At 37.8% G+C, this 57,671-nt stretch carries 51 protein-coding genes, 1 tRNA gene, 1 pseudogene and 1 riboswitch (1 of these 54 running past the window's edge); of the genes and pseudogenes, 22 read left to right on the top strand and 31 right to left on the bottom strand.

What is annotated here, in order from left to right:
* Positions 1-184 precede the first annotated feature (184 nt).
* From FFO06_RS09355 to FFO06_RS09375, 6 genes are all read right to left on the bottom strand, one after another.
* Positions 185-2,188, bottom strand: a complete 2,004-nt coding sequence (locus FFO06_RS09355) for an ABC transporter ATP-binding/substrate-binding protein (RefSeq protein ID WP_137907800.1) — start codon at positions 2,186-2,188, stop codon at positions 185-187.
* 89 nt (positions 2,189-2,277) lie between these two features.
* A complete protein-coding gene (gene ntrB, locus FFO06_RS09360; RefSeq protein WP_137907801.1) occupies positions 2,278-3,114 on the bottom strand; it encodes a nitrate ABC transporter permease in 837 nt (278 codons plus the stop codon).
* 40 nt (positions 3,115-3,154) lie between these two features.
* Entirely contained in the window at positions 3,155-4,531 is a 1,377-nt protein-coding gene (locus FFO06_RS09365; RefSeq protein ID WP_137907802.1) for a CmpA/NrtA family ABC transporter substrate-binding protein, read from the bottom strand.
* 552 nt (positions 4,532-5,083) lie between these two features.
* Positions 5,084-7,972, bottom strand: a complete 2,889-nt coding sequence (locus FFO06_RS09370) for a glycerol-3-phosphate acyltransferase (RefSeq protein ID WP_137907803.1) — start codon at positions 7,970-7,972, stop codon at positions 5,084-5,086.
* Between the two features lie 139 nt (positions 7,973-8,111).
* Complete coding sequence (locus FFO06_RS21490; protein WP_168358921.1) at positions 8,112-8,252, bottom strand: hypothetical protein; 141 nt, start codon at positions 8,250-8,252, stop codon at positions 8,112-8,114.
* A gap of 362 nt (positions 8,253-8,614) precedes the next feature.
* On the bottom strand, positions 8,615-9,232 hold the full coding sequence (locus FFO06_RS09375) for a hypothetical protein (RefSeq protein ID WP_137907804.1): 618 nt from the start codon (positions 9,230-9,232) through the stop codon (positions 8,615-8,617).
* Positions 9,233-9,427: 195 nt separating this feature from the next.
* On the opposite strand from FFO06_RS09375, the gene FFO06_RS09380 reads away from it, so the two are divergent.
* A complete protein-coding gene (locus FFO06_RS09380; RefSeq protein ID WP_137907805.1) occupies positions 9,428-9,976 on the top strand; it encodes a pentapeptide repeat-containing protein in 549 nt (182 codons plus the stop codon).
* Between the two features lie 480 nt (positions 9,977-10,456).
* Here the strand turns inward: FFO06_RS09380 and cobJ are convergent, their stop codons facing one another.
* The 8 genes from cobJ to FFO06_RS09415 form a co-directional block, all read right to left on the bottom strand.
* Entirely contained in the window at positions 10,457-12,166 is a 1,710-nt protein-coding gene (gene cobJ, locus FFO06_RS09385) for a precorrin-3B C(17)-methyltransferase (protein ID WP_137907806.1), read from the bottom strand.
* Positions 12,167-12,260: 94 nt separating this feature from the next.
* Complete coding sequence (locus FFO06_RS09390; protein ID WP_137907807.1) at positions 12,261-12,968, bottom strand: precorrin-2 C(20)-methyltransferase; 708 nt, start codon at positions 12,966-12,968, stop codon at positions 12,261-12,263.
* The gene (locus tag FFO06_RS09395) at positions 12,968-13,594 is read right to left on the bottom strand and encodes a precorrin-8X methylmutase (RefSeq protein ID WP_137907808.1); all 627 of its coding nucleotides are present in this window, start codon (positions 13,592-13,594) and stop codon (positions 12,968-12,970) included. Before FFO06_RS09395 ends, FFO06_RS09390 begins: the two co-directional genes overlap by 1 nt.
* The gene (gene cobG, locus FFO06_RS09400; RefSeq protein ID WP_137907809.1) at positions 13,587-15,053 is read right to left on the bottom strand and encodes a precorrin-3B synthase; all 1,467 of its coding nucleotides are present in this window, start codon (positions 15,051-15,053) and stop codon (positions 13,587-13,589) included. The genes FFO06_RS09395 and cobG overlap by 8 nt, the downstream gene beginning before the upstream one ends.
* 38 nt (positions 15,054-15,091) lie before the next feature.
* Positions 15,092-15,233, bottom strand: a riboswitch (cobalamin riboswitch).
* Positions 15,234-15,318: 85 nt separating this feature from the next.
* On the bottom strand, positions 15,319-15,450 hold the full coding sequence (locus FFO06_RS22295) for a hypothetical protein (RefSeq protein ID WP_255501579.1): 132 nt from the start codon (positions 15,448-15,450) through the stop codon (positions 15,319-15,321).
* A gap of 111 nt (positions 15,451-15,561) precedes the next feature.
* Positions 15,562-15,813: a CopG family transcriptional regulator gene (locus FFO06_RS09405; protein ID WP_137907810.1), complete on the bottom strand. Its 252-nt coding sequence runs from the start codon at positions 15,811-15,813 to the stop codon at positions 15,562-15,564.
* 341 nt (positions 15,814-16,154) lie between these two features.
* Entirely contained in the window at positions 16,155-16,616 is a 462-nt protein-coding gene (locus FFO06_RS09410) for a hypothetical protein (protein ID WP_137907811.1), read from the bottom strand.
* 45 nt (positions 16,617-16,661) lie between these two features.
* The gene (locus FFO06_RS09415) at positions 16,662-16,847 is read right to left on the bottom strand and encodes a type II toxin-antitoxin system HicB family antitoxin (protein WP_137907812.1); all 186 of its coding nucleotides are present in this window, start codon (positions 16,845-16,847) and stop codon (positions 16,662-16,664) included.
* A 60-nt stretch (positions 16,848-16,907) separates the two neighbouring features.
* On the opposite strand from FFO06_RS09415, the gene cbiE reads away from it, so the two are divergent.
* Positions 16,908-18,119 carry a precorrin-6y C5,15-methyltransferase (decarboxylating) subunit CbiE gene (gene cbiE, locus FFO06_RS09420; RefSeq protein ID WP_137907813.1) on the top strand — a complete coding sequence of 404 codons (1,212 nt, stop codon included), beginning with the start codon at positions 16,908-16,910 and terminating at the stop codon, positions 18,117-18,119.
* Positions 18,120-18,238: 119 nt separating this feature from the next.
* Here cbiE and mtnA read toward each other — a convergent pair whose 3' ends face one another.
* On the bottom strand, positions 18,239-19,273 hold the full coding sequence (mtnA, locus tag FFO06_RS09425) for an S-methyl-5-thioribose-1-phosphate isomerase (RefSeq protein ID WP_137907814.1): 1,035 nt from the start codon (positions 19,271-19,273) through the stop codon (positions 18,239-18,241).
* 421 nt (positions 19,274-19,694) lie between these two features.
* Between mtnA and FFO06_RS09430 the strand changes: the two genes are divergently transcribed.
* The 6 genes from FFO06_RS09430 (at position 19,695) to FFO06_RS09455 (ending at position 24,061) form a co-directional block, all read left to right on the top strand.
* On the top strand, positions 19,695-20,060 hold the full coding sequence (locus FFO06_RS09430; protein ID WP_137907815.1) for a ferredoxin thioredoxin reductase catalytic beta subunit: 366 nt from the start codon (positions 19,695-19,697) through the stop codon (positions 20,058-20,060).
* Complete coding sequence (locus tag FFO06_RS09435; protein ID WP_137907816.1) at positions 20,057-20,449, top strand: DUF309 domain-containing protein; 393 nt, start codon at positions 20,057-20,059, stop codon at positions 20,447-20,449. Before FFO06_RS09430 ends, FFO06_RS09435 begins: the two co-directional genes overlap by 4 nt.
* 356 nt (positions 20,450-20,805) lie before the next feature.
* Complete coding sequence (locus tag FFO06_RS09440; protein WP_137907817.1) at positions 20,806-21,297, top strand: LptA/OstA family protein; 492 nt, start codon at positions 20,806-20,808, stop codon at positions 21,295-21,297.
* Positions 21,298-21,324: 27 nt separating this feature from the next.
* The gene (gene lptB, locus FFO06_RS09445) at positions 21,325-22,053 is read left to right on the top strand and encodes an LPS export ABC transporter ATP-binding protein (RefSeq protein WP_137907818.1); all 729 of its coding nucleotides are present in this window, start codon (positions 21,325-21,327) and stop codon (positions 22,051-22,053) included.
* Positions 22,054-22,329: 276 nt separating this feature from the next.
* Positions 22,330-23,445: an LptF/LptG family permease gene (locus FFO06_RS09450; protein WP_137907858.1), complete on the top strand. Its 1,116-nt coding sequence runs from the start codon at positions 22,330-22,332 to the stop codon at positions 23,443-23,445.
* Positions 23,446-23,620: 175 nt separating this feature from the next.
* Positions 23,621-24,061: a hypothetical protein gene (locus tag FFO06_RS09455; protein WP_137907819.1), complete on the top strand. Its 441-nt coding sequence runs from the start codon at positions 23,621-23,623 to the stop codon at positions 24,059-24,061.
* Here FFO06_RS09455 and FFO06_RS09460 read toward each other — a convergent pair.
* Positions 24,058-24,501, bottom strand: coding sequence for a ketosteroid isomerase family protein (locus tag FFO06_RS09460; protein ID WP_137907820.1), 444 nt, complete (start codon positions 24,499-24,501; stop codon positions 24,058-24,060). The two genes, FFO06_RS09455 and FFO06_RS09460, sit on opposite strands and share 4 nt — an antisense overlap.
* Before the next feature lie 293 nt (positions 24,502-24,794).
* Positions 24,795-25,310: an orange carotenoid protein N-terminal domain-containing protein gene (locus tag FFO06_RS09465; RefSeq protein WP_137907821.1), complete on the bottom strand. Its 516-nt coding sequence runs from the start codon at positions 25,308-25,310 to the stop codon at positions 24,795-24,797.
* Positions 25,311-25,518: 208 nt separating this feature from the next.
* Between FFO06_RS09465 and queG the strand changes: the two genes are divergently transcribed.
* Positions 25,519-26,493 carry a tRNA epoxyqueuosine(34) reductase QueG gene (gene queG / locus FFO06_RS09470; RefSeq protein ID WP_137907822.1) on the top strand — a complete coding sequence of 325 codons (975 nt, stop codon included), beginning with the start codon at positions 25,519-25,521 and terminating at the stop codon, positions 26,491-26,493.
* A complete protein-coding gene (locus FFO06_RS09475; protein ID WP_137907823.1) occupies positions 26,468-27,115 on the top strand; it encodes an HAD-IA family hydrolase in 648 nt (215 codons plus the stop codon). Before queG ends, FFO06_RS09475 begins: the two co-directional genes overlap by 26 nt.
* A 98-nt stretch (positions 27,116-27,213) precedes the next feature.
* Here the strand turns inward: FFO06_RS09475 and recA are convergent, their stop codons facing one another.
* Positions 27,214-28,287: a recombinase RecA gene (gene recA / locus FFO06_RS09480; RefSeq protein WP_028090272.1), complete on the bottom strand. Its 1,074-nt coding sequence runs from the start codon at positions 28,285-28,287 to the stop codon at positions 27,214-27,216.
* Between the two features lie 246 nt (positions 28,288-28,533).
* On the opposite strand from recA, the gene FFO06_RS09485 reads away from it, so the two are divergent.
* The 5 genes from FFO06_RS09485 (at position 28,534) to FFO06_RS09505 (ending at position 35,297) form a co-directional block, all read left to right on the top strand.
* Positions 28,534-28,899: a DUF1818 family protein gene (locus FFO06_RS09485; RefSeq protein ID WP_137907824.1), complete on the top strand. Its 366-nt coding sequence runs from the start codon at positions 28,534-28,536 to the stop codon at positions 28,897-28,899.
* A 124-nt stretch (positions 28,900-29,023) separates the two neighbouring features.
* A tRNA-Pro gene (locus tag FFO06_RS09490) sits at positions 29,024-29,097 on the top strand.
* Positions 29,098-29,697: 600 nt separating this feature from the next.
* Complete coding sequence (locus FFO06_RS09495; RefSeq protein WP_137907825.1) at positions 29,698-30,195, top strand: chemotaxis protein CheW; 498 nt, start codon at positions 29,698-29,700, stop codon at positions 30,193-30,195.
* 69 nt (positions 30,196-30,264) lie between these two features.
* Positions 30,265-32,301 carry a methyl-accepting chemotaxis protein gene (locus FFO06_RS09500; protein ID WP_137907826.1) on the top strand — a complete coding sequence of 679 codons (2,037 nt, stop codon included), beginning with the start codon at positions 30,265-30,267 and terminating at the stop codon, positions 32,299-32,301.
* 47 nt (positions 32,302-32,348) lie between these two features.
* Positions 32,349-35,297 (top strand): hybrid sensor histidine kinase/response regulator, encoded by a 2,949-nt coding sequence (locus FFO06_RS09505; protein WP_137907827.1) that lies wholly within the window; start codon positions 32,349-32,351, stop codon positions 35,295-35,297.
* A 316-nt stretch (positions 35,298-35,613) separates the two neighbouring features.
* On the opposite strand, the gene FFO06_RS09510 is transcribed toward FFO06_RS09505, so the two are convergent.
* From FFO06_RS09510 to FFO06_RS09535, 7 genes are all read right to left on the bottom strand, one after another.
* On the bottom strand, positions 35,614-37,770 hold the full coding sequence (locus tag FFO06_RS09510) for a polyribonucleotide nucleotidyltransferase (RefSeq protein WP_137907828.1): 2,157 nt from the start codon (positions 37,768-37,770) through the stop codon (positions 35,614-35,616).
* Positions 37,771-38,038: 268 nt separating this feature from the next.
* A complete protein-coding gene (locus tag FFO06_RS09515) occupies positions 38,039-38,401 on the bottom strand; it encodes a DUF5615 family PIN-like protein (protein ID WP_028090278.1) in 363 nt (120 codons plus the stop codon).
* Entirely contained in the window at positions 38,398-38,736 is a 339-nt protein-coding gene (locus FFO06_RS09520) for a DUF433 domain-containing protein (protein ID WP_028090279.1), read from the bottom strand. The genes FFO06_RS09515 and FFO06_RS09520 overlap by 4 nt, the downstream gene beginning before the upstream one ends.
* A gap of 122 nt (positions 38,737-38,858) precedes the next feature.
* The gene (locus FFO06_RS09525; protein WP_137907829.1) at positions 38,859-39,539 is read right to left on the bottom strand and encodes a Uma2 family endonuclease; all 681 of its coding nucleotides are present in this window, start codon (positions 39,537-39,539) and stop codon (positions 38,859-38,861) included.
* A 546-nt stretch (positions 39,540-40,085) separates the two neighbouring features.
* Entirely contained in the window at positions 40,086-40,208 is a 123-nt protein-coding gene (locus FFO06_RS22300; RefSeq protein ID WP_268904595.1) for a hypothetical protein, read from the bottom strand.
* A gap of 61 nt (positions 40,209-40,269) precedes the next feature.
* Positions 40,270-41,862, bottom strand: a complete 1,593-nt coding sequence (locus tag FFO06_RS09530) for a serine/threonine protein kinase (RefSeq protein WP_137907830.1) — start codon at positions 41,860-41,862, stop codon at positions 40,270-40,272.
* Positions 41,863-42,030: 168 nt separating this feature from the next.
* Entirely contained in the window at positions 42,031-42,732 is a 702-nt protein-coding gene (locus tag FFO06_RS09535) for a Uma2 family endonuclease (protein ID WP_137907831.1), read from the bottom strand.
* Between the two features lie 383 nt (positions 42,733-43,115).
* Here FFO06_RS09535 and FFO06_RS09540 point away from each other — a divergent pair, with 383 nt between their 5' ends.
* The 3 genes from FFO06_RS09540 to FFO06_RS09550 all read left to right on the top strand — a co-directional run bounded on the left by FFO06_RS09540 (position 43,116) and on the right by FFO06_RS09550 (position 48,236).
* Positions 43,116-46,319 (top strand): sll1366 family intein-prone helicase, encoded by a 3,204-nt coding sequence (locus FFO06_RS09540; RefSeq protein WP_137907832.1) that lies wholly within the window; start codon positions 43,116-43,118, stop codon positions 46,317-46,319.
* A gap of 47 nt (positions 46,320-46,366) precedes the next feature.
* Positions 46,367-47,329, top strand: coding sequence for a DUF4351 domain-containing protein (locus FFO06_RS09545; protein WP_137907833.1), 963 nt, complete (start codon positions 46,367-46,369; stop codon positions 47,327-47,329).
* A gap of 73 nt (positions 47,330-47,402) precedes the next feature.
* A complete protein-coding gene (locus FFO06_RS09550) occupies positions 47,403-48,236 on the top strand; it encodes an SWIM zinc finger family protein (RefSeq protein ID WP_137907834.1) in 834 nt (277 codons plus the stop codon).
* A gap of 16 nt (positions 48,237-48,252) precedes the next feature.
* On the opposite strand, the pseudogene FFO06_RS09560 reads toward FFO06_RS09550, so the two are convergent.
* From FFO06_RS09560 to psbD, 4 genes and pseudogenes are all read right to left on the bottom strand, one after another.
* Positions 48,253-48,980, bottom strand: a pseudogene (locus FFO06_RS09560) (Uma2 family endonuclease).
* A gap of 136 nt (positions 48,981-49,116) precedes the next feature.
* The gene (locus FFO06_RS09565) at positions 49,117-50,106 is read right to left on the bottom strand and encodes a hypothetical protein (RefSeq protein WP_137907835.1); all 990 of its coding nucleotides are present in this window, start codon (positions 50,104-50,106) and stop codon (positions 49,117-49,119) included.
* A gap of 182 nt (positions 50,107-50,288) precedes the next feature.
* Positions 50,289-51,671: a photosystem II reaction center protein CP43 gene (gene psbC, locus FFO06_RS09570; protein ID WP_137907836.1), complete on the bottom strand. Its 1,383-nt coding sequence runs from the start codon at positions 51,669-51,671 to the stop codon at positions 50,289-50,291.
* The gene (psbD, locus tag FFO06_RS09575) at positions 51,655-52,710 is read right to left on the bottom strand and encodes a photosystem II D2 protein (photosystem q(a) protein) (RefSeq protein ID WP_137907837.1); all 1,056 of its coding nucleotides are present in this window, start codon (positions 52,708-52,710) and stop codon (positions 51,655-51,657) included. The genes psbC and psbD overlap by 17 nt, the downstream gene beginning before the upstream one ends.
* Positions 52,711-53,177: 467 nt before the next feature.
* Here psbD and FFO06_RS09580 point away from each other — a divergent pair, with 467 nt between their 5' ends.
* The 3 genes from FFO06_RS09580 to FFO06_RS09590 all read left to right on the top strand — a co-directional run bounded on the left by FFO06_RS09580 (position 53,178) and on the right by FFO06_RS09590 (position 56,110).
* The gene (locus FFO06_RS09580) at positions 53,178-53,747 is read left to right on the top strand and encodes a photosystem I assembly protein Ycf4 (protein WP_028082775.1); all 570 of its coding nucleotides are present in this window, start codon (positions 53,178-53,180) and stop codon (positions 53,745-53,747) included.
* 330 nt (positions 53,748-54,077) lie between these two features.
* A complete protein-coding gene (locus tag FFO06_RS09585) occupies positions 54,078-54,830 on the top strand; it encodes a peptidylprolyl isomerase (protein WP_137907838.1) in 753 nt (250 codons plus the stop codon).
* Between the two features lie 134 nt (positions 54,831-54,964).
* Positions 54,965-56,110: a beta-ketoacyl-ACP synthase gene (locus FFO06_RS09590; protein ID WP_137907859.1), complete on the top strand. Its 1,146-nt coding sequence runs from the start codon at positions 54,965-54,967 to the stop codon at positions 56,108-56,110.
* Between the two features lie 50 nt (positions 56,111-56,160).
* On the opposite strand, the gene FFO06_RS09595 is transcribed toward FFO06_RS09590, so the two are convergent.
* The gene (locus FFO06_RS09595; RefSeq protein ID WP_137907839.1) at positions 56,161-56,472 is read right to left on the bottom strand and encodes a hypothetical protein; all 312 of its coding nucleotides are present in this window, start codon (positions 56,470-56,472) and stop codon (positions 56,161-56,163) included.
* Positions 56,473-56,621: 149 nt separating this feature from the next.
* Here FFO06_RS09595 and FFO06_RS09600 point away from each other — a divergent pair, with 149 nt between their 5' ends.
* On the top strand, positions 56,622-57,449 hold the full coding sequence (locus FFO06_RS09600; RefSeq protein WP_137907840.1) for a class I SAM-dependent methyltransferase: 828 nt from the start codon (positions 56,622-56,624) through the stop codon (positions 57,447-57,449).
* Positions 57,450-57,502: 53 nt separating this feature from the next.
* On the opposite strand, the gene gcvH is transcribed toward FFO06_RS09600, so the two are convergent.
* Positions 57,503-57,671: the final stretch of a glycine cleavage system protein GcvH gene (gcvH, locus tag FFO06_RS09605; protein ID WP_137907841.1), read on the bottom strand. The gene runs 221 nt beyond the window's last position; the window shows 169 of its 390 coding nt (coding positions 222-390); its start codon lies beyond the right edge, outside the window — the gene reads right to left on this strand; it ends in the stop codon at positions 57,503-57,505.

Below are 57,671 nucleotides of genomic sequence, written 5' to 3' on the forward strand. Positions count from 1 at the left end.
GCGGACAGGATGTCCACCCCACAAGATTTTGATTTTCCTGGATTTTTGGGCGGACAGGATGTCCACCCCACAAGATTTTGATTTTCCTGGATTTTTGGGCGGACAGGATGTCCACCCCACAAGATTTTGATTTTCCTGGATTTTTGGGCGGACAGGATGTCCACCCCACAAGATTTATTGTGATTTAAGCTGCGGTTTTTCTGGGGGCTTCTAAAACGACTTCAGCTATGGAGAAATCCCGTTTAATTTCTAGGTCGTTAAGATAGCTAATGGGATCATCGGCGTTAAAGGGTTTATGATCAAATAGTTGAATGGGTTGACGGGTATAACTGATATCTAAACCTAGTTCTCTGGCTGCTGTACTAAAAACACGCACTCGACACACTCTTTCAACTATTTCTACCCAATTTCTAGGGAAGGGAGTATCACCCCACCGCGCTAATTGAGTCATAATCCAAATTTGTTCGGTGCGACTAGGGCGATTAATAGCAGAGTCGGAATAAAATTGATGATGGGCATATTCTCGCATGGGATGATCTAAGTCACAGGTAGCGTTATTTGGATCTTCAATTTGGATATAATCAATGTCTGTACTGACATATTCCCGACTTGCTAAAATTTGCCGCACTTCTTGGGCGTTATCAGGATTTGCACAATATTGGCAGGCTTCTAACAAGGCTTTGGTTAAAGCAATATGGGTGTTAGGATAAGTTTCTGCCCAGTCTTCTCTTACTCCTAAAACTTTGCCAGGGTGTCCTAACCAAACTTCTAAATCTGTAGCAATGGTAAAGCCTGAACCTTCTACCGCAGCCCGATAATTCCAAGGTTCACCTACACAATAACCGTCAATGGTTGCACCTTTTAAATCTACTACCATTTGGGCAGGAGGAATATTTTTCATATCTACGTCAATGTCGGGATCAATTCCTCCTGCTGCTAACCAATAACGGAGAAGTAAATTGTGCATTGATGCGGGATGAACTACACCCATTCTATGTTGTTGGTCACGGGTTTTTAGTAGGTAGTTTTTGAAGTCTGATAAACTGTGGACTCCGGCATCATAAAATCTTTTTGCTAAGGTAATGGCGTTACCATTGCGAGTCATTGTTAAGGAGGTAACAACTGGCAAAGGTTCGTTTTTATGCCCGCCTAAAGATAACCACATTGGCATTCCAGAGGGCATTTGGGCTGCATCTAAATAACCACCAGTCATCCCATCCACAATTCCCCGCCAACTGCTTTCTCTGACTAAATTAACTTCGTCTAAACCATGTTTAATAAAGAAGCCTTTTTCTTTGGCTATAGCCAGGGGGGCGCAAGCGGTAAGGGGTAGAAAACCAATTTCTAAATTAACTTTTTCTAAGCCATGACGGACAACTGCTGCGGTTTTTCTGGCGCGGATTTTCTTAACACGTTTTTGTTGGTTAAGGAAGTAAATCATTTCACTTCGCAAACTGTAGTAACTAGGATGTTCTACGACTTCCATTCGTTTACGAGGTCGGGGAATATCAACTTCTAAAATATCCCCAATTTTCGATTCGGGTCCGTTAGTTAACATGACAATTCTATCGGATAACAAAACGGCTTCATCTACATCATGGGTCACCATAACGGCGGTAACTTGATTTTCTTCACAAATTTGCATTAATTGTTCTTGCAAATTACCGCGAGTTAATGCGTCTAATGCCCCGAATGGTTCGTCTAATAATAATAGTTTAGGCCGAATTGCCAAAGCGCGGGCTATAGCTACCCGTTGTTTTTGTCCCCCTGATAACATTCCTGGTTGTTTATCAGCATGGGGACGCAAACCTACCATATCTATATGTTTTTCGATAATGGCTTTACGTTCTGCTTCTGGCATTCCATTTAATACTGAATCTACTGCTAAGGCAATATTTTCTCTGACTGTGCGCCAAGGTAAAAGGGAATAGTTTTGAAATACTACCATTCTATCAGGACCTGGTTTTTTAATCCTTTGTCCTTCTAAGGTTACTAAACCTTCTGTGGGTAAATCTAACCCGGCAATCATATTTAAAAGGGTTGATTTACCACAACCGGAGTGACCAATTAGGGAAATAAATTCGCCTTTTTTAATTTGCAAATCAATACCTTTAAGGGCGATATATTGTCCACCACCAGTTAATTCAAAGACTTTATTAATTTGATCAACGGCAACAAATACTGACATAGTTTTAATGATTGGTAATGGGTAATGGGTAATGGGTAATGGGTAATGGGTAATGGGTAATTTATTTACTAACGACCAATAACTAATGACTATTTTTGTTCTGGTAAAATCCAGTTTTGTAACCAAGCCATGAGTTTATCTAGAATTAAGCCAACAACACCGATATAAACTAGTGCTAAAATGACTTCACTCACGTTGTTATTTTGATAAGCATCCCAGATAAAAAAGCCAATTCCCACAATACCAGACATAACGATTTCTGCGGCAATAATTGCTAACCAAGCTAAACCAATGGCAATTCTTAAACCTGTGAAAATGTATGGTAGTGCTGAAGGAATTAAGATGTTAAAGAAATACTCTTTTTTAGAAAGTTGCAGAACTTTAGCGACGTTGTTGTAATCTTGGGGAATTTGAGTTACACCCACCGCAGTGTTAATTAAAATCGGCCAAATTGCGGTGATGAAAATTACGAATAATGCCGCTGGTTCGTTTTGTCTTAAAGCTGCTAAGGAAATAGGCACCCAAGCTAAGGGCGGTACTGTTCTTAATAACTGAAATAGAGGATCTAATGCTTTAGATATGGTTTTATTGACACCAATTAAAACTCCTATGCCAATGCCAACAATTGCTGCTAATGTATAGCTAATAGCCACCCGTTGCAGACTAGCAAAGATTTGCCAAAATAGCCCTTTGTCTGTGCCACCTTTATCATAAAATGGGTACAAAATCAAAATCCAAGTATCTTGAATAACTTGAATTGGTCCTGGTAATGTTGCCCCTGGTGTCCAAGAAAATATTTGCCAAATAGTCAGAAATATAGCAATTGCAATAGCAGGAGGTGCAAGTTCGGGAAATTGTTTTTGCAAACTTGATAAAAAGCTATTTTCAAATTTAGAACTGTTGGCGCGTTTTTGGGCTAATGTCATGAATTTTTCCTCGAATTTACTAATGACTAATGACTAATGACTAAATACCAGCTTTTTTGATTTTCAAACTCTTGAGATATTCTTCGGGGTTTTCAGGATCAAATTTAATCCCATCAAAAAATGTTTCTACTCCACGAGATGTACTACTGGGAATATCGGCCGCAGCTATTCCTAATTCTTTGGCTGCCTCTTGCCAAATATCTTCCCGGTTGACTTTTTTGATTAATTCTTTGGCTTTGGCTGCACCATTAGTAATGTAATCTTTGGGCAAAAATCCCCAACGTACATTTTCTGTGATAAACCATAAATCGTGACTTTGGTAAGGATAGGAAACACTACCTTTTTCGTCTTTCCAGTAATAAGCAGCCATTGATTTATCATCAATTTTTCGACCATCCCCCATGTCATATTTACCTTGGTAGGGATTAGCTAAAACTGCTGGTGAAGATAAACCAAAGTATTTTTTGGCGGCGAGAATTTGCGCTGCTTCTTGGCGATTTTCAAATTTATCTAGCCATTGCTGGGCTTCCATTATTCCTTTTAATAAGGCTTTTGTGGCTTTGGGATTTTGATCAACCCAATCACCTCTCATGGCAAAATATTCTTCGGGGTGATTTTTCCAAATTTCGGCGGTTAATGCGGCCATAAAACCGATTTTGTCATTAACTAAGCGGAATGGCCAAGGATCACCAGTGCTAAAAGCATCCATTGTCCCGGTTTTCATGTTGGCGACGGTTTGCGCCGCAGGTACTGTTAATAATTTGACATCTGTGTCTGGGTCAATGCCACTGGCTGCTAACCAGTACCGAAGCCATAGGTCTTGGTTAACATGAGGGAAGGTAAAGGCTGCTGTAAAGGGTGTGTTGGCTGATTTGAGTTGGGATAATAGGGGTTTAGCAGTATCCAGTTTTAAGCTAATTCCTTTCCCTAGATGTTTGTTAGCGATCGCAATTCCGTTACCATGAGTAATTAACTGCGCTAAAACATACATGGGTATAGGTTTATTTCCTTTAGTAATTAAACCTTCTGTAATCAAGTGCGGCATGGGCATTTGCCATTGACCACCATCAATACCACCCCCTTGAGAACCAATTTCGAGGTTATCCCTGGCTGAACCCCAAGAAGCTTGTTTAGAAAGTTCTACTTCTGTCATCCCATATTTAGCAAAAAAGCCTTTTTCTTGGGCAATAATTAATGGTGCTGATTCAACTATGGGAATATATCCCAGTTTGGCTTTTGTAATTTCGGGTTTTTGTTCTGGTTTAATATTAGCTACTGTTTGAATAGAGGATTTTGTACCACTATTGCCTGTTTCTGGTGGATTTCCTAAACAGCCTTTGAGTAAAACTGCACTGGCTGAAATTCCAGCAGTGACAATAAATTTACGCCGAGAAACTTGGTTAAAAAATTCTGTCATTATATCTCCTTACATCACAATTTATTTTTCTAACCATGAAAATATGGACAAAGAAAATAAATCATTTCTTTGCTTTATTATTCAAATTTCCAGTTATATCTAGGTATTAAAAATAGACCCTTTTGAGAGTAAAAGGGGTTAGTTTATATACTTAGTAATAAACGTGGTTTAATTTCTGAGCCTGGGGTGATCAAGTATCACTTGGCTAGTAAAAACTAGTTTACAGTGTTCGTGATCAAAGTGATCATTTCTCAACTGGAATTATTAAACAAATATTTAATTGGATACATAAGTAAAAACTTATCTATTAACCTGAAACCTACGAAATGACTCTAATATATAGATTATTCTCTATGATAATAATATCAATATCCCTGACTTCTTAGATAAGTCGGGGATCTGAACCTCTCAATGTGGAAAAATCAAATATTATTCCTATATATTTCCTATATATTAAGTAGGATGTGTTACGGCTAGACAATATTGGGGAGTTTGAGAGATTAATTATTAGCCGTAACGCACCGATACATCAGGCGTGTTAAGTTAAAACTGTTACCCTTTTAATATCTCTACAGTACCCTTGTATCCATCAATTCGGACTTGTTGACCATCCTGGAGTATATACGTAGCATTATGTACGTCCATGACAGCAGGAATACCGTATTCACGGGCGATAATTGCCCCGTGGGAAAGTTTACCACCTGCTTCGGCAATTAACCCCCCAGCTTGAACTAGAACAGGGACCCAACCGGAATCTGTATAAGGGACAACAAGGATAGTGTTTTTATCAATATCATGGACTGCTTGTAAAGTTCGTAACACTTTTACCTGCCCTTGAATTTGTCCAATACTTGCTGGAATACCTAACAATATATTATCAGCGGGATTAATGACAGGAGTGATAGGTTGAGGCGGGTTATAACCGTAAACAACGGGGGGAATTTGGGGAATTTGACTATCTTGGAGAAATTGCGATCGCCTGTGTGCTATTAATTCCAATAGGCGATTTCTGATCGCTTCATCTGAATAGATCACTAAATGGCGAATTTCATCTAACTCCAAAAAGAAGATGTCTCCTGGCTGTAATAACAGCCCAGACTGAAGCCAAATCTGTTCTAAGCCCAAAAATGTCCAACGTAATTCAGCCAACAAGCGGGAATAAACTTCCGTCACCCTACCTTTAAGATTCACTCGTTTTTGGGCTAAATTTAAATTTTTCTGTTGGCGACGAGAATCATCTAAATTTGGGATTTCCCCTGCTTTGATTAATTGCACAAACAATTGTCTAACTGGTTGGGGATTTTCTAGCCAAGTGGGAACGGAAATATCTGTACCTACTTCGCTTAAATAACCATAATCCTGAATTAATTCGTCAAATTCAGATAAAATCCTTTCTCCAGCCGTCGTTTTTGCTAATTGCTCAAATATTTTTTCTGGTTCACAATTGTAGTCAATATGATCATCATCTAAGATTTGTTTAGCATCGGCGGCTAGAAAACTCATGGCTCTTAATGATGCTACCTCTGGGGTGACACTGTTATCAATTTTTTCGGATTTGATGCCCAAAAGCGATTGACGGATAGCTGCACTCAAAGGGGCTAAAATACTGTAGTAAGTACCTTGGCGGAGTAAATCAAGAATTAAGTCTATTCTAGTTAATAACTGATCTATTGACAATTCGGCAATGACAATGTTGGATAATTCTGTTAATGCCGGAATAAAAACTTGACGATAATCCGATTTAAAGTCTTTTTCTAAGTCAATTTCTCGTTTCAGCAACCTTGTTAGTCCAGGTAAATTAGCCAAAGTAGAATTTAGAGGAGGTTTAGTCATGGTTGCACCTCTAGTTAAAAAGTCCAGACTTTCTGGGGGTAATCCCATGGCTAAAAAGATTTCTCCTAACAAAGAAGCATTAAAATAAGCTCTAGAGTAGTGTAGTGTGGCTGTTTTAGCGAAATCTAAGTTTTTAGCACGTTCACCTAAAACGATAGTAAAAATTTCTCCCCACACACCACAGGTTAAAGGGTAATTAATAGACCAGGTTAAAGGATGAATAACTCCAGGAATCACTTCTGCGGCAATTTTTCTAGTCCAAATTGGTAAGAGTGTAGTGATAGGTCTTGACTGTAATACCCACAGGTTTTGACCATCATAACTCCATTCTATATCTTGGGGAATACCTAAATAACGTCTTTCTAAACGACGGGCTAAATATGCAACTTGTTTAATTAATGCTTGGGGTATTTTACCATGGCCGTGAAATTCTAGAAAAGATAACTTTTCATCACTAGCAATTACTACTTGATATTGTTCTGGTGTGATTTTTCCTGATACAATTTGAGTAGGACTACCCGATACAGCTTCGATAACTACGGCTTCACCTTGTTGAGAAATAGGATCTCGACTGAAGGCCACGCCAGAAAATACGCTTTGAACTTGTTGTTGAATGAGTACCCCCATGGCGGCTTCTTTTAAACTACGATGACGACGGTATTCGACGGCACTGGGGTGATTATAAGAAGCTTGGACTTGGGCTATGGCTTGTCGAAGTTCTGCTTTGTTGGTAACGTTTAAGATAGTTTCATACTGTCCCGCAGCGGAGGCTTGTTGGGAGTCTTCGCCAATAGCGGAAGAACGGACTACCAAGGGTGAAAGTGGGGACGGTTGCAGAAATTCAATTAACTGGGTAGGATCATCATCAGGAGCTAATACCCAACCTTTAGGAACTGAATAACCCCAACGTTTAATTTGCGATAATGTAGCGGATTTAGCTCCCACCACTTCCCCATCTAATTCTTCCTCTAGGGTGATAATCCTATCCTCATTATTGCTTAAATATTGCATCATTCCCAGAGATTGTGGAGATGCTCCCTCGACGGGGAGGTGAAGATCGTCGGGAATTTGGCTATAAATCCAGTAGATTAACCCCGATAAGGCAAAGGCGGCAATGATTCTGGATAAATCCTCTGAATGGAGGATACCCACAACTAGGGGAAACATTACCAATACCCCTAGTTTAATTGTTTCTTGAGAACGAGTGATCAAAAAACCAATAGCTGCAAGTAAGCCGACCAATGCAGTTACTAACGGATCATGTACCACTAATCCCCAGGAGACGTTTGTGATTCCCGCGCCTTTAGTTGTGACGTATCTACCGACAACTAAGCCGATTAAAGCAATAATTTCCCAGACTGGTTGTGAAGGAAAAAAGTATTGGGCAATTGTGACAACAGCAATGCCCTTAGTTGCTTCTGAAATTACGGACAAAATTCCCGCTAATTTTCCACCATGATAAAAGGCGGCTGCAACGCTAATATTTCCTGTACCGACATTAGCTAACCACTTTCTACTCACGGCATAAGTAATCCAAGGAATTAGCGGTATTGCCCCTAACAGTGGACAAACAATTAAAATAATTAAGATCCCCAAAAAATTAATCATTATTTTCTGATTTAAAATTTAAAATTTGATGACACACTCCAAGTTTGTTATTAACAAAAATGAATATTTATATGATATAGGAAACAAAAGAGCAAATAGAAGTTTTGCCCTCTTGTCTCCTAAATGTTATGCAAAGAATCTAACCTATTGCATAAGCGAAATTAAGCGCCCAAAGGATCAGTCCAGCAATTGATCCTAAAAGTACCACGGTGGAGATTGTAATCAGTTTAGGTGAATCTGCACCTTCAAATTTCATGATTCCGCGATTTAAATCGGACATTGTTTTTAAGCCTCCTTGACTGTATGGCTAGTCTGTCCGTTATGATTTTAGTCTTTCTGTTGGCCAATGATGTTAAATTCTTCTTATATTTTCCTTGAGGTTGACAACAGTGAAAAAAGAACAGGGAAAAGGAGTAAGAGTGAAACCCTCAACCAAGCTGAGAACTAAAATAGCGACTGATAATGGTGATAACTGCTCTGAGACGAGAAATTGGCTTTATCAGTTCCCATGACATGAGATTAAAACTCGTTAGCATCTGAGTTATTTTGTCAAAGCCAAGTAAAAAAGTTCATAAAGGGGATAGATAACCGACTTTTTAGAAAGGCCGATTATCGCAGAATTAAATATTATATTTTTTTAGATTAATTTTCTCTAATCCAAAGTGCTAAACCACCTCCACGTCCACGGGCAGCGATTATATCTTCAGTCACTAAAAAGAAAGCAAAAAAGGGTAATTTAGCTATAGGTTGATCATAAAAATCTTCACCTTCAACCTGACCAAAACGAATTTGTTTATTGATAAATATCCAATTAAATGAACTAATTTGTAGTTGGATAAAATCAAAAGCCAATAAGTTCTTTTTTCCTAAGTATTTTGTTAGTCCTGTTAATTTCAATAAAATCGCTCCCAATTGTATTTGATTAGTAATTTCCCCTGTTCCTAAAGCCCCATCTTTGCTAGGATTAAAGCACAGCAGAATTTTTATAAATTTCGGCATATACCAGCCCTTACCTAAAATAATTCCGCCTCGGTTTCTGACTTTTTTAGTACCAGTAGCAAAACAAAGTCGCCATTTACCGTTGAGAGATTCAAAGGGATAATTTAACTTTTGCACCTTGGCGGTTTTTTCCGCTTCTAGCAGCGCATTTACGACTATTTCAGCTGGGGGAACTTGATTTCCTTCTCGATAAGCAGCAGCGGCACGGGATAAGGTATTCATGAAATCAGAGGTGGAGTTAGATATTAAATTAGTTGTCATACAAGTATTGTTGATGTAAGTATTGCTATATTTTTTCATAAAGTAACTAAATTGTAACGTTTATTGAATTATCTTCTTGATCAGAGTACAATGAATACAGGATTTTAGCTAAAATTCTAGTAACTGGAAACTCAAATAATTGTCTGTGGTTTGGGAAGTGTAATAACTCACCTAGAGACGCAATGAGGTGGAATAATGGATACTAAAAAACTCCTGAAGTCATATAAATCAGGAGAGAGGAATTTCCCGGGGATAAATCTGCACCAAGCTAAGTTAAGTCATGTTGATTTGAGGGGAATAAATTTAGAAGCGGCGGATTTAAGTGGTGCGGATCTTAGTCAAACAAATTTGAGTGGTTGTAACCTCAGTAGAGCGAATTTAACTAATGCTGATTTAAGTAGAGCAAATTTGCAAAGTGCGAACTTAAGCGAAGTTAACTTAATTGGTGCTGATTTAGTTAAAGCCAACCTCGAGAAAACTAACCTGAGTGCTGCTGATTTACGAACTGCAAATTTAACCTTAGCAAACTTAGTAAATGCAAACCTGAGTCAAGCGGAAATCAGTGGTGCTGACTTTAGTGGCGCAAATCTCCATAACACAAATTTAATTGATAGTAATATCAATGAAGCAGAATTTATGGGAGTTGATTTAACAACAACAATTATGACAGAATTGGAGATAACAGGAGAAATTCTGCATATAGGTTTATCTCATAAATGGGTAACTTGGGCTGGTAGTTATTGATATTTTGACAAGTTCAAAATCAATAATACACCAATTGAAAAAAGAATCAAATAGATTTATATAGGCGGAATTTACCCGCCTTTTATTTGAAAATAAATAAACAATTAACTTATAATTTTCATATACCTTTAATTCTTTACTCTCTTCTCTGGGTAAGATACAAAAATATAGTTCATTTATTTAAAATATTCATAAATAGCAGATGATATTTTTAAAAAAAGTAAAATGTCCGCTTTCGCGGACACTTTTAGGGCTTCTGTCACTTTTATTGGCTACAATCATGTCTGGAACATGATGTTTTTATTGTTGATGATCAGAATCAAAAAATCAAGTCTTTTTCAGATATAAACTAGACATAATTAAGTGAATTATATCTTGAAAATTATAGTATTTCTCTTCTGCTGTCAAGTAGAGAAATAGGGAAGTTCACCGCAGATAAACCTGGACTATTCCCTGCTATATAAAAAAAATAAAAAAACATTATTCCTCAAAGTTATAGCGACGTGAAGTATAAACCCAAACATTATTATCTTGTTGAATTTGTTGAGTATGGGAAGAACCAATAATAATTACAGTTCCCATATCTGCTAATGTTGGTTCTAACTCTTCTAGGGTAATAACTTTAACCTCTTCTCCCTTTCTCCCTAGATTTCTTCCTAACACTACTGGTGTATGAGGTTTTCTGTATGCTAATAAAATTTTTTTCGCGGCTGCTAGTTGCCAATTGCGTTTTTTTGATACAGGGTTATAGAAAGCAATCACAAAATCACTTACCGCCGCAGTGGTGATTCTTTCGGCGATAATTTCCCAAGGCTTTAAAATATCAGATAGGGAAATTACGCAAAAGTCATGTCCCAAAGGCGCACCAATACGGGCGGAGGCGGCTTGCATAGCGGAAATACCAGGGGCGACCTGAATATCAATTGTGCGCCATTCTGGTTTATTATATTGGTCTAAAACCTCAAAAACCGCCGCAGCCATTGCGTAAATACCGGGGTCGCCAGAAGAGACAACCGCTACATATTTTCCCGCTGCGGCTAAGTCTAGCGCCTGATAAGCCCTTTCTGCTTCTACTCGATTATCTGATTCATGGACGCGCTTGCCGACAGCCAAGGATGCAATTAAATTAATATAAGTTTTATAACCTACTAAATCCGTAGCTGAATGCAAAATTTCCCTTACTTGTGGTGACATCCATTGAAATCCACCAGGACCAGTACCAATAATGGCTAATTTCCCCTGGGCTTGTCCTGTTGTGGTGGGGTTGATAATTTGGCTGGAAATGGCGACAGCAATAGAAGAACATGAAGATGATATAATTCGACCGTCTGTACCTGTGGCGGCTAAGGCTAGGGCTGAAGCGGAGGAGAGTTGGTTTTCCCGAAAAAACCGGACAGGAACGTTTAAAGCCTTAGCTACAGCATGGAGTTGGGAATTATTGGCCAAGTGAAGAGGTGCAAATATGCCAGCGACAGCAACAGATGCTAAGTTAGATTTTGTGAGTATTTGCTGAATTTGAGTAATTGTATCTGGTTCTGGGTTGGTGAGAGCGATCGCTATGGTCGCAGGATGATAAACTAAACAATTACAGTCATAATTACCCAAATATTCGGTAATTTTAATCTTTAACTCGCCGTTTTCATCAATAGGTAAATTACTCTCCCTCAACCAAGGTGCTGTTCCGAGTAACTTGACTTTTTCCCCGGACAATAGGTCAGCAATAAATTTTTTCCCCTGTTCTGGGTTAGCTAAATGATATCCCCAGGGGGGAGACAACAAAGCGGTATGAAACCGGATATCCCCCGTGGTGGTAATTGCTGGTTTAATATTCAGCACTTCTCCAATTTGACGGGCTAAATCATTTACACCACTCAGTCCACCTAAAAGCGGTACTACAGCACTTCCATCTTCTGCGACAGCTAAAAGAGGTGGTTCTTGTCCCTTATCATTTAAAATGGGTGAAATTGTTCTAATGAGAATCCCAGCCGCACAAACACCAATTATTGGCGTACCAGCAGCAAACAATTCCCGCACAGTTTCGCCAAAGTTGGTAAAACTAATATCAATATCATGAGTACGACTAGCTAAACCGTATAATTTCGCGGTTGCAAAGATATTAGTAATTTTCCGCCCCACAATAACGCTATTTTGACTTAAAACTACAACCGCTGGGACTACTCTTGTATTCATGTATTTGACGAAACTAAGCTATTGAGAATTTAAACGGGATAGAAATGGGTAATTAACCGCAGATGAATATCAAGAGTTATCAATTCCCAATTTCCTACAATTTATTTTTGGTAGGGATGATAATCATGGAAAAATAGGGTACTTCCAAGGGGTTAACCGCATCTAAAGGTAATATACGTTGTTGCGTACTTGTAGCGCGTTCAATATATCTAGCCCGTGAAGCTAGTCCCAATTCATGGAGAAGATTCCTAATTTTAGAGAAATGACGACCAAGTTTCATAATGGCCGCCGCGTCAGTGGTTAGAAGTTGGCTAGTTAGTATTTCTATTGGTAATGGCGCAGGTAAAACGGTAAGAACATCATTATAATAAGTAAATGGCAAACCTAAAGCCACAGGACAAGCCATAAGTGAGGAAACTCCAGGAACAACTTCTGTTTTGTATTTATCAGCTAATCGAGTAAATAAATACATAAATGAACCGTAAAAAAACGGGTCTCCTTCACAGAGAACCACCACGTCTCGACCAGCGGCTAAATGGTCAGCAATGGGTTGAACTTCTCGGTCGTAGATAGATTTGGCATTTTCTGGTTCTAAGGCGCGAGGAAGATGAAATAATACCTCAATTTGATGATTATCCAGGTAGGGGGAAACAATCTTTCTGGCGATACTTTCTTTATCTACCGCTGACTGATAAGCAACAACGGGAACGGAACGGAGGATACGTAAGGCTTTTAAGGTAATGAGTTCTGGGTCTCCAGGTCCGACACCAATTCCATAAAGACGACCTCCAGGATTAGTCATTACTCTTCCTCACTTGCTAAAGCGTTAACAGCAGCCGCAGCGATCGCACTTCCGCCCCGTCTTCCATGTAAAGTTAAGAATGGTACATTGCGGCTATCTGCGGACAATGCGGCTTTTGACTCAACCGCACCCACAAAACCGACGGGAAAACCCAATATTAACGCCGGTTTAGGAACTCCCTCGTCTAGCATTTCCAATAGCCTAAATAGTGCTGTAGGTGCATTTCCAATCACCACTATTGCCCCTTCTATATGAAAGCGCCATAATTCTAGGGCAGATGCTGATCTTGTATTTTTTAATCTTTTAGCCAGTTGTGGTACTTCTGGATCATTTAGGGTACAGATCACCCTATTATTTTTGGGTAGTCTTTTTCTTGTTATCCCTTCGGCTACCATGTGAGAATCGCACAAAATCGGTGCGCCGTCAATCAAGGCTTTTCTCCCAGCTTCTACCGCTGTAGAAGAATATCCTAAGTCTTTGACAATATCCGTCATTCCACAGGCATGAATCAGACGAACAGCAATTTTAGCTACATCATCTGGTAACACATGGAGATTGGATTCTGAGCGAATAATTTCAAAGGATTTAGCGTATATTTCGTTAGCGTCACGGATGTAATCAAACATGGTATTTTAAAATTGTAACTGTTGAATTTGGACTGGATTTGCTAAATAATTGGTTTAATTGGTGTTTTTGACGGTCAATAAACTGGCTGAAGGATTCCTGTAAACTTAGACGTTGTTGCTGATACACTGCCAATATTTGCTGAATGATCATTGGAACTTTAGCTAAAGTCACATATTCATAGAGCAAATGACCAAGAACATAAATTTGATAACCGGGAAAATTTCCGCCGGCAACACCAAGTAAGGTAATATCAGCTTGGGTATGTTGAGCGCAAGATTTACTGCACCCACTAAAATGGATATTAACCGAACAATCTAAAATCATAAGATTTTCTAGGTATTTTGCCAAGTCTAAAGCATCATCTTTCGTTTCTGTGGCCGCAGCAGCACAACCTCGTTTCCCAGAACAAGCTACTAAAAAACTTTTGATGTCCGTTGGTGAATAGTTTAAATCCAAGTTGGTAATTTCTTTCTCAACTTCTATGATTTGATTTTGGGGAATGTCGCTTAATATTAGGTTTTGCCAAGGTGTTAACCTGATATTATCATCACCGTATCTTTTGGCAAGATTAGCTAAACCTCGAATTTGATAGGTTTCTAGTCTTCCTAAAGGTAAAACAATACCAATGTAATATAACCCGCTTTGTTTCTGGCTATGAATGCCTATAAGATTTTTCTCTCGCAGAGACGCAGAGACGCAAAGAGAAGGTTTTTCAAGATTAAATTCAAAATTAAATGTGTTTGGCTCTAATTCTTCTTTGACTTGGTGCAGATATTTTTCGATGGTGATGTGATTGATAATTTCTCGTAAACGTGGTTTACAACGGTTGTTAATGTCTATGTGTTTGAGGTAAGTTTCTGCTAATGCTGCTAAAACTGCTATTGTCTCTACTGGTTTAAGTAAAATTCCCGTGTCTTTGGCTGGTTCTCCTTTTTCTCCATAACTGAGATATAATCGCCAATGGATATTGCTGTTAATTAATTCTGCTGCTAAGATGATATCATTGGGGCGGTCTTTTAGGGAAATTTTGCCTCCACCATCAAAACACACACTAAATTTCGCCGATAATTGGGAGAGATGAGAATGTGCTGTAATATATTTTTCCCAAGCTTTAACTAAGGGACGAGTATCTATTAGTTCTTGAGTATCAATACCCGCTGTAGGATTAGTCATAATATTGCGGATATGGTCTACACTAGCATTAGTAGAAGCTAAACCTAGCGCTTGTAATTTTTCCAGAACTTGAATATTTATCCCTTGTTTAATTTCTCTAATTTGGATATTAGCGCGGTTAGTAATATCAATATAGCCCCCACCATAATGATCAGAAATATCCGCTATGGCCTCAAATTGTTGAGAATTAATCATTCCCCCTGGTATTCTCAGACGACAGAGAAAACCATCTTGGGCTAATGTATTGTAAAATAACCCTGGACAAGCAGTCAATGGAAATTGCAAAATCGTGACTCCTTCTCTGTGTGACGCAGAGACAGAAATTGAGTAGATACCCTAGAATTGGCATTCTGACTTACCCAACTTTAGATTTGAGATTTTTAGTCAAATCCAAAATTGCTTTACAGCTGCGGCACAGTCCCGGAATTACACCGAAGTTTCCCAACCCTAAGTTTTAGCATTGTACCACAAAATAGTATTTTATGCTATCGTTAATTTTTTTAGTCATGAAGAGGATACCAACCACTCATTAACAAAGGTTTACGAACAACTATAATAAAGGGGTAACGGGTTTATTCATAGGTAAGCTAATTATTGTAGCCCGAACCATAGCAGTGGCGGTATTAACTAACTGTTGATAGATAGTTTCGGGTATTTGTAGTGTAATAGTTTCAGTAGGCATAATTTCAATAAATAAGGATACACTAATGATAATTTAATCAAAAATCTTTAATATTAAGTCTTGATTTTTTCCCTATTGCTAATGCTAACCAAAATCCTGTATCTGCTATAATCATAAAGATTCTTCTAAGATGGTTTTTAATTGAGTTTTGTAAGTGCTAGACAAATCTGGATCACCTTCTCCACACGCAATAAAGTCACTTTGTTTAAGTAAAGCAAGAGGATCATTTTCTGGCTGTTTAATTTTTTGATAATAAAGATCAATTGCAGTTTGAATAATTTGTTTGATATCTTGGTTGGTTTGTTGTTGAATGATATTAATCTGATCAAGAATGATTTGATCTAAAGATGTATCAATGTTCATAATTTCTCCTTATAAATAGATAGAATAATTATAACACTAATTTAATTGACTGGATTTTAAAAGCAAAAAATAAATTTCTTGGCTAATAGCAAAATTAAGCTAAAGCTGAATGAAGATTGATATTTATTAAGTCTGTTTTAACAGACTTTTGCTATGAGACTGAGAATTCATTCTCAGGCGGTTTGGTGGGAAAATGAAAGATGTATATTAACAGCAAAAAACCCTCGATAAATTAACCGAAGGCTTATTAATTTTATGTTTACAAGTCTTCTATGAAATAATCAGATGACTTAAAAAATTGGTGATTTCCAATATTGTCAAATACAGCAAATCAGAAACTACTAATTTAAATTTTGACTGTGGTTATCGCTTAAATTGCTTACTACCTGAGATGCAACGTATCCACCTACTGCTCCTACTGCTAGTGTTGCTGCTACAGGAACTAGAACTGGTGCTGATACAACAGTTGTAGCAGCGGCCGCTAATGGAGCTAAAGCTGTTACAGCTGTTTGTCCAATAACCGCTAAACTGCTTATTATAGGTACAGCATTTGCTATAAATACACTACCAGCTATAGTTTCAGCCTGTCCAGTAGCAATAAGCGTTACTCCACTACCAGCAATTGCTCCTGCTACAAAAGAAGGTGTACTGGAACAGTTGCTGCCAGATTCACATTTAATGATTATGTCTATAACTCCTGCACTAGCTGTAGATGGAAAAATAGTTAAAGTGCTTACTACAACAATCAATGTCGCTAGACAGACTGATATTACGCTTTTGGCATTTTGGAATATACGCAGCATCTAAATTCCTTTGTGTATTAATTTGCTTAATAATTATAGACTAATTCAATACAAATCAGATTTGACTTCATAATGTGCCACTTTATCAGACAAAACACGCAAAGTCAAAGCCTGAACCTTATAGCCACCGCTTCCTATATTGTTTACATAGGTTAACACAGCGGGAAAATCAATCACCTCTGCAATAAAGCGTCCGTCTTCCTCTTGTTCAATCTCTATTTTCAAGTTCATAGCCTGTAACGGTAAGGTAATAAAAGCGATATTCCAACAAAACAAACAACCTCACAAATTATGCAAAAATGGTTATCAATTATCGGTATCGGTGAAGATGGTTTAGCAGGGTTAAGTCCCCTAGCTGTTTCTTGCTTAGACAAAGCTAAAATTATCTTTGGAGGGGAACGTCATCTTTCCATGTTACCCCCCGACGACCACCGGGAAAAAATTCCCTGGAAATCACCTTTTCAAACTTCCATAACAGAAATTATTAGTCGTCGTGGCCAAGCAGTTTGTATTTTAGCTAGTGGCGATCCTTTATGCTATGGTGTGGGTACAAATATTCTTAAAGATATTAATATTTCGGAAGTTACAATTATTCCTGCACCTTCGGCTTTTAGTCTAGCTTGTTCTCGACTAGGATGGTCTTTAACGGAGGTGGAAACTTTAAGTTTATGTGGTCGTCCGGTTTCTCTAGTCCAATCTTACATTTATCCTGGTGCAAAATTATTAATTTTGAGTGAGGGAAAACATACCCCGGCTAATGTGGCGGAAATTTTAATAAGTCGCGGTTACGGTAATAGTCAAATTACCGTTTTAGAAAAAATGGGTAATATTAATGAGGATATTATAACAGATATCGCTACTAATTGGCAAGGAAAAAATATCGCCCCTTTAAATACTATTGCTGTGGAATGTACTGCTGATAAGGGAATAGTTGGTTTATCGAGATTTCCCGGTTTACCTGATAGTGCTTTTCATCATGATGGACAATTGACAAAAAGAGAAGTCCGGGCGGTGACTTTATCGAGTTTAGCACCTCACCCTGGGGAGTTACTGTGGGATGTGGGGGCTGGTTGTGGTTCTATTTCTATAGAATGGCTGCGAAGCGACAGGAGATGTCGAGCGATCGCTATTGAACAAAATGCCTCTAGAATAAATTATATTGCTGATAATGCGGCTGCTTTGGGAACACCGAATTTACAAATTATTGCGGGTAAAAGTACGGAAGTTATAGAAAATTTACCCCCACCCAACGCGATTTTTATTGGTGGTGGTGTGACAGAACCAGAAATACTAGAAAATTGCTGGAATGCTTTACTTTCTGGGGGGAGAATGGTTGTTAATGTTGTGACATTAGAGGGTGAAGTGATTTTATATCAATGGTATGAAAAAGTGGGAGGGAATTTTACCCGGATTGCAATTCAACGCGCTGAACCTATTGGGTCAAGATTTTTGGGTTGGAAAGCAATGTCCCCCGTTACCCAATGGATAGGAATCAAAAATTAAAAAAAATTAATCTGTATTTATCTGTATTTATTCGTCCGCGTTTATCTGCGTTTATCTGCGGTTAATAATTCTATAATTTATTCCCATACTCTGTATGGGAACGGGAGAAAAGCAAGTATTTATTTTTCTTTAGCCGTTAATAAATCACTTGGAGAGAAAGCACCATTTTCTGTAATAATGGCTGTAATTAGATCCGCAGGTGTGACATCAAAAGCCGGGTTATAAAATTCTACTCCTGGAGGGGTGAGAATAGTTTCACCTATTTGATAAATTTCCCCTGGGTGACGTTCTTCAATGGGAATTTGACTACCATTAGCTATTTGAAAATCTATGGTGGATAGAGGTGCGGCGACAAAGAAAGGGATATGATGGGATTTGGCAACAATAGCTAAACTGTAAGTCCCGATTTTATTAGCAGTGTCACCATTAGCAGCTATTCTATCAGCGCCTACAACTACAGCATCTATTAAACCTTGTTTCATGCAGTGGGCGGCCATATTATCGGTAATTACTGTGACTGGAATCCCTTCTTGTACACATTCCCAAGCAGTGAGTTTTGCCCCTTGCAAGCGCGGACGGGTTTCGTCTGCAAATACTCTAGCTAAACGTCCTTGTTTCCAAGCGGAACGGACTACACCTAAAGCTGTACCATATCCAGCCGTAGCTAAAGCACCTGCGTTACAATGGGTGAGGATAATTAGTTTTTCCGGGGTTTGTGGTAATGCGCCTAAACCATAATCGCCTATAGCTTGACAAGTTTGTAAGTCTTCGGCATTGATATTTTTAGCTGTTTCTAAAAGAGTTTCTTGAATTTCTGTAACTGTTCCCAAAGTCTCATAAGCCGTTTGCATCATTCTACCAATTGCCCAAAATAAATTTACCGCAGTGGGACGGGTAGAACGCAATAAACTGGCTACTTTCTCTAGTTTAGCTAAAAACTCCTGGCGATCGCTAGTTTCAATTTCTCTTGCCCCTAAGTACATTCCATAAGCAGCAGCCACTCCAATTGCTGGCGCACCTCTAACAATCATAGTGGTAATAGCTTGGGCCATATCTTGACTGCGGTGAATTTCCACCACTATATATTCATTAGGTAAGCGAGTTTGATCAATCAGTGATACTGAATTATTACGCCAAATAACGGGATAAATCATGTTATCAGTTGTTGGTTGTAGGGGTTTAGTTAGGTGGGCATTTAACCGTATCTACACAAGCCAAGTCCACTTATGTGGGTTGCAGCTGAATTTTTTTAGTCCGGGTAGGCTGACTTTGTTTGTATAGCTGCGACTTCTAGTCACCAGGGCTTTATCAACAGATAATTTTCACATATAGCAATCATTAATGAACAAATTTATTGCCGAAAAAATCAACTTTAACCTTTGTTAGTCGTTGGTTACTCTAGCAAAACCCAGATTCATTGGCAGAAAGGGTCATTAATCAAGGATATCCCCCTATTTTTATCTAAAACGAACAAGAACTACAACCTCAATTACAAAAAGCTCTGAGTTTGTTTGAAAGTGATTTCTCTCACTGACCGTGATGTACAATGCAAAGAAACATTAAAATTTATCAGCAATGACTACACCAGAAGTGAATTTAAAATCTAGCGATAAAAGCCTAGAGGCAATGCGGCATTTTTCCGAACAATACGCTAAACGGACGGGAACATTCTTCTGTTCTGAACCTTCCGTTACCGCAGTTGTGATAGAAGGGCTGGCCAAACACAAAGACGACCTGGGAGCGCCTTTATGTCCCTGTCGCCATTATGAGGATAAAGAGGCCGAAGTTAACGCCGCTTTTTGGAACTGTCCCTGCGTACCCATGCGTGAACGTAAAGAATGTCACTGTATGCTGTTCCTCACCCCTGATAATGATTTTGTCGGTGATAAACAAGAAATATCCATGGCAACTATTAAAGAAGTTCGGGATAGTATGGGATGAATGAAACCATGCCTGACGAGTTTTGGCATGGTATAGAACAGTTCAATGCGGGAGAGTTCTATGCCTGTCATGACATTCTAGAAGCAATCTGGATCGATAGTCTCGAACCAGATAAAACTTTTTATCAAGGTATTCTCCAAATCGCTGTAGGACTCTATCATCTGGGTAATTGTAACCGACGAGGGGCAATGATTCTTTTAGGAGAAGGTAGTAATCGTCTTAGGCGTTATCTACCTAGCTACGGCGGTATTAATGTGGAAGAGTTATTTACCCAAAGTGTAGATTTATTAACAATACTACAACAGGAAAGTTTAGAAACATTGGCAAATACTGAATTGGTAGAAAATCAAATTTGGCTTTTACCCAGCATTTCTCTGAGTCATGATTAGTGTCTAAACTATGATTTGGATGATTTGCATGATTTAATCCTTTAATCATCTCCTGTAGGGTGCGTCTTCAATAATTCGGTAATGGTAATAATTAACAAATTTTTGGCACTTGACGCACTTAAGTAATATGCCAGTCGCGGTCAATTAATGTCTAAATCATGACTTGTATAAGTATGATTTAATAATTTATTGCAAGTACATAGATATGTAAAAATCAATAACTTAGTAACAATTAACTAACAAATTCTTGCCAGTTTTGATCAGACATTTTCAAAGCGAAACTAAAATTTAAAACCACCGTCCGTTTTTGCTATAGAACTCATATTTGATTCCCTATTCCCTATTCCTTGACTTTTATGATACCTTCTTATCAATTGCTAAAATCACAGATAAGCCGCTTAGGGTTGGCTTTATTGCTGCCAATTTCCTTTGTGGGTACGGTGGCATTGTCTACCCAAATCCAACCTGCTATAGCCCAACCTGGGGGCAATCGTCCTTTGACTATCCGCTCTGATGTCCAGGAATATGACGCGAAAACCCAAGTAATTACTGCCCGTGGTAATGTGCAAATGCTGTATCCGGCTCGTCAAATTCAAGCTACTTCCGCTCAAGCACAATACTTTAGCAAGGAAAGACGGATTGATTTCAGTGGTAATGTGTATATCCTACAACAAGGTACTAATAGTATTCGTGCGGAAAAAGTCACCTATCTAATTGACGAAGGTAAATTTATCGCCTTACCCCAGTCTAATCGTCAGGTAGAATCAATCTACATGATAGAGGACTCCCCAACTAGACAAACTACTAAACCAGCCCCAAAAACCCCATCCCTAAAGCGTTCTAATTAGCATTTACTATCAGGGAAAAGCTGAAGCGTGAAAATTGTTTTAGAGAATATCTACAAATCCTACGGTAAACGATTAATTGTTAATCATGTTAGCCTTGCTGTTAACCAAGGAGAAGTTGTCGGTTTACTCGGTCCCAATGGTGCTGGAAAAACAACAACATTTTATATTGCTACAGGTTTAGAAAAACCTAATCATGGTAAAGTGTGGTTAGATAATTTTGATATTACTGATCTTCCCATGCACAAAAGGGCTAGATTAGGTATTGGCTATTTAGCTCAAGAACCAAGTGTATTTCGTCATCTTTCAGTGCAAGAAAATATTCTCCTAGTATTTGAACAAACTCAAGTTCCTAGAAGAGAATGGGGAAAAAGATTACATATTTTATTGCGGGAGTTTCGCTTAGAAAAAGTGGCCGATAGTAAAGGTATTCAACTTTCTGGAGGTGAACGACGACGCACAGAATTAGCTAGAGCTTTGGCTGCGGGTAAAGATGGACCTAAATTCCTCTTTTTAGATGAACCCTTTGCGGGAGTTGACCCCATTGCTGTGTCTGAAATTCAGGAAATTGTCGGTCAATTACGCGAACGTGGTATGGGTGTATTAATCACAGATCATAATGTCCGTGAAACCCTGTCCATTACAAACCGTGCTTATATCATGCGCGAGGGACAAATTCTCGCCTTTGGTCATGCGGATGAACTCTATAATAATCCTTTGGTGCGACAATACTATTTAGGTGATAATTTCTCTGTTTAAATTGTTTAAATTGTTTAAATTAATTTATAACCGTTTCTATAGTATTTCTATACTCCCTCAAATACAGGAATAATCAATTAACCATAGATAAATCTGTACTTTGGGAGAGCAGGAAATAATATAAATTAAAATATAAAATTGCCAAATATGGCTACACCACCCCAGCTATCAAAATTTTAAACTTTGCGCCTTTGCTCCTTTGCGCGAAACATAATCATGACATCTAAACAATTTAAACCATTCTCTCATTTCATCTCCCTATTTTCCTTTTCTATCATGGATCGCTATTTGGCGCTCCAATTACTGCCACCATTTTTATTTGGTGTCGGTGCATTTACTTCTGTAGTTTTAGCAATTGATAGTTTATTTGAATTATTAAGAAAAGTTGTAGAATCTGGTTTACCACTTAACATCGCTTTAGAAGTTTTCTTATTAAAGCTACCTTATGTCATGGTTTATTCTTTTCCCATGTCGACTTTGTTAGCTACTTTAATGACTTATAGTCGTCTTTCCAGCGAAAGTGAATTAATTGCATTACGTGGCTGTGGTGTTAGTGTTTATCGGATGGTTTTAACTGCTGTAGTGTTAAGTTTTGCAGTTACGATCATGACTTATATATTTAATGAACAAATTGCTCCAGCCGCAAATTATCGAGCTACTGTTACTCTAGAAGCAGCACTGAAATCAGATCAACCTTCTTTTAAACAACAAAATATTTATTATCCTGAATATCGAGAAATTAATGAACCAAATGGGAGCAAAAATAAAATACTTTCTCGCTTATTTTATGCTGATCAGTTTGATGGTAAACAAATGAAGGGTTTAACAATTATAGACCGTTCTCGCGGGGAAGTTAATCAAATTGTCGTTTCTGAATCAGCTAAATGGAACGGTAAAAAACAAGTTTGGGATTTTTATAATGGGACTATTTATTTAGTGGCAACTGATCGATCCTATCGAAATATTTTACGATTTGAACATCAGCAATTACAACTACCTCGCACACCTTTAACTTTAGCAGAAAATAACCGGGATTATGGGGAAATGAATATTTCTCAAGCTTTAGAACAATTAGAAATCGAACGTTTGGGAGGTAATGATCAAAAAATTCGCAAATTACAAGTGCGAATTCAACAAAAAATCGCTTTTCCCTTTGTTTGTGTGATTTTTGGTTTAGTTGGCTCAGTTATGGGTAGTATACCTCAACGTACTGGACGAGGAACAAGTTTTGGTATTAGTGTCATTGTCATTTTCAGTTATTACCTACTATTATCTGTTTCTGGAGCTTTAGCACAGGCTGGTATTCTTTCTCCTGTAATCGGTGCATGGCTACCCAATTTATTTGGATTAGGAACGGGTTTATTTCTACTAGTGCGCGTAGCTCGCAGATAAATGTTGATGATTAAATTAATGATTAAGAAATATTAAGTTAATTAATAACTTTTGCTAAATTTATTTGACATATCAGTATAACTTATTAAATACTGTAAATATAGGGCTGCTTGCAGATGATCCCGATTATTTGGTTACTAAACATAAAAATCCCTAATTTAATAGAATTTCAACTATGGAAGCTTTATTTTGCCTATCACCCCGCTATCGTCTAGATGATGAATCACCTTGGTTAGAAGGAATTGATCCTAGTCGTCATTACTGGATTGCGGTGAATGGAGATAAAAAAGCAACAGTGTCTATCCCCGGACTCTTAGTATCTTCTATAACTGAATTTAAACAAGTTATACGTCAATTTCGCTCTCTCCAACCTGGCGAAATTATGGGTTTGGCGAGAATTTCCAGCGTTTGTATAATTCACTGTATTTCTCCTAACTGCTATGCTCTAGAAGCGAAAATTAATGATGCTGCTGTATGGCATCTTTTTGATCAGGAAACTTTGGATAGCTTGTTAATGACAGCACATCCAGATTGGCAGTGTTCACCGTCTGATATCGAACTAGGTAGAAAATTACTATTCCGTTCTTTAGCTCAAGCTACTGCTGCTAAAGGCTAAACGGGATCAACTGTATATTCTTTATCGGGTGGCCGTAAGCACAGCAAATCTTGGGGTGAGGCTAAAAGCTTGATTTTAGCTTCAGTGATTTGTTTATTTTGGTTGAGAATGAATAACCACAGGACATTTACACCACACCAGGAAGTTTCCGCTTTACCAGTCACCTGAATTTGAGTATAATAATCTGGTAAGTTCTCACTCATTCCCTGTTGCGGGTAGGCTTTGATATCTTGCGCTTCTTTGTCAAGATAAGTAGCGATCGCTTCTTGTCCGATAATAGCAGATTCAAATGGTGGGTACATAAGACCATCCTCCGCAAATAAAGCGGCGGTTTGTGTAAATTCCCCGGCATTTAAAGTAGTAAAGTAATTTAAAATTGTTGTTTCTGTGACTCCTGAAATCTCAATTTCTCCTGGTGGTGAGAATTTAGCAACGGTCATATATTTACCTGTATTACTTTAGATTAGAAATAAACCGCAAAAGGGCGAAGGACGCGAAGAAATACAAGATTAAAAAAAATGGGTTTAGCCTCACAAAAAAGTGATATTACGCAACTGACTATTTATGGATATTATTGTGACAGTTGCGTAACTTCTAAAATGGTCAAATATTGAGGCTATGAGGATATAGAAATTGTTAAATCCTTTGAGGGGAATTTAAAATCTAAAATCCAAAATCTAAAATCCAAAATCTAAAATCCAAAATCTAAAATCCAAAATCTAAAATCCAAAATCTAATCAGCTAAGGGGTCTACACCCATATCTGAGACTACTTTCCGCAAAACAGTAATTTGTTGACCAAAATCTAATTCTTTTAAGGTTTCTAAAACTCGTGAACCGTCGCGGGACAGTTGATAACCGGCTGGTACGGGAATAACAAAGCCTTTCACCATTAATTCTGATAATTCGTACCAGAAGGCCAACTTGGTGTTGACGCTGAGAATACCATAGGCGCGGGAAATGGGGGTATTCCTTTGAGCAGCCAAGTCGCGCATGACTTCTAACTGCTCTGGGTGGGACATTTGTTTAATTTGATTTAAAAGACCTTCTGCCAGTTGCAGACGCGCTGCACCTGTAGCTGCCGGTGTAATAGAGCGACCCATTTCTGTGTAGGCATACCAAAGAACTGCCAGTTGATCATCTATGCTCAGAGCTTTGAATACAGCAATGGTCGCGGGGATAGCGTCGGTGGTTTGATAATTGAAAGTTCCAGAAAATCTGGTTGAAGCTGAATCAGAGGTGAATGTCATAATTTCTCCAAGGTCTATGAATTAAGTCAGGAGGTTAATCACTCTGGGTTGCTTGACCTCTTCTGTTCTATATTGCATTATTTCTTAACAAATTGCAAATAAAATTTACATATATGTGTAATCAGGAATAGTAAACTAGGGGATCATAGCCTGGCCTGATAATATACTGATCATCCCTTTTGTCTTTGCTAAATTTCCCATAAGAAAAATGAATGAATGTACATCAATTAACAGCATAGTGGTGAAAGCAAAGGCCAAAGAGTTGGGATTTCATGAGGTGGGAATTGCTGCTGTGGCTGATTTAGAAGCGACAGAAATACAAAAATTGAGAGATTGGCTAAAAATGGGTTATCACGCTGATATGGAATGGATGAAAAATCCCCGGCGTGAGAATATTAGTTTAGTTATGCCGGAAGTGATAACGCTTGTATCTGTAGCATTGAATTATTATACACCCGATGCACGTCCCCAGGAGGATGAATACGGAAAAATTTCTCGCTATGGCTGGGGTCGGGATTATCATAGAGTCATGCACAAAAAGCTGAAGGAATTGGCTAGTTGGCTAGAATCTCTGGGTACGGATATAAAAGCGCGTTATTATGCAGATACAGGACCAATCCAAGATAAACTTTGGGCGCAAAAAGCTGGGATTGGTTGGATTGCTAAAAATGGGAATGTTATTACCAGAAAATATGGTTCCTGGGTGTTTTTAGGAGAAGTATTAACTAACCTAGAGTTAGAAAAGGATCAACCGAGTACGCAACATTGTGGGACTTGTACTCGTTGTTTACAAGCTTGTCCCACAGGTGCAATTACTGAACCCTTTGTGGTAGACGCTAATCGCTGCATTGCCTATCATACCATAGAGAATCGGGATCAAGAGCTACCAGCAGACATTAAACCTCATTTACAAGGATGGGTAGCAGGTTGCGATATTTGTCAAGATGTTTGTCCTTGGAATCAGCGGTTTGCTCAAATCACTGATGTAACTGATTTTCAACCCTATCCTAAAAATTTGCACCCCAAGCTGGTAGAATTGGCACAAATATCAGATGAGGAGTGGGATAAAAGATTCACAGCATCAGCTTTGCGGCGCATTAAACCAGAAATGCTACGACGTAATGCTCGCGCTAATCTTGACGTATCCAAGCATAATAATGACCCAGAAAGTAATAATTTTTGATTTTGATGGGACGATTGCTGATACAGTAGATGCTCTTGTAACTATTGCCAATCGTTTAGCTGGGGAATTTGGATATATTCCGATCAATTCCCACGAATTAGCACTACTTAGAAACTTACCAGCCAGGGAGATTATTAAATATTCTGGTGTTTCACTATTCAAAATCCCTTTTCTTGTCAAAAAAGTAAAAGGAGAATTAAAGCATAAAATCCACGAATTACAGCTTATTAATGGAATTAACGCTGTATTAATAGAACTTCATGATCAAGGTTATCACTTGGGAATTATTACTTCTAACTCTCAAGACAATGTGCATGAATTTCTCAAGTGTCATAAGTTGGATCACTTGTTTGATTTTATTTATTCAGGAGTAACTATTTTTGGCAAAACCACAATTATTAATAATGTCTTGCGTCAAAAACAGTTTAAACCAGAGTCAGTGATTTATGTAGGAGATGAAACTAGAGATGTGGAATCTGCTAAGAAGGCGAATATCAAGGTAATTGCGGTCAGTTGGGGGTTTAATTCTTCTGAAGCACTAGGTAAACAAAACCCAGATTTTTTAATTCATCATCCTAGTGAATTAGTGAGTGTGATTAAAAATTGGGCTTTGATAAATTAAAGAATTTTTTTGAGGCAGAGGCTCTCCAGGTTTACAGAAGAAGAGTTTGAGAAGATTTCTACTGTAGAGATGTTAGCAGTAACATCTCTATTTTTTGTCTATTCTTCTAAGTCAATTTCTTCTTCCTCTTCAATGTCATGGGGTTGGGTGACAGAATTAGCAGAAACTACTGCACCTTTATCTAGTTTTTCCAGAACTTGTTCTTTAACTTTGGCCACAAAGTCTGGTTTTTCTTCTAAGTATTTAATGGCGTTATCTCTACCTTGGGAAATGTTTTCACCATTGTAGCTATACCAAGCACCTTTACGCAAAAGAACTCCAGTTTCTTCGGCTATATCTACTAAACAACCCAGGGTAGAAATCCCTTTACCAAAGATAATATCAAATTCGGCAATTCTGAAAGGTGGTGCAACTTTATTTTTAGCTACTTTCACTTTCACGCGGTTGCCAAATTCATCCGTACCTTTTTTTAAGGTTTGAATTCTGCGAATATCCAAGCGTACAGAAGCGTAAAATTTCAGCGCATTACCACCCGTTGTGGTTTCTGGACTACCATAGGTGACACCGATTTTTTGCCGCAACTGGTTAATGAAAATAACTGTGCATCCAGATTTACCAATATTACCCGTTATCTTACGTAAGGCTTGGCTCATTAAGCGAGCTTGTAAACCCACGTGAATATCACCCATATCCCCTTCAATTTCAGCGCGGGGGACTAGGGCAGCTACGGAGTCAATAATGACAATATCAACAGCTGCAGAACGCACAAGTTGATCAACTATTTCTAATGCTGATTCGCCGGTGTCTGGTTGGGAAACAAGCAAGTTTTCAATATCTACACCCAATGCGGCTGCGTAAGTTGGATCTAGGGCGTGTTCAGCGTCTACAAATGCCGCAATACCCCCATTTCTCTGGACTTCTGCCAAAGCATGGAGAGCAACGGTAGTTTTACCAGAACTTTCTGGTCCGTAAATCTCAATTATCCGTCCTTTGGGTAAACCTCCTCCCAAGGCTAAATCTAGGGTAAGCGCACCGGTAGATATTGTTTCTACCTTCATGCGGGTAGCATCACCCAGGCGCATGATTGCTCCTTTACCGAAGCTACGCTCAATTTGTCCAAGTACGATATTTAACGCTTTTTGCTTGCCAGAAGTCTCGGTATTAGCTGCCATTCTTGCCTCTAAAGTATAGGATTTTTCAAAATTGCTGGGACGGGAGTTTTAATAGAACGAATATACTATCTTAACCGCAAAGTGTGCGAATAGGAACGTCGATTAAATAGTTTGGCCAAGATTCTAACGCGATCGCTACAAAATTATAGCATTTTGGATTTGAGATTTGAGATTTGGGTTAATTAACAGATTGCAACAGACTGATCAACAATAGTAGTAGTTTCAAAATATGTAGTTTATGTAGTTATGGAACGAGTTATCAAAAGTGGTACGGGTTGGCGCTTAGGTTGGAACCCAGATGCACTACAATTCAAAGGATTAGTTGGTACAGAAGATTGGGCGATTGAATTAACAGAAGCGGAATTAAATGAATTTTGTCGCCTTTTGCATCAGCTTGCAGATACTATGAAGCATCTAGCTATAGAATTAATGGAGGAAGAAAAAATTGCCTGTGAGGCGGAAAGTGATTTATTATGGATGGAGGTGGAAGGTTATCCCCAGTCCTACAATCTCCGCTTTATCCTGAATACAGGACGGGGTACAGAGGGTAAATGGGAAGCTGCTGCCGTGTCTGGTTTGTTGCAAGCAATAGGAATGCTAAAAGTTTTTTGAAAAACCCCTTGCCATTTTCCTTAACCTTATGATAGACTCGTTAGAGTGACTTAATTAGTTTTTAGACTCTCAAATTTGGTATAATCCCCACTCCAAAAGTCTAAAAATTTTAGGTTTATAGTTACGGGGCGTAGCGCAGCTTGGTAGCGCGCCACTTTGGGGTAGTGGAGGTCGTGGGTTCGAATCCCGCCGCTCCGATTTATGGAATTGGTAATCACACAGTTATTATATTTTTTGATGCTAATTTTTCTGGCAATTTTTGGCAGGAATAGTGGTAAAATAATTCACTGAGTTTTCTGTCAGATTTACAGCAGCTATCAGCAGTTAGCGGTCAGCAATCAAACCATGTAGCTGCAAGGCTTTGTGATTCAAACTTCTGCCTCATTCACTTGCAATATACTGTATTTCAAATTTATTTCAAATTAAAGCAGGCAAGATTCTCACCCCACAAGAGTTTGCTCAAATATCCATCAGCAGATCACAAGTGTTTGAGTCTACAATCTGGGTAATTTAAAATTCAAGTGTATTTAGAAGATGTTTTAAAAGTATTGGGCGAATCTATAAGGCTTTGCCACGACAAGAGCGAACGTTAGTACACAAACTAAATCTACCTGTATGGAATAATTAAAAATCAGTATCTTTAACCTGCGTAGAAGCGGTTTCTAATTGCTAAAAATTGTATTAATTTCTACTTGAGAAACATCCTTTTAGACGTGATTTGAAAAAATATTGATTTTGCAACTTGGAATTATCTTATAAAACCAAAATAAATTAATTTTAATAATCCTCGCTCCAGCCATGAAAAAATTGCAACTTGATTTTAACCATCAAGCCATATATAACAGTAGTGAAAATGGCTATCTTAAATTTCAACTCAATCAACAAACGGGCGCTATTTTATCCATTGCTCATACCCAAGAGGCAATTATTGTACCCATGACATCGGTGACAGCTATTCCCAATATGCCTGCTTGTATATTAGGATTGATGAATTGGCGCAGTCATATAATTTGGGTAGTTGATTTACCGAAAATGTTTAATTTAGAATACCTTGATCATCAGTTACATCAATATAATATCATTGTTATTCAAATAGAATCAATGATTCTAGGTTTAGTTGTCCAAGAAATTCAAGGAACAACTAAGTTTATTGCTGATGATATTCGTTCTCCTGTGGGACAAGTAGCATCTAGTTTAGTACCTTATTTATGTGGTTGTGTAGTGGAACAAGAAGAAATATTATTAGTATTGGATGCTGTACATATTTTAGAGTCGGCTATTCTCTGTGTTGACTAAAATTAATGCTTAATGCCTAGAAAATCGGGTTTAAATGTTTTTGTTTTATGGATTTAGTGTGAGGATAGTATGTTGAAGAAAAATGAAATCAGAAAAAGCGGTGATTCTCAAAATAAAGCACCTTTAATTTCTCCAGCCAAAGTTATTGATAGTCAGGGAGAAAATTCTAGTTACGCGCCGAATTTGGATCATGGATTGAAATTGAAATATTTACGCGAATTTAAATTGAGTATAAAAGCCATCATTTTATCTTTAGTTATTGGGACTTTACCGATATTGGGAATTGGGGCGATAGCTTATATTTTTGGTAGCAAGTTGATTACTAAACAAATTATTATATCCCAAGAAACTAAGGCAATGAGCTTAAGTGATGAGGTTAATAGTTTTATGGGAAAACGCTATGAAGATATTCAGGGATTGTCTAATATAAAATTATTAAGTGATTCTAGTAACGCAAAAACAGAAAAATCTAGCAAAAAAGACAAAATTGATATCAGCAGAATTAATATAAAAACACAAGAAGCCTTAGATAGCTTGAGAAAAACTGGTAAGGTTTATGATAGCGTGGCTGTATTTGATCTCAATGGAAAAGTGATTATGAAATCAGGAGGAGAATCTCTAAGTCCAGAAAAAAAACTGATCTATTTCCAAGAGGTAATTAAACAAGATACCCCTATTATTAGTCAACCAGAAATAGTTAAAAATATAGGCGCGGTGATTTATGTAGCTGCACCAATTAAAGATAGAGTCAAGGGTAATACTATTGGTATAGTCAGAACCCGTACACCTTTAAAATTTTTAGAAAAATTAGTCAAAAGTCATACAGATGATCGTGATAGCCAGGAATATTATTTTTTAGATGAAAAAGGGAGAATTTTGATAGGAACTAATCAAAATTTATTTGGTGAAGATACTCAGGATATTTATCCTAGTTTAGCTAAGGTTTTAGGTGCTAAAGATATTCAGACATTTACAGAAGTTTCCCAAAATCAGCAAAATCAGCAACTAATTACTTATGTACCATTGAGAAAATTATCAGATTCACCAGATATCAACTGGTGGTTAATTGTTGCTAAAGATACAGCGATCGCCTTTAAGCCACAAAAGGAATTTTTACTATTAATTGCTATTACAACCTCGGCAGTTGGGTTAATGATGACATTATTTGTAGGTTGGTTAGTCCGGGAGAATATAGAGATAAAAAAGTTAAAAGCAAATAGTAGATTAAACAATGATCAAGACACTGGAGAACGGCAGGATTTGCCAAATAATCTTCAGCATATTGTGAACCAAATTCAACAAGCTGTTGATGAAATAAATGTATTTCTTCAAAAATTAACCACAGAAGCAGTTATAGAATCTGAACAAAATAACCGTAGCTTAGAAACAATTGATAATATGACTATTGCTATTCAATCTATAGCTAATATAGCACAGCAAGCTGTCACAATTATTAACAATGCTAACTATGCAGCTACGGAAACTGGAGCAGCAATGGATTTAACATTGCAAAACATTTTTTTAGTCCAAGAAACAGTTTCGGAAATAGTTAAAAAAGTAAAACGCTTAGGAGAATCTTCTCAACAGATTTCTCGTGTAGTTTCTGTAATTAATCAAATTGCTATGCAAACTAATTTATTAGCAATTAATGCCGGAATTGAAGCGGCAAGAGCCGGGGAAGAGGGTCAAGGTTTCGCTGTAGTAGCGGAGGAAGTAGGAGAATTAGCCGCTAGAATTGCAACTGCAACCCAAGAAACTGAGGAAATAATTGCTAAAATTCAACGAGAAACTGGTGAAATAATACAAGGGATGACAACAGGAACTAATCAAGTGGTTGAAAGTAGCCATATTCTCAAAAATGCCAAGGAAAGCTTACAGCAAATTGTTAATGTATCAGGGCAAATAGATACCTTAGTGCAGTCAATTTTAAGTGCTACTACATCTCAAATACAAACATCAGAAATTGTTATTCAAACTGTTAAGGATATTACCAATATATCAACATTTAACCGTGATAATTACCGCCAAATTTCTCAATCTTTGCAAAAAGCAGTAGATATTTCTCAGCAGTTAAAAGAGACTGTTGAGACTTTTAAAGCTAATTGATATCCTGATTTTGAAATTAATAACTAATGACTAAGGAATAATAACTAATGACCAAAGATAAAGAATTGGAAATCCAGATGCAATTTTTGGAAGAAGCAACTGATTATCTCAACATTTTAGAAGGGATATTGTTGGGAATTGACAGCAGCAACCGCATGGAATTAGAAAAAATTAATGCTGCAATGCGAGCCGCTCATTCTATTAAAGGTGGGGCGGCCATGATGGGATTTAGTGTATTAAGTGATTTAGCTCACCGTCTAGAAGATGCTTTTAAGGTTTTAAAGACTGAGAAAAATTCTCTAGAACTCGATACCAATTTACAAAGTTTATTGCTATCTGGTGTTGATTGGTTACGACGCATTGTTGAATTACTTTCAAAGGGTAACAATTTAGATCATAGTCGGTTAAGAGAATCTTGTTACCCAATTTTTGATCAACTCTATGAGCGTTTAGGTGAGCCGTCTCCAGAGAATATTACAACATTACTATCATCAGAACTATCATCAGAAGATAATCAACTTATCCCTTTGTTGTTTGAAACTGAAGTTGAAGAATATTTAAAAATTCTAGAATCTCGATTAAAAAATAGTCATAAACCAGGATTAAGATCCGAATTACTAATCATGGCCACTGAGTTAGGTGGCTTAGGAGAAATGCTCCAGTTAAAAGCATTTACCCAACTATGTGAATCAGTGATTAATTACTTAGAAACCTATCCTCATCGCTGTGTAGAAATTGCTAATTTAGCTTTAGAATCATGGAGAAAGTCTCAAGCTTTAGTATTAAGTAATCAAGGGAATAATTTACCAATAAAAATTGACTTTTGTGAGTTTATTACTGATAATGTTGATAGTCATAAAGACCTATCATCAAATCCCCAAGATAATTTAGTAAATCAATCAAAAACTGTTAGTTATGATTGGCAATTATTAGCAGATATAGAACTACCTCCAGAAATTAACGCCGTCGAATTTGCTGATTTTGATAGGGTTTTGGATTCAAAAAATCCGCTCTTAGATATAGATTATAAATCTAATGAACAGCGCAAAGGAGATATTAATTTACCTCATAAAGAACGTGAAAATCATGAAAATACCGTGAGAATTTCAGGGAAACACTTAGAAAAAATTCATGATTTATTTGGAGAAATTATTATTCAGAAAAATGGGTTGAATGTGCAAATGGAAAGATTACGTAAATTGGTTCGTAGTCTAAATCAGCGAGTGCAAATTCTTGATCAAGAAAATCAAGAACTGCGGACGGCTTATGGAAAAATTATGACTCATAATCATCTGATAAATCATCATAATCAAGAAGCAGAAAATCACTTTTTAGAACAAGATTACTATCAGAAATTAGATGTCTTATCTCAGGATGTCATGGAAACTATTGTGCAAGTTGCAGAAGTTACAAGTGATATTCAATTAAGTGTTGATGATACAGACCAAATAGCGAGAAAACTGAATAAAACTTCTAAACAATTGCAAAGACAATTAACCCAGATGAGAATGCGTCCTTTCTCAGATTTAGTCGAGCGTTTTCCTAGAGCCATTAGAGATTTGAATGTGGAGTATGGAAAAAATGTGCAGTTAAGAATTGAAGGTGGTAATACTTTAATTGAAAGGAGCATTTTGGAAGCATTAAATGAGCCTTTAATGCACTTATTACGCAATGCTTTTGATCACGGAATCGAAGATCCTGTTACCCGTAAAATTCAGGGAAAACCTGAACAAGGGTTGATTGAAATAAAGGCATTTTACCATAGTAATCGGACGATGATTACTATCCGTGATGATGGTCAAGGTATTTCTTTAGACAAAATTCGTCACCGCGCTTTAAAAATGGGTTTAGATGATTCTTTATTAGCGAGTGCGAGTAATGAGGAACTACTATCATTGATTTTTGAACCAGGGTTTAGTACCTCAGAACAGGTAACAGCTTTATCTGGTCGGGGGGTGGGAATGGATGTAGTGCGTAATAACCTCAAAGTAGCGCGAGGAGATGTAAACGTTGATACTCAAAAAGGATTGGGGACGACAGTTACTTTATCAGTACCATTTACCTTATCAGTAGCGCGAATCTTATTAGTAGAGAGCGATGGACTACTCTTAGCATTTTATACAGATGTCATAGAGGAAATTTTCTTACTAGAAAATCAGCCAATCTTTCTCCAGGATGGTAAAGAATTGATTAAATGGCAAGATACGCAATTACCATTACTGCGTTTAAATAGTTACTTTGAGTTTAATTGCCCCCGCTCCAATAATCTAGAATTAGAAACTCCGCCCATAATTAATGCTATAAGTGTATTAATAGTCAAACATGACAATCAACAGGTTGCAGTGCAGGTAGAACGCTGCTGGGGTGAACAGGAAGTAGCTATTCGTCAAGTAGAAGGTAATATTCCTCTACCGAGCGGTTTTAATAACTGTACAATTCTGGGTGATGGTCGGGTAGTTCCCCTAGTTAATACTAATGATTTAGTGTTATGGATTACTAATTGTGAACCTCCCCATCTGAGTCGTAAGTTACCGACAACAAGATTACAAACTGCTTTCTTAAAACCCTCAAAAGTAGCAATTTCAACTAAACCCCCTCGTCAAAAAGGGAAAATTTTGATTGTGGATGACTCCATTAATGTGCGTCGGTACTTAGCCCTAACCCTAGAGAAAGGTGGGTATCAAGTAGAACAAGCAAAAGATGGTCAAGATGGCTTAGAAAAGCTAGAAAATGGGTTACAAGTCCAAGGGGTAATTTGCGACATTGAAATGCCCAGGATAGATGGTTATAGCTTTTTAGAGCGAATTAATGCTAATAGAGACTTGAGAGATATTCCTGTAATTATGCTGACATCTCGCAGTAGTAATAAACACCGTCAATTAGCGATGAAATTAGGGGCAAAAGCTTATTTTTCCAAGCCTTATAATGAGCAAGAATTATTACAGACATTAGCGGAGATAATTTTCCAGATAGCAGAAACAAAGTCATCAAATTAGTTCAAAAATCAAAAATCAGAATTATAAACCAATAAAATTTAGTTGAGCATTTTTTCTTCCCTCTGTGTCCTCTGTGCCTCTGTGGTTAGATAAAAAAGAGCTTTAGAGTATTAGAAATGATAAGCTGTACTGCATTTAATTTGTATAATTATAGCGGGCAGGAAGCCCGCACCACAAGATTTAGCCATATTAGGATTGTACAATCTAGCCGCGTAACAGCTTAAAAAAACACGACAGCGATGCCTACTAGCAAGGCATCGCGGATTTTAGATTTGTGATTCATCCGTAATCTAAAATCTAAAATCCAACAGAGGATTTAATGGTTTACCGCTGCTGCTTCCCGTGCTGCTGCTGCTTGATCTGGGTGAATACCCAAGCGTGTGAGGTTAATTCGACCTTTATTGTCAATTTCTCGCACTTTGACAATCACCTCATCACCAACAGCGACTTCATCTTCAACTTTACCAACGCGGTAGTCAGCAAGTTGAGAAATGTGAATCATGCCTTCTTTTCCGGGCAAAAATTCCACAAAAGCACCAATAGGTATAATCCGGGTCACACGACCGATATAAACATCACCTTCATGGAGTTTACGAGTCATGCCTTGAACAATGTTCCGCGCTTTCTTAGCCCTATTTTCATCAACTGCGGAAATAGTGACAGTACCATCATCTTGGATGTCAATTTTTGCACCAGTTTCTTCAGTGATGCCCTTAATGGTTTTACCACCAGGTCCAATGACTAGACCAATCATGTCAGGATCGATCTTAATTGTCAACAGGCGGGGGGCATAGGGTGAAGTTTCTTCTCTGGGGGTGTCAATAGTCTGGAGCATTTTTTCCAGAATGTGCAACCGCGCTGGTTTGGCTTGGTGGACAGCGTCGGCGATGACTTCTAAAGACAACCCGGATATTTTCATATCCATTTGCAAAGCGGTAATCCCAGTATCAGTACCGGCAACTTTGAAGTCCATATCACCTAAAAAGTCTTCAATGCCCTGAATATCGGTAAGGATTCGCACTTCGTCCCCTTCCTTGATCAAGCCCATGGCCGCACCGCTGACGGGTTTAGTAATTGGTACACCAGCATCCATCAAGGATAAACTAGAACCGCAAACTGAACCCATGGAAGTAGAACCGTTGGAAGAAAGCACTTCCGAAACTACACGAATTACGTAGGGAAATTTATCTTTAGGTGGCAATACAGGCAACAATGCTCTTTCCGCTAATGCACCATGTCCGATTTCTCTTCTACCGGGGGCGCGTAAGGGTTTGGTTTCGCCGACGGAGAAGGGTGGGAAGTTATAGTGATGCAGATAACGTTTAGCTTGGTCTAGTTGCAAGTCATCGTTAAGATTTTGAGCGTCTCCAGGAGTACCAAGGGTACACATTGATAATACCTGAGTCAGTCCCCGGTTAAATAAACCACTACCATGTACCCGTTTGGGTATTATACCAACTCGACAAGATATGGGACGGACTTCATCAAGTTTACGCCCATCAACGCGCACATTATCTTCGATAATTTGACGGCGCATGAAGTATTTGGTAATGCTTTTAAAGGTATTACCAAGGGCGTTGGAGTCTGCTGTTGCGGCGATGCGAATGGGGTCTTCTTCTGATAAAGCTTTGATTTCATCAGATATACTATCCTTAACTGCATCTAAGGCAATATCACGATCAGTTTTAGTTAACTCAAATTGCGCTAATATTTTCTTAATCTCTTGATTAGCGCGATCGCGGATATAATTTTCTAAGGTCTGATCTGGTTCGGGTGGTGCTTCTTGCACAAGTTTTAAACCTAATTCATCCAGGAAATCTAATTGGGCTTGAATTAAATCCCGTACAGCTTCATAGCCAAAATCAATCGCTTCAATAATATCTCGCTCTGGCAATTGATTTGCACCGGCTTCCACCATGATCACCCCATCTGGTGAACCAGCCACGACTAAATCCAAATCTCCCGCTTCAATTTCTGCGTAGGTTGGGTTAATAATAAAATCATCACCCACTAAACCTACTCGCACAGCGGCCATTGGTCCATTAAATGGAATTTGGGCAATGAGGGTAGCAATTGAAGCACCTGTCACTGCTAACACATCGGGAGGGACTTGTTCATCCATGGACATAGTTAAGGCCACAACTTGCAAATCATCCCGTAACCAGGAAGGGAATAAGGGACGCAGCGGGCGGTCAATCAGACGACTGGTAAGAATTGCCTTTTCCGGTGGACGACCTTCCCGGCGCATAATTCCTCCGGGGATTCTTCCCGCCGCATACAGTCTTTCTTCATAATCTACCGTCAGTGGCAAAAAATCAACACCTTCCCTGGCTGCTGACCTCGTGGCTGTCACTAAAACAGTTGTATCCCCTGATTGTATCAAAACCGACCCACCTGCTTGGGGGGCTAGTAGGCCAACCGTCAGTCGAATATCCCGTCCATCAAAGGATATTGACTTTTCAAATTCTGCCATTCAGTTTTTTTTCCTTCTCTTACGCGTTTCTCACTCTGTGGCAATCCTAACATTTATGCAGTCTAGACGGCTTGTGTCATGAACAAACATAAAACAAAATTTCCTAAGTTAGCTGTACAGTGGGCTTTATATCTGGGTTTGTCATCTAAGTTATCTTTTTCAGAAGGATTTTATTATAGTTCATCAATCAATTAAGATGTAATTAACTGTATGGTAATTCCCAAAAAAGGAATGGTAAACCCAAGCTATATTACCAATTGAGTTATTTTTATGGTAAGGGTAAATAAATTATTCTATCTTGATATTCATTGTCTTCTGAAGCCAAAGCAACTAATATTAGTTCTTCTATATTTTCACCAATACTTAAATTTGGATTAAGGATGAAAATACCTGGTATATGGCGATTAATAGCAACATGATCATCTAAATGTACAGGCATGGAAGTTCGGTTATTTGTCACTAATACAAAATTATTTTTCTCACACCAACACAAAATTTCTGGATCTAATGTACCTTTTGAGGGTATATTCGCTTCTCCTATTACCTTAATCAAAATATCAGGTTCTCGTAATCTAATTTGATTTGGATATAGAGGATTAACATTTTCATCAATTAAATATTTTAAGGTCATGCTGGCTTTTTCGCTTGTCTGGCAATTCTGAGTTGGTGCAGTTTTTCCGACACTGGTGGGGGATTAAGTCTTTGTTGTTCTCTCATTTTATGACCATGTTCCATCCAGTTTTTTATGTAAGCGCTGACAGTTTCTTGATTTTGCAAATAATAAAGAATGGTCGCATATACTTGTTCTAAGGAAATTGATTTATATATTTGGGTAATTTCTTCTGGAGAACGTCCACAATCAATGTATTCATAAAGAATTGTTTCAATCCCAATACGTGAATCTTTTAGTCGGATGTCTTCCGGGGAGAGAAAGTTGAAATACTCTGTAATCTGTTTGGTAGTCATAGTTTTACCCATATTCATACTCAGTTCCATTATATCAGTTAGGTTGGTTGGTTTGATGCCAAGAAACTCAAGATTATTAAAGCTGTTGTTAGGTGGCGTTGTTACTTAACCCAGGAACGGGATTAAATTGTATCCGGATCTATATTTAATTCCCGCAATTTTGCTGCTAAACGTTCTGATTTTCTCGCTTCTTTTTCTGCGGTTTCTTCAGGTGTGGGAACTAGCTCTCCTGTTGGTGTAAAATATCGTAATAGTCCTTGATCAATTCCTAAATATAAACCTAGCTGACGACTCCACAAATGTCCTTGCTGATTTTCTTCTAGAGGTTGATATTCTCCGTCTACTAAATGAAAACCTGCAAATTCTAGTGTATAAGGGTCGAACCAAAAATAATCAGGTGTGCGGAAAGTATTTTGATAAAGTTCTTTTTTGTATTCTCTATCTGTATTTGCTGTAGTTGGTGAGAGAATTTCTAAAATGAAATTAGGATATTTACCATCTTCTTCCCAAACCACCCAACTTTTCCGGGTTTTGCGTTCTGTTCCCAAGACCACAAAGAAATCAGGACCTCGGAAATATTCAGATTTTTTCTGATTAGGACTATAGTAAATGGTGAGATTTCCCGCAGCATAGAAATCATTTCTATCTTTCCATAACCATTCTAGACATTTGAAAAGTAGAATTATTTGTCTTAGATGTAGTTCTGTTTCCACGGTCGGTTCATCACTATATAAATCACTTGGGGGAAATATTACATCTTGGGAGATGTTTTCTTTGCATTCTAATTCTTGAGTAATCATCATGATATGATACCAAGTAGTTATTTGTTGATTATAGCATTACGTAGGTTGGGTTGAGAAAACCCAACATTATATTATTCTTTTGTTGGGTTGCGCTGTCGCTTAACCCAACCTACATGACTGGTTGGATAATAATTTGATATTTCTCATGCAAGGGAATGTATATTTTTAGCAAGGTTAATCATGGTTGTAATTTTAATTAGCATCTAATTCAATGTTAATTTAATTTGGTTATGTTTGTCAATATATTTTGTCTGAATCAGGATGTCCAGGATTAAAGGATTTACAGGATTTTTGTTTAGATTTGGATTTTGATGAGTTGAATAATTAAATATTTTTGTCTGAATCAGGATGTCCAGGATTAAAGGATTTACAGGATTTTTGTATGGATTTGGATTTTGATGAGTTGAATAATTAAATAATTGTGTGTTTCTCAAAGATAGTTCATTCAGAAAACAATTGAATTCCATATATCCTGGGATACGCCACGCTATCAGGCTTTGTTATCATCATTGACAGAATTGGTAGATTAATAGAATTTGGTGATCATTAAAAATATTTAATCTCTTCATCCTGTAAATCCTTAAATCCTGGGTATCCTGATTCAGACAATAAATATTTAATCCCTTCATCCTGTAAATCCTTAAATCCTGGATATCCTGATTCAGACATCTTCATTATATCTTTTGTTGGGTTGCGCTGTCGCTTAACCCAACCTACATGACTGATATTTTCACGGCTTAATTAAAGATTCCTCAGACTGACGATATTTAGCAATTAATTTACGTCTTTTTAAGGGTAGATAAAGTAGCATGAAAAGTGTGGTTAAACCTGTTCCAGTGAGTGCTAACAAAATAAATGAGTTAAAACCTATTATTATTCCCGTTCCTACACTAATTCCAGATCCTAATATGAGTAGTATTAGTATACTAGTAAACAAGTTTTTGGCCTCTTTAGCCATGTCCACAGCCATGTCCACAGCCATATACACAGCTATACCCGCAGCCCCAGCCCCAGCCCCAGCCACAGCCACAGCCATATACACAGCTATACCCGCAGCCCCAGCCCCAGCCCCAGCCACATCCACAGCCACACCCACAGCCACACCCGCAGCCACAACCAGTAAAAACATCGCAATTAAACGCCAATAAGGCAATTTTATCTTCTCAATGGGTAAAGCTGCCGTTTGCACCTTCACCGTCAAATTATCACTAGCTGGATAAGCATTACTATAAAGAATTAATTGACGTTTATACTGCTTATCCGCCATTAATTTACTCGTATCTACCTGAACCTGAAAACGAATATGATTGCTGCTAAACTGAGCAGGTTTAACCGAAATCCAAGCATGATGATCTGGTGTATGGGGTGGGTCTTGAGGATGGGGTGCAACTTCCCATTTACCTTCTAACAAAGTATCTGGTATAGGATTTTCAATAGTAATACTTTGCGTTAATTTTTCCCCCAGCCTATTCGCTTTAAACTCTAAAACCGTCTCACTAAAATCAACCCCTGGTACACGAATAACATCAAGGGGTTTGAGTGATTCTAAAGCTGCTTCTGCATTAGTAAATCGGTCTTTTTGTTTCGGTTGTACCATTTTTTCTAACCAACCGATAAACCGCAAACTCAACCGGGGTAAAAGATGACGGAAATTAATGACATAAGGATCATCTGCATCTTGTAATTCATCTATTTTTGTGGACTTAATTCCTGTCAATAAACAGATTAAAGTTACACCCAAAGCATACAAATCTGTAGCATTTGTCGGTTTAAACATTTGCTCTGGCGGAATAAAACCAGGAGTTCCTTTAAATACACTACTTCCAGCCACATCATGACTACCAATACGAGCAAAACCAAAGTCAATTAAATAGACATTGATTTGTTCATCTACTAAAATGTTTTCTGGTTTAATATCCCGATGAATTACCGACGGTATCCGATTTTGTAAATATACCAGAATTTCTAAAATCTTAACTGCAATTTGTTTAATTTCTGCTGGTGAAAAGCTGCGAGGTTCTGCTAAAGTAGAAGCATGAATATACTCTTGAACTAGACAAAAACCATCGGCGGTTTCAAAAGAATGCAAATAACTGGGAATACCAGGATGATTTAATCCTTTAAGTACCTGTATTTCTCGTGCGTGGGCTTCTGAACCAGACCAACTTGAACCCGCTTGAGCAAAACAAAACTGTTTGATTACTTCTGGTTGCTTTGTGTTAAGATTTGTTGCTAACCAAGTAATTCTACCACCTTCGCGGTTGCGTCCTAATTCTCTAATAACCTCATAGCCTTGTGCTTGAAAATCTGGGTAGATGCTCATACTTCTCAGAGGTAACAAGTATAGTAGTATATTTTAATATTACCATAATCTGCATGAGTTTTGCCTGTGTGCAAAATGTACCGCGATTTAGAATCGCCAGAGTTAGTATGAATTTAGACTTTTAAAACAACCTCTGAAGTTAAGCAACAGAGTAACCCAGCAACGGGATTAAATTGTATCCGGATCTATATTTAATTCCCGCAATTTTGCTGCTAAACGTTCTGATTTTCTCGCTTCTTTTTCTGCTCTTTTAGTTTCCTGTTCTGCGGTTTCTTCAGGTGTAGGAACTAGCTCCCCTTCTGCTGTAAAATACCGTAATAGTCCTTGATCAATTCCTAAATATAAACCTAGCTGACGACTCCATAAATGTCCTTGCTGATTTTCTTCTAGAGGTTGATATTCTCCGTCTACTAAATGAAAACCTGCAAATTCTAGTGTATAAGGGTCGAACCAAAAATAATCCGGTGTGCGGAAAGTATTTTGATAAAGTTCTTTTTTGTATTCTCTATCTGTATTTGCTGTAGTTGGTGAAAGAATTTCTAAAATGAAATTAGGATATTTACCATCTTCTTCCCAAACCACCCAACTTTTCCGGGTTTTGCGTTCTGTTCCCAAGACCACAAAGAAATCAGGACCTCGGAAATATTCAGATTTTTTCTGATTAGGACTATAGTAAATGGTGAGATTTCCCGCAGCATAGAAATCATTTCTATCTTTCCATAACCATTCTAGACATTTGAAAAGTAGAATTATTTGTCTTAGATGTAGTTCTGTTTCCACGGTCGGTTCATCACTATATAAATCACTTGGGGGAAATATTACATCTTGGGAGATGTTTTCTTTGCATTCTAATTCTTGAGTAATCATCATGATATGATACCAAGTAGTTATTTGTTGATTATAGCATTGAATGTATTAATCCTGAAAATCCTTTAATTCTCAGTAGTTGTTAAAAACTTGGGCGACTAGAAGTCGCGCCTACACAGTCAAAACCCATCTGCATGGGTTTAAAAATATTAATTTTTCTGTTAGTCCACCTGGGTGGACTTTGTTTGTGTAGTAGCGATTTATAATCGCCGACAAGTTTTATCTCTTAACTCAAAATGCGAGATAATAGAGATAAGCTGAAAAACCTTTAAGTTGCATAATTCGGGCGGGCAGGATGCCCACCCCACAAAAGTTTTACTTGTAGGCAATATGCAAGTTAAATGTTCAACAGCTTAAGAATTAAAAAATAATTAGTATATTCAAACATGGCAATTTTACACGGAACTTGGGTAATAAATCATCAAAATAGCTATTTCTTTATTTGGGGGGAAATTTGGCGTTCTTCACAGGTGCATACTGAAGTATCTGCTGAAATTTATTTACACCCATTGGCTATGACATCAGGGGAATTAAATGAATGGTTAGAAACATCTAATTTGTCAATTGCTAATTTAATTCAGCCAAATACTACTAATAAACAAAGAATTAAAGGTCAACCAACAACAGAAATCAAATTACCTATTCACTCACAAATAATTTCTTTACCAACTGATTTTGTAGAGAGTAATAAATCTGAATTAACAACAATTTCTCCAGTTTATTCTGTCGGTGTTGATATAAACTACTCATCTTCACAATATTTACATCCTTGGAAAATTGAGGGTTTTTGTCTTACTCCAGCATTAGCAATTCAATTTCTTAGCTCTTTACCTCTGAGTCCAAATGACAGTAAAGCAGCTTTATTAGGAGCAGATATTCATTTCTGGGTACATATTTTTAGATGGCATTTAGATTTGATTTCTCGGTGTAAATTTCTGCCAAATATTGAGAAAAAAGATAGCAATTTAGTTGCCAAATGGCAGGTACTTTTAGATAGTGCGATAGATGTCACTAGATTAGAAAAATTTGCCTCAAAAATACCTTTAGCTTGTCGAACCTATCAACAAAATATCGAAAATCTCGCAATTGATTTACCATTATTACCTGAAGAATTAATATTATCATTCCTCAATCACATTACAGATCATCAATTGCGGTTAATGGTTGGTTCTCAATCTCCCCTTGAACCGAGAATCATGATGTCTTTACCTACCGTATTACAGCAATGGTTAAAAGGATTAATTCATGAAAATAATAACGAAAATAATACAATTAATGGGGCAGGAGGAGAACGTTTAAAAACTACTTTAAAAGCCTGGACTTTACCCTTACAATATCAACTTACAGGGAAAGCATTATTTAGAACTTGTTTCCAATTAATTCCTCCAGAAAATCAAGAACCAAATTGGACTTTAAAGTATTTTCTGCAAGCAGTAGATAACCCGGAATTTTTAATAGAAGCAGCGATAATTTGGCAGCAACCTGTAGATAAATTAGTTTATCAACATCGGACAATTGAACAACCTCAAGAAACCTTTTTACGAGGTTTGGGTTTGGCTTCTCGATTGTATCCTATAATTACTTCAAGTTTAGAAACTGCATCTCCCGAATTTTGCCACCTGACTCCTACAGAAGCTTATGAATTTATCAAAGCTATAATTTGGAGATTTGAAGATAGCGGTTTAGGAGTAATTTTACCTCCTAGTTTAGCAAATCGGGAAGGGTGGGCAAACCGTTTAGGGTTAAAAATTAGTGCCGAAAGTCCTCAACAAAAATCAGGACGTTTAGGTTTACAAAGTTTATTAAACTTTCAATGGCAATTAGCAATTGGTGGACAAACAATTTCTAAAATTGAGTTTGATAAATTGGTAAAATTAAATAGTCCTTTAGTAGAAATTAATGGTGAATGGGTAGAATTACGTCCCCAAGATATCAAAACCGCCCAAAACTTTTTTAGTTCCCGTAAGGAACAAATGTCTCTTTGTCTAGAAGATGCTTTACGTATTAGTAAAGGAGATACTCAAGTTATTGAAAAATTACCTGTTGTTAGTTTTGAAGCTACGGGTGCGTTAGAGGAATTAATTGGGGCATTAACTAATAATCAAGAAATTCAAACTTTACCAACTCCTGGCAATTTTACCGGACAATTAAGACCTTATCAAGAACGTGGTGTAGCTTGGTTAGCGTTTTTAGAAAGATGGGGTTTGGGTGCTTGTTTAGCGGACGATATGGGATTAGGTAAAACCATTCAATTCATCGCTTTTATACTTCATCTCAAAGAAGAAAATGTTTTAGAAAAACCAACTTTATTAGTTTGTCCTACTTCAGTTATGGGCAATTGGCAAAAGGAAGTAAGTAAATTTGCTCCGACTCTCAAGGTTTTAGAATATCATGGTGATAAACGTCCTAAAGGTAAAGCATTTACGGAAACTGTTAATAAACATGATTTAGTTATTACTAGCTATGCACTCATTCACCGCGATATTAAACTTTTAAAAACCGTTGAATGGCAAATAATTGTTTTAGACGAAGCCCAAAATATAAAAAATTCAGAATCTAAACAATCCCAAGCAGTTCGACAGTTAGAAACTACATTTCGTATTGCTTTAACCGGAACACCTGTAGAAAATAGATTACAAGAATTATGGTCTATTTTAGATTTCCTGAATCCCGGTTATTTAGGTAATAAACAATTTTTTCAAAGACGGTTTGCTATGCCTATTGAAAAGTATGGTGATACTGCTTCTTTAAATCAATTACGTTCTTTAGTGCAACCTTTTATTTTACGAAGATTAAAAACTGATAAAGATATTATTCAAGACCTGCCAGAAAAGCAAGAAATGACTGTTTTTTGTGGTTTAACTTCTGAACAGGCTACAATATATCAACAATTAGTAGATCAATCTTTAGTAGAGATTGAATCTGCGGAAGGTTTACAACGTCGGGGTATGATTTTAGGATTATTAGTGAAGTTAAAACAAATCTGTAATCATCCTGCCCAATATTTAAAATTAGCAACTTTAGAAAAACATCATTCTGGTAAATTACAAAGATTAGAAGAAATGTTAGATGAGGTTGTGGCAGAAGGAGACCGGGCTTTAATTTTCACACAATTTGCTGAATGGGGTAAGTTATTAAAACCTTATTTAGAAAATAGATTAGGACGAGAAATATTCTTTTTATATGGTAGCACCAGTAAAAAACAAAGAGAGGAAATGATTGATAGATTTCAACATGACCCGCAAGGACCACCAATTATGATTTTATCATTAAAAGCTGGTGGTGTGGGTTTAAATTTAACTAGAGCAAATCATGTTTTTCACTTTGATAGATGGTGGAATCCCGCAGTGGAAAATCAAGCTACAGATAGAGTATTTAGAATTGGTCAAACTCGCAATGTTCAAGTCCATAAATTTGTTTGTACAGGAACTTTAGAAGAGAAAATTAATGATATGATTGAAAGTAAAAAGCAATTAGCAGAACAAGTTGTAGGTGCAGGAGAAGATTGGTTAACAGAAATGGATACTGATCAATTAAGAAATTTGTTAATATTAGATCGTCATGCAATCATTGAAGAAGATGAAGTTTAAAAAACCGTTGGTTCTTAAATCATGTAAATCCTAACTTAGATAAAAATATGAAAGAAAACATAGACCATGACCGCTTATTCAAAGAACTAATATCAACCTTTTTCATAGAATTTATAGAATTATTCTTTCCTCAAGTCCTTGAATATATAGACACGGAATCAATTATATTCTTGGACAAGGAAATATTTACTGATGTTACTGCAGGAGATAAATATGAAACCGACCTGATAGCCAAAGCTAAATTTTTAGGTCAACTTTCTTATTTTGTGATTCATATTGAGGCAGAATCAGGTGCAAGACCGAAATTTAATCAAAGAATGTTTCGTTATTTTGCCAGATTAGATGAAAAATTGGACTTACCAATATATCCGATAGTGATATTTTCCTACGACTCACCGAAAACCGTAGCTGTGAATAACTATCAAATCAACTTTCCTGATTTTGAGGTGCTAAAATTTAATTATCAGGTGGTGCAACTAAATCAACTCAACTGGAGAGACTTTTTAACCCGTCAAAATCCAGTTGCATCGGCTTTGATGTCGAAAATGAGCATAGCACCAGAAGATAGGCCAAAGGTCAAAGCAGAATGTTTAAGGTTATTAGTCACCTTAAAATTAAATCCAGCCAAAATGCAATTGATATCAGGTTTTATTGACACATATTTGAGATTGAATAAAATTGAAGAAGATAAATTTCAAATAGAAGTAGGTACATTAATAACAGAGGAAAAGGAGGAAGTTATGCAAATTGTTACCAGTTGGATGGAAGAAGGAATTGAAAAAGGAATTGAAAAGGGAATTGAAAAAGGAATTGAAAAAGGAATTGAAAGGGGAATTGAAAGGGAAAAAAATTTAATTATTCGTCAAATTAATAGGAAATTTGGACAGATTGATCTAGAATTAGAAACCAAAATTAGAAGTTTAAATATAGAAATTATTGAAGCTTTGGGAGAGGCAATATTTGATTTAGATGATGTAGAGGATTTGCGAAATTGGTTAGAGAATTGTTGATACATGAGTTTTCAATGATACTTTGAATAAATGGAGAAGGTCTATTGCTAACACCACAAAAAGATGAAAGATTATGAGTAACGAAACCTTACAAGCAAGTCGGGAATGGTGGTCACAAAGATGGTTAGATTTACTGGATTCTTACCGATTTAAAAAGCGCTTAGAACGGGCAAGAAATTATTCTCGAGGAGGAAATGTTCTGAGTATTAAATTTAAGGCTGGGAAGGTATTAGCTAGAGTGCAGGGTAGTGAAGTAGAACCTTATAAAGTGTCTTTATCTCTTGATGCTTTTAGTGATGAAGAATGGGGTTATATTGTGGAAACAATGTCCCAAAAAGCGATTTTTGCCGCTAAATTATTAGCAGGAGAAATGCCACAAAATATCGAGGAAGTTTTTATCAGTAACGGTTTATCATTATTTCCCTTTACTCTGACTGATGTTCACAGTAAATGTTCTTGTCCTGATAAAGCTGTTCCTTGTAAACATATCGGTGCGGTATATTATCAATTAGGCGATCGCTTTAGTGAAGATCCTTTTGTATTATTTCAACTACGTGGACGTACAAAAGAGCAAATTATCAGTGATTTACGTCAATTACGCAGCAGTAAAAATGTAGAAACAACTCAAGAAACATCGGAAATGCAACCAGAAGTTTCTGAACATCAATATCCCGTTAAAATAGATGATTTTTGGCGATATAATCAGCCGTTAGAATCATCTTTAGTGGTAATTTCACCTGCTGTGACTGAAACAGTATTAGATGTATTAGGAACAATTCCTTTAGCAAAAGATGAGGAAAATACAACTAATTTACCTGCGGGTGAATTAGTAATGAAATATTTACAAGCAGTGTATAAAGATGTAAGTCAAAAGGCATTTTTAGCAGCAATGAATGTAGGATCATAAGTTTTTATTCTTTCTTTCACTTTTTACTCCTTACCCATTCCCTCACTGCTTTTCTAATTGCTCGTCTACCAGCCCGATTTTGCTCAATCAATTTTGGTAAATCTCGAATTTTTAAACTAGGAAATACTAAACTTCTCTCAGATTCCAAATATTCACCAGATTGCAAAAGATACAGCAAGTAGCTTTGAGTGAGGTACACCTTGTGCGGGCAAGATGCCCGCACCACAAGAGTTTTATTATTAATATTTGTACTTCATAAGATCGGGAACTGCTGTAAATTGTCAATTCACCAGAATCATAACACCAAATCTCAGGAACTTCCAAACGAGCATAAATAGGAAACCGATTTAAAGACTTATTGCTAACATCAATTTCTAAAGCTAAATCCGGAGGTGGATCTTTTTGCAAATCTAAATCTAACCTACCCCTAACTAAGGGTTCATTTTGAAAATAAAAACAATTATCAGCTTCAATTCCTGCCATTTTGCGTTCTCGCTTCCAGGTTGTTGAACCTAAACTTTCATAGTTTAAATCCAACTTTTCAGCGATATCTTTAACTGCATCACTAATTACTTCTTTATATTGTTCATGTTCTGGTAAAGGTGTCATAATTTCTAAATTTCCATCATCATAAGCTACTCTAGCCGCCCGATTTTCTCCCAAATCTTGCAGCAGATTCTCAAATTGTTACCAACCGATGTTATAAAGCATAACTCTATCAGCGCGATGTTTGGTTATTATCATTTGTATATCTCAGCATAAAATCCAAGTTAATTTAATTATAGCAAGTGACAATTCAGATTTTTTTAGGGTGTATCAAATCTGATAAGTCTGTAATAATAAACAGATTTTAAACAACTGACACACCCTAAATCTTTATCTAAAATTGATAAGAAACACCAAGAGAAAAAACAGGATAAATATTCAACCAATTAAGGTCATCCTGTACTTTTTTCCTTTCTGCTTCGATGTCAGTATTAATTTGCTGTTGTAAAGCGGGTGTTGCACCTGTACCAAATCCAGGTGTTATTTCTACTTTTGGAGATCCGGCAAACATTACACCCAAATTTGTGGAAAATCCCCAACGTTTACCAGGTTTCACGGCATTACCCCAACCAATACCAATATACGGTGCGACACTATTGCCAAAAGAAACCTTGGTTTTCACTGATGTCAGTTGAGTTGTGGAGTCATAGTTTTGATCATTGATATTAATTGTTACACCATTCTTGGGTTTCCCAGTTCCTTCTATATTATTGTCCTGAAATACCAAGCCTCCAGTCAAACGGAAACCACCATTTTTCCAAGGATGGTAGTCAGCGAGGGTGGATATATTTAACAGGTTGAGATCGGCTTTATAATCAACATCAGACAAGTTAATATCTCTACTTATACCTAAGCCATTAACCCCAACTTTAGCATTAATATTAGGTGTAATAGATTTGGTGACTGTTGCACCCACACCTAATGTACTAATTTCTGGTGTGATTGCCCAACCGCGAGTTTTTGCAGAAGTTTCACTCTTTTCCTCCGTAGGTTTAGGTTTAACTTCCTCTGGTTTTGTTACTGGTGTGGTGACAGGTTGATTAGTACAGCGGGAATTTAAAGGGTAATTTTTACAAAATACATCTAAATCCAGTGGTCTTCTGGCCAGTAAATCACCAGCACTGTAAGTGAAAGTTCCTGCTTGAGGAGGAGTCTCAGTTTTTTCAGGAGTAATTGATGTGGCAATAACCTCATTTGTGACTACTGGCTGGATGACTGATTCTGCAACAACTTCTTTAGCAATGACCATCTGATTGATTGATGTTCCCATGACTAAACCAACCGCGACTGTCAATACAGACGTACCGAATTTGAAACCGTTCATTATCTGATGTTTAGTAAAATTTATTTGTTACGTTACATATTATATCAAATGTTTAAAATACCAAAAAAAATATGAAAAAAATATAAAAAAAATATGAAAAAAATATAAAAAAAGCTCTTGCTGTGACACAAGAGCTATAAAAAGTATGATATTGTCAGTGATGAAATAGAGATGAAAACAACCTAGTCGAGGTCATTCATAAACATCACTGGTTCTGTTTCCCGGTTAATACCTTTCTCGAAACCACCAGAAGCAGCGCGGGCGCGGCCTGCGTGCCACAAGTGACCAACAAGGAAGAAGAATCCTAAAACGAAGTGTGAACAAGCTAACCAAGCGCGTGGAGACACATAGTTAAAGGAGTTAATTTCGGTAGCCACACCACCTACGGAGTTCAAAGAACCCAGTGGGGCGTGTGTCATGTATTCAGCAGCACGACGAGCTTGCCAAGGCTGAATGTCGTTCTTGATTTTTTCCAAGTCCAGACCGTTAGGACCACGGAGAGGCTCTAACCAAGGTCCTTTGAAATCCCAGAAACGCATGGTTTCACCACCGAAGATGATTTCTCCTGTAGGAGAGCGCATCAAGTATTTACCTAGACCGGTAGGACCTTGAGCAGAACCGACGTTAGCACCTAAGCGTTGGTCACGAATCAAGAAGGTTAAAGCTTGTGCTTGAGAAGCTTCAGGACCAGTAGGACCGAAGAATTCGCTAGGGTATGCAGTGTTGTTATACCAAACCATGACGGAAGCGATAAAGCCCATCATAGAAAGAGCGCCTAAGCTATAGGAAAGGTAAGCTTCACCAGACCAGATAAAAGCACGACGCGCCCAAGCAAAAGGCTTGGTGAAGATATGCCAAATACCACCGGAAATACAAATTAAAGCAATCCAGATGTGACCGCCAATAACATCTTCCATGTTATCAACGCTGATAATCCAGCCTTCGCCACCGAAGGGAGCTTTCAAAAGATAACCGAAGATAATAGCTGGGTTGAGTGTGGGGTTAGTAATCACACGCACATCACCACCACCTGGAGCCCAGGTATCATAAACTCCACCGAAGAACATAGCCTTCAGCACCAACAACAACGCACCACAGCCTAAGATAATCAGGTGGAAGCCGATGATGTTGGTCATCTTGTTCTTGTCTTTCCAGTCGTAACCAAAGAAAGAAGAATATTCTTCTAAGGTTTCAGGACCGCGAACGGCATGATAAATACCACCAAAACCTAAAACGGCCGAGGAAATAAGGTGAAGTACACCGGAGACGAAATAGGGGAAGGTGTCAATAACTTCACCACCCGCACCAACGCCCCAACCAAGTGTGGCGAGGTGAGGGAGAAGAATCAAGCCCTGTTCGTACATGGGCTTTTCGGGAACGAAGTGAGCAACTTCAAATAAGGTCATTGCTCCAGCCCAGAAGACAATCAAACCAGCATGGGCTACGTGAGCGCCAAGTAGTTTACCAGATAAGTTGATTAAACGGGCGTTACCAGACCACCAAGCGAAACCGCTGGATTCTTGGTCGCGTCCACCACTAATGACTCTATTAGAGAGCGTTACCACGTGGTAATACCTCCTCGGGGAATATAAATTGTTCGTGGGGTTGATCTTGAGGAGCCATCCAAGCGCGGATACCCTCATTCAGTAAAATGTTTTTGGTATAGAAAGTTTCAAACTCTGGGTCTTCTGCTGCCCGTAATTCTTGGGAAACGAAGTCATAAGCCCGCAAGTTTAATGCTAAACCCACAATACCAACTGCACTCATCCACAAGCCTGTAACTGGTACAAACAACATGAAGAAGTGTAACCAACGTTTGTTGGAGAAAGCAATCCCGAAAATCTGTGACCAGAAACGGTTTGCTGTCACCATGGAGTAGGTTTCTTCAGCTTGGGTAGGATTAAAGGCGCGGAAGGTGTTTGAGCCTTCACCGTCTTCAAATAGGGTGTTTTCTACTGTTGCACCATGAATGGCACAAAGTAAAGCTCCACCTAAGATACCTGCTACACCCATCATGTGGAAGGGGTTGAGGGTCCAGTTATGGAAACCTTGGAGAAATAGGAGGAAACGGAAGATTGCTGCTACTCCGAAGCTGGGGGCAAAGAACCAGCTAGATTGTCCTAAAGGATACATCAGGAAAACGCTGACGAATACGGCGATAGGGCCGGAGAAAGCTAGGGCGTTATAGGGACGAAGACCTACGAGACGGGCAATTTCAAATTGACGTAACATGAAGCCAATGAGAGCAAAAGCACCGTGGAGGGCGACGAAAGGCCACAACCCACCGAGTTGACACCAACGGGTGAAGTCACCTTGGGCTTCTGGTCCCCACAGGAACAATAGGGAATGTCCCATGCTATCTGCGGGTGTGGATACTGCTACTGTCAAGAAGTTAGCTCCTTCTAGGTAGGAGGATGCTAGTCCGTGGGTGTACCAGGAGGTGATGAAGGTTGTACCGGTGAGCCAACCGCCGATTGACAGGAAGGCGCAGGGGAATAGTAATATTCCTGACCAACCTACGAATACAAAGCGATCGCGCTTTAACCAGTCGTCTAATACGTCAAACCACCCTCTACTGGGGGCGCGTCCAACTGCGATGGTCATTTGACTACAATCCTTGGTTTTTTACTAAAATTGCTACGTTTTTTAAGCTGTGTTCCGGCGATTCTACCAATTTATGGTAACTACCGTAAGAAATTCAACGTTTTTTCCAATCTCAGCAGCCTTTGAGAATGTGAGATTGTGAGAACTGACTACTTAAAAAAGTCATCACTTCTTTAGAATTATGTCATGTTCAGCCACCATTAACCAGTAATCTGGGTTTTGTTAGCTTAATGATTCTTAACTTATCACATTCACCGGGGTTTGCGCTGGATACGGGCAAGAAAATTAAATATTTACTATCTCCAATCCTATCAATATCAGAATTTTAACAATTTGACACAAGTTTTCTCAGAATCAGAAGACAGAAAAAATTCTCCCTTATCCCCCAAAGCCCATAATATCCTTGATAACTTGCAATTAAGACGGCTTGAGTGTCAAACTTGAGAAAGATAGTCCAAGGTAGTTTCATGACGGTATCAACAACGATTAACAAAGGCGAGAACCTTCTCTATCAAAAGGTTCTGGGTTCACGTCGGTTCAGCAACTACTGGTGGGCAACTATTGTTACTATGGGAGCCAGTGGTTTTTTCTTAGCTAGTATCTCCAGTTATCTCAAGGTTAATTTACTCATAGTTACTGATCCCACCCAACTGATATTTGTCCCTCAAGGATTGGTGATGGGATTATACGGTGCTGCTGGCTTGCTATTAGCCTTATATCTGTGGCTGGTGATCTTATGGGATTTAGGCGGCGGCTATAATGAGTTCAATCGGGAAACGGGGAAATTAAAAATCTTTCGCTGGGGTTTTCCGGGGAAAAACCGTGAAATCCAAATTGACGGACGTATCCAAGATGTACAATCCGTGCGTATTGTGATTAAGGAAGGTCTTAATCCTCAACGCGCTTTGTATCTCCGGCTTAAGGGTAGACGGGATATTCCCCTCACCAGAGTGGGTCAACCCTTGTCTTTGGCTGATTTGGAAACTCAAGGTGCCCAATTAGCTCGTTTTTTGGGAGTATCCTTAGAAGGACTCTAGAAATTTTGGATTTTGGATTTTGGATTGCTGATCAATCAATAATGATCATGCTCGATCTGATCAGAGTTGTTTTCACGGTTTAAAATCCAAAATTCCACATTTCTGCCAGAAAAGATCGGATGCTTTGAGGATTTACGCAAAACTGAAGGAAAGTAGAGGTAATTCATGTAGCAAGATCCCGCAGGATATTACCCCTACCGAGGAATAGGTTTTTAAGTTTTTTTAGTCCACTGAGGTACGCGGTTCATTCCTGATTCCTGTACCTAAGTAGGATAGGAAATGCTATATATCTTCCGTAAGTCCTAACTTTGATTGATTCAGTCACTAACAATGCAATTAAAATTTCCACAATTTTTTGTAGCTTGGTTGATTATTTTTGCTTTGACTTTGGGAGGATGTACGAGCGGTATAGAATCTTCTAATACATCCCCAACTTCAACAGCTACTACAAGCACAGAAACAGTATCAAAAACTACTAATGAGAGTATTCCCAGTATCAAAGATTTACCACGGCTCGAAGGTAAAGCTACAGTGGTGATGACAGTGAATGGCGCACCAATTACGATTGAATTAGATGGCATAAATGCGCCAATTACTGCGGGTAATTTCGTGGATTTAGTGCAAAAAGGTGTTTATGATGGTTTAGTATTTCATCGCGTTGTCCGTGATCCTCAACCTTTTGTCGCTCAAGGTGGAGATCCACAAAGCAAAGACCCGAAATTTCCTGCCAATAGACTGGGAACAGGTGGTTATATTGATGCTAAAACTGGGAGTGAGCGCCGTATACCTTTAGAAATTAAGCCCAAAGGCGCAAATGAGCCTATTTACAGTCAGACAATTACTGAGAAGCCAGAGTTACAGCATAAGCAAGGATCGATCGCTATGGCCCGATCACAAATGCCTGATTCTGCTTCTTCTCAATTCTACTTCGCTTTAGCAGATTTATCATTTTTGGATGGTAATTATGCTGTATTCGGTAATGTAACTGAAGGCTTTGATGTAGTTAATAACATTAAACAAGGCGATCGCATTGAGTCGGCAAAAGTCACCCAGGGTGCGGAAAATCTGAAAAGTCCTGAGTAGTCATTGGTCATTAGTCAGTGGGAAACATCATTGATAATTGGATTTTATTCCCCATTTTTCAAGTATTCCCACTGCTGACTTGTCACTTGTGAATTTTGACATCAAATCTCAAATCTCAAATCTCAAATCTCAAATTGGTTAAGGTTGTTGTTACTGGTATTGGTTTAGTTTCTGCTTTAGGCAAAAATCTGGAAGATAGTTGGCAAAATCTACTAATTGCTAAAACTGGGATTAAATTACATCAACTATTTCCAGAATTGGGGGTGATTCCTTTAGGCTTAATTGCTGAAAAACCTACGACGTTAAGCGCCATAACGGAAATAGTTGTGACATCAGCTTTACAAGATGCCCAATTAGTACCGCCTTTACCTGATTGTGCTGTAGTCATTGGTTCTAGTCGTGGTTATCAAGCGTCCTGGGAAATGATGGCGCAAAACATACATGAACAAGCGGGAGGAGCAAATTTAGACAATTGGTTAAACACTTTACCCCAAATGAATGCGATCGCTGTGGCCCGACAAATAGGAGCATCAGGGGCAATTCTAGCACCAATGGGCGCTTGTGCAACAGGAATTTGGGCGATCGCTCAAGCTGCTATGTTAATTAAAAGCGGTGAGTATCAAATAGCGATAGCTGGTGCAGTAGAAGCAGCTATTACACCTCTAACAATTGCCGGATTTCAGCAAATGGGGGCTTTAGGGAAAACAGGAGCATATCCCTTTGATTTATACCGGGAAGGCTTAGTATTAGGTGAAGGTGGTGCTGTATTTATCCTCGAATCTGGGGAGTTGGCAAGTCAACGTCAAACCAAGGTTTATGGGGAAATATTAGGTTTTGGCTTGACAGCGGACGCATATCATGGTATATCTCCAGAACCAGAGGGCAAAAGTGCTATGGTCGCAATTAAGCAATGTTTAGAACGTAGTCAGATGACAGCAGCAGCTATAGACTACATTCATACCCATGGTACAGCTACCCAATTAAATGACCGCATGGAAAGTAAAATTATCCAAAGTTTATTTCCAGCAAAATTAGCAATTAGTTCTACTAAAGGTAGCACAGGTCACACATTGGGAGCATCGGGGGCTTTAGGTGTAGCGTTTTCACTAATGGCATTGCGGAATAATATATTACCTCCCTGTGTAGGACTTCAGCAACCAGAATTTAATTTAAACTTGATTAGATCAGCACAAGAAAGTAAAATTAAGAATGTTCTGTGTTTTAGCTTTGGTTTTGGTGGACAAAATGCTGTTATAGCTTTAGGAAATCTGAAAACCTGATATTCTACTAGTGAGATTTTTTTAGCTGATTAATTACTGTATATTACCAGTTAATGGCGATCGCGTTTTAAATTAAAAATAACTTTTTCTAAATACCACTTGGTTGATTTACCTGGATGCTTATTTTGTTCATGTCTCAAAAGTCTTTCTGCAGTTACATTATCTGATTGTAATAGCATTAATAATTGTTTCCAAAGCCTTTTTTCTGCACTTCCAAAAGTGAAACGATTGGGATCTAATTTTCCGGTTTTTTGAGCCTTAGATATACGCCGTTTTTGGCTACGAATTACAGATATTGCAAAAAACAAGGCCGTTATTATTAGAATTAGCCAAAGGGATAAAATCAAGGTGTACATATTCAAGGAAATTAGTATAATTAATTACAAAATATAGGAATTATCTAAATATATACATCCGTAAATATTCTGATTTTATTTAGCTTAAAATTAGACAATCAAGCCAGAAATTCCCGACTTACTTAAATTTATTAAAGTTAACTTAAGGATAAGTTATGAAAGAATTTAAAATACTTAAAAACTTATATTCTCAAGATTTAGAAACCAGAAAAAATTGGTATTCCAACGTAGCAGAAGCTTATAATAAATTCAGACCTTGCTATCCAGAAGAAATTATTAATGGTGCTATAGAAATAGCTCAAATTTCCCCAAAAGCTAATATCCTAGAATTAGGTTGTGGACCAGGAAACGCAACTTTAGCATTTGCTAAATTAGGCTTTTCTATGATTTGTCTAGAACCGAGTTTAGCAGCTTGTCATTTAGCAAGAAAAAACTGTGAAATGTACCCACAGGTAGAAATTCAGCAGACCACTTTTGAAGAATGGGAACTAGAACCTGGAAAATTTGATGCTGTTTTAGCAGCAACTTCTTTTCATTGGATTAATCCTAAATCTGGTAATATCAGAATTGCAGAAGCTTTAAAAAACGACGGTGCTTTAATTTTGCTTTGGAATATGACTCCCCAACCAGAATATGAAATATATCAAATTTTCCGGGAAATTTATCAAAAGTATGCTCCATTTTTAGATAGGTACGAAGATATAAAAACTCAAAAACAGATAGTTGAAAAATTAGGACAAATAGCTATTAATTCAGGTAAATTTAAAAATCTAGTTTCTGAACAAATAGTATGTAAAGCTAATTATTATATTGATGATTTTCTACTACTTTTAAGCACTTATACACCTTACCTAAAACTAGATATAGAAACCAGAAGTTGTTTATTTACAGAATTAAGAAAAAAGATAGAAAACAACTTAAGAGGAAATATTCAAATCACTTATATCTCAGCCTTTCAGGTTGCTAAAAAAGCTGAGATATAGTTTAACTGATACCATTCCTCTTGATTTTCCGGAATGTATAAATGTGAAACTACTTACATACCCTCTACCAAAGTCTGATATTGTTCTGCTGTAAGAGAGTCCTCTATTTCAGCAGCATCATTAGCGCGCACTTTAATGAACCAGCCTTCGCCATAGGGATCATCCGCTACTTGTTCTGGAGCGTTTATTAAAGCTTCATTACGTTCTATGACTGTGCCACTA

It is taken from the genome of Dolichospermum planctonicum (genome assembly GCF_005402965.1).
Taxonomy (GTDB): domain Bacteria; phylum Cyanobacteriota; class Cyanobacteriia; order Cyanobacteriales; family Nostocaceae; genus Dolichospermum; species Dolichospermum planctonicum.

Excerpts from the sequence above, each read along its gene's own strand:
- FFO06_RS09390 (WP_137907807.1), bottom strand. The coding sequence starts at position 12,968 with ATGACTAATCCTGGAGGTCGTCTTTATGGAATTGGTGTCGGACCTGGA.
- FFO06_RS09430 (WP_137907815.1), top strand. The coding sequence starts at position 19,695 with ATGACTACACCAGAAGTGAATTTAAAATCTAGCGATAAAAGCCTAGAG.
- cbiE (WP_137907813.1), top strand. The coding sequence starts at position 16,908 with ATGCAAAAATGGTTATCAATTATCGGTATCGGTGAAGATGGTTTAGCA.
- FFO06_RS09415 (WP_137907812.1), bottom strand. The coding sequence starts at position 16,847 with ATGAACTTGAAAATAGAGATTGAACAAGAGGAAGACGGACGCTTTATT.
- FFO06_RS09535 (WP_137907831.1), bottom strand. The coding sequence starts at position 42,732 with ATGATGATTACTCAAGAATTAGAATGCAAAGAAAACATCTCCCAAGAT.
- FFO06_RS09435 (WP_137907816.1), top strand. The coding sequence starts at position 20,057 with ATGAATGAAACCATGCCTGACGAGTTTTGGCATGGTATAGAACAGTTC.
- FFO06_RS09545 (WP_137907833.1), top strand. The coding sequence starts at position 46,367 with ATGAAAGAAAACATAGACCATGACCGCTTATTCAAAGAACTAATATCA.
- recA (WP_028090272.1), bottom strand. The coding sequence starts at position 28,287 with ATGGCAGCTAATACCGAGACTTCTGGCAAGCAAAAAGCGTTAAATATC.
- cobJ (WP_137907806.1), bottom strand. The coding sequence starts at position 12,166 with ATGAATACAAGAGTAGTCCCAGCGGTTGTAGTTTTAAGTCAAAATAGC.
- FFO06_RS09500 (WP_137907826.1), top strand. The coding sequence starts at position 30,265 with ATGTTGAAGAAAAATGAAATCAGAAAAAGCGGTGATTCTCAAAATAAA.
- FFO06_RS09510 (WP_137907828.1), bottom strand. The coding sequence starts at position 37,770 with ATGGCAGAATTTGAAAAGTCAATATCCTTTGATGGACGGGATATTCGA.
- FFO06_RS09520 (WP_028090279.1), bottom strand. The coding sequence starts at position 38,736 with ATGACTACCAAACAGATTACAGAGTATTTCAACTTTCTCTCCCCGGAA.
- FFO06_RS09465 (WP_137907821.1), bottom strand. The coding sequence starts at position 25,310 with ATGACATTCACCTCTGATTCAGCTTCAACCAGATTTTCTGGAACTTTC.
- FFO06_RS21490 (WP_168358921.1), bottom strand. The coding sequence starts at position 8,252 with ATGTCCGATTTAAATCGCGGAATCATGAAATTTGAAGGTGCAGATTCA.
- mtnA (WP_137907814.1), bottom strand. The coding sequence starts at position 19,273 with ATGATTTATCCCGTTATTTGGCGTAATAATTCAGTATCACTGATTGAT.
- FFO06_RS09440 (WP_137907817.1), top strand. The coding sequence starts at position 20,806 with ATGATACCTTCTTATCAATTGCTAAAATCACAGATAAGCCGCTTAGGG.
- FFO06_RS09530 (WP_137907830.1), bottom strand. The coding sequence starts at position 41,862 with ATGAGCATCTACCCAGATTTTCAAGCACAAGGCTATGAGGTTATTAGA.
- ntrB (WP_137907801.1), bottom strand. The coding sequence starts at position 3,114 with ATGACATTAGCCCAAAAACGCGCCAACAGTTCTAAATTTGAAAATAGC.
- FFO06_RS09355 (WP_137907800.1), bottom strand. The coding sequence starts at position 2,188 with ATGTCAGTATTTGTTGCCGTTGATCAAATTAATAAAGTCTTTGAATTA.
- FFO06_RS09585 (WP_137907838.1), top strand. The coding sequence starts at position 54,078 with ATGCAATTAAAATTTCCACAATTTTTTGTAGCTTGGTTGATTATTTTT.
- FFO06_RS09375 (WP_137907804.1), bottom strand. The coding sequence starts at position 9,232 with ATGACAACTAATTTAATATCTAACTCCACCTCTGATTTCATGAATACC.
- FFO06_RS09525 (WP_137907829.1), bottom strand. The coding sequence starts at position 39,539 with ATGATGATTACTCAAGAATTAGAATGCAAAGAAAACATCTCCCAAGAT.
- FFO06_RS09495 (WP_137907825.1), top strand. The coding sequence starts at position 29,698 with ATGAAAAAATTGCAACTTGATTTTAACCATCAAGCCATATATAACAGT.
- FFO06_RS09540 (WP_137907832.1), top strand. The coding sequence starts at position 43,116 with ATGGCAATTTTACACGGAACTTGGGTAATAAATCATCAAAATAGCTAT.
- FFO06_RS22295 (WP_255501579.1), bottom strand. The coding sequence starts at position 15,450 with ATGCCTACTGAAACTATTACACTACAAATACCCGAAACTATCTATCAA.
- psbD (WP_137907837.1), bottom strand. The coding sequence starts at position 52,710 with ATGACCATCGCAGTTGGACGCGCCCCCAGTAGAGGGTGGTTTGACGTA.
- FFO06_RS09600 (WP_137907840.1), top strand. The coding sequence starts at position 56,622 with ATGAAAGAATTTAAAATACTTAAAAACTTATATTCTCAAGATTTAGAA.
- FFO06_RS09475 (WP_137907823.1), top strand. The coding sequence starts at position 26,468 with ATGACCCAGAAAGTAATAATTTTTGATTTTGATGGGACGATTGCTGAT.
- FFO06_RS09515 (WP_028090278.1), bottom strand. The coding sequence starts at position 38,401 with ATGACCTTAAAATATTTAATTGATGAAAATGTTAATCCTCTATATCCA.
- FFO06_RS09550 (WP_137907834.1), top strand. The coding sequence starts at position 47,403 with ATGAGTAACGAAACCTTACAAGCAAGTCGGGAATGGTGGTCACAAAGA.
- FFO06_RS09370 (WP_137907803.1), bottom strand. The coding sequence starts at position 7,972 with ATGATTAATTTTTTGGGGATCTTAATTATTTTAATTGTTTGTCCACTG.
- FFO06_RS09485 (WP_137907824.1), top strand. The coding sequence starts at position 28,534 with ATGGAACGAGTTATCAAAAGTGGTACGGGTTGGCGCTTAGGTTGGAAC.
- FFO06_RS09410 (WP_137907811.1), bottom strand. The coding sequence starts at position 16,616 with ATGCTGCGTATATTCCAAAATGCCAAAAGCGTAATATCAGTCTGTCTA.
- FFO06_RS09365 (WP_137907802.1), bottom strand. The coding sequence starts at position 4,531 with ATGACAGAATTTTTTAACCAAGTTTCTCGGCGTAAATTTATTGTCACT.
- FFO06_RS09395 (WP_137907808.1), bottom strand. The coding sequence starts at position 13,594 with ATGTTTGATTACATCCGTGACGCTAACGAAATATACGCTAAATCCTTT.
- FFO06_RS09450 (WP_137907858.1), top strand. The coding sequence starts at position 22,330 with ATGGATCGCTATTTGGCGCTCCAATTACTGCCACCATTTTTATTTGGT.
- FFO06_RS09565 (WP_137907835.1), bottom strand. The coding sequence starts at position 50,106 with ATGAACGGTTTCAAATTCGGTACGTCTGTATTGACAGTCGCGGTTGGT.
- FFO06_RS22300 (WP_268904595.1), bottom strand. The coding sequence starts at position 40,208 with ATGTCTGAATCAGGATATCCAGGATTTAAGGATTTACAGGATGAAGGG.
- FFO06_RS09580 (WP_028082775.1), top strand. The coding sequence starts at position 53,178 with ATGACGGTATCAACAACGATTAACAAAGGCGAGAACCTTCTCTATCAA.
- FFO06_RS09460 (WP_137907820.1), bottom strand. The coding sequence starts at position 24,501 with ATGACCGTTGCTAAATTCTCACCACCAGGAGAAATTGAGATTTCAGGA.
- queG (WP_137907822.1), top strand. The coding sequence starts at position 25,519 with ATGAATGAATGTACATCAATTAACAGCATAGTGGTGAAAGCAAAGGCC.
- FFO06_RS09405 (WP_137907810.1), bottom strand. The coding sequence starts at position 15,813 with ATGAACATTGATACATCTTTAGATCAAATCATTCTTGATCAGATTAAT.
- FFO06_RS09505 (WP_137907827.1), top strand. The coding sequence starts at position 32,349 with ATGACCAAAGATAAAGAATTGGAAATCCAGATGCAATTTTTGGAAGAA.
- FFO06_RS09380 (WP_137907805.1), top strand. The coding sequence starts at position 9,428 with ATGGATACTAAAAAACTCCTGAAGTCATATAAATCAGGAGAGAGGAAT.
- FFO06_RS09455 (WP_137907819.1), top strand. The coding sequence starts at position 23,621 with ATGGAAGCTTTATTTTGCCTATCACCCCGCTATCGTCTAGATGATGAA.